This window comes from Microbulbifer sp. TYP-18 (assembly GCF_040932045.1).
Lineage (GTDB): Bacteria > Pseudomonadota > Gammaproteobacteria > Pseudomonadales > Cellvibrionaceae > Microbulbifer.
Genome location: NZ_JBFRBC010000004.1, coordinates 115,343 through 172,828, shown reverse-complemented (window position 1 = coordinate 172,828; position 57,486 = coordinate 115,343). Strand labels below are relative to the sequence as shown.

Annotated in this window: 48 protein-coding genes and 3 pseudogenes; 23 read left to right on the top strand and 28 right to left on the bottom strand. The window is 54.2% G+C overall.

The window, feature by feature from the left end; all coding sequences use genetic code 11:
• A pseudogene (locus tag ABVT36_RS06560) lies at window positions 1-243 on the top strand (IS630 family transposase); the annotation flags it as partial.
• Window positions 244-255: 12 nt separating this feature from the next.
• Window positions 256-633, top strand: a pseudogene (locus tag ABVT36_RS06555) (integrase core domain-containing protein); the annotation flags it as partial.
• A 518-nt stretch (window positions 634-1,151) separates the two neighbouring features.
• Here the strand turns inward: ABVT36_RS06555 and ABVT36_RS06550 are convergent.
• From ABVT36_RS06550 to ABVT36_RS06530, 5 genes are all read right to left on the bottom strand, one after another.
• Entirely contained in the window at window positions 1,152-2,207 is a 1,056-nt protein-coding gene (locus ABVT36_RS06550; protein ID WP_368455836.1) for an alkane 1-monooxygenase, read from the bottom strand.
• A gap of 394 nt (window positions 2,208-2,601) precedes the next feature.
• Complete coding sequence (locus ABVT36_RS06545; RefSeq protein WP_368455835.1) at window positions 2,602-3,177, bottom strand: acyloxyacyl hydrolase; 576 nt, start codon at window positions 3,175-3,177, stop codon at window positions 2,602-2,604.
• A gap of 148 nt (window positions 3,178-3,325) precedes the next feature.
• Window positions 3,326-4,678: an RNA polymerase sigma factor RpoD/SigA gene (locus tag ABVT36_RS06540; RefSeq protein ID WP_368455834.1), complete on the bottom strand. Its 1,353-nt coding sequence runs from the start codon at window positions 4,676-4,678 to the stop codon at window positions 3,326-3,328.
• Window positions 4,659-5,309: a YceI family protein gene (locus ABVT36_RS06535; protein WP_368455833.1), complete on the bottom strand. Its 651-nt coding sequence runs from the start codon at window positions 5,307-5,309 to the stop codon at window positions 4,659-4,661. The genes ABVT36_RS06540 and ABVT36_RS06535 overlap by 20 nt, the downstream gene beginning before the upstream one ends.
• A 107-nt stretch (window positions 5,310-5,416) precedes the next feature.
• The gene (locus ABVT36_RS06530; RefSeq protein WP_368455832.1) at window positions 5,417-5,845 is read right to left on the bottom strand and encodes a hypothetical protein; all 429 of its coding nucleotides are present in this window, start codon (window positions 5,843-5,845) and stop codon (window positions 5,417-5,419) included.
• A gap of 313 nt (window positions 5,846-6,158) precedes the next feature.
• On the opposite strand from ABVT36_RS06530, the gene ABVT36_RS06525 reads away from it, so the two are divergent.
• Both ABVT36_RS06525 and ABVT36_RS06520 read left to right on the top strand, forming a co-directional pair.
• The gene (locus ABVT36_RS06525; RefSeq protein WP_368455831.1) at window positions 6,159-6,455 is read left to right on the top strand and encodes a hypothetical protein; all 297 of its coding nucleotides are present in this window, start codon (window positions 6,159-6,161) and stop codon (window positions 6,453-6,455) included.
• Between the two features lie 97 nt (window positions 6,456-6,552).
• Window positions 6,553-6,939, top strand: coding sequence for a VOC family protein (locus tag ABVT36_RS06520; protein ID WP_368455830.1), 387 nt, complete (start codon window positions 6,553-6,555; stop codon window positions 6,937-6,939).
• 43 nt (window positions 6,940-6,982) lie between these two features.
• Here ABVT36_RS06520 and ABVT36_RS06515 read toward each other — a convergent pair whose 3' ends face one another.
• From ABVT36_RS06515 to ABVT36_RS06500, 4 genes are all read right to left on the bottom strand, one after another.
• Window positions 6,983-7,726: a YciK family oxidoreductase gene (locus ABVT36_RS06515; protein WP_368455838.1), complete on the bottom strand. Its 744-nt coding sequence runs from the start codon at window positions 7,724-7,726 to the stop codon at window positions 6,983-6,985.
• Window positions 7,727-7,790: 64 nt separating this feature from the next.
• Window positions 7,791-8,459, bottom strand: coding sequence for an HAD family hydrolase (locus tag ABVT36_RS06510; protein WP_368455829.1), 669 nt, complete (start codon window positions 8,457-8,459; stop codon window positions 7,791-7,793).
• A gap of 19 nt (window positions 8,460-8,478) precedes the next feature.
• Window positions 8,479-9,180 carry a bifunctional 2-polyprenyl-6-hydroxyphenol methylase/3-demethylubiquinol 3-O-methyltransferase UbiG gene (ubiG, locus tag ABVT36_RS06505; protein WP_368455828.1) on the bottom strand — a complete coding sequence of 234 codons (702 nt, stop codon included), beginning with the start codon at window positions 9,178-9,180 and terminating at the stop codon, window positions 8,479-8,481.
• An 83-nt stretch (window positions 9,181-9,263) separates the two neighbouring features.
• Window positions 9,264-10,613 carry a TRZ/ATZ family hydrolase gene (locus ABVT36_RS06500; protein ID WP_368455827.1) on the bottom strand — a complete coding sequence of 450 codons (1,350 nt, stop codon included), beginning with the start codon at window positions 10,611-10,613 and terminating at the stop codon, window positions 9,264-9,266.
• A gap of 222 nt (window positions 10,614-10,835) precedes the next feature.
• Between ABVT36_RS06500 and gyrA the strand changes: the two genes are divergently transcribed.
• The 14 genes from gyrA (at window position 10,836) to ABVT36_RS06430 (ending at window position 28,891) form a co-directional block, all read left to right on the top strand.
• Window positions 10,836-13,397, top strand: a complete 2,562-nt coding sequence (gyrA, locus tag ABVT36_RS06495; RefSeq protein WP_368455826.1) for a DNA gyrase subunit A — start codon at window positions 10,836-10,838, stop codon at window positions 13,395-13,397.
• A gap of 267 nt (window positions 13,398-13,664) precedes the next feature.
• Complete coding sequence (gene serC, locus ABVT36_RS06490; protein ID WP_368455825.1) at window positions 13,665-14,744, top strand: 3-phosphoserine/phosphohydroxythreonine transaminase; 1,080 nt, start codon at window positions 13,665-13,667, stop codon at window positions 14,742-14,744.
• 38 nt (window positions 14,745-14,782) lie between these two features.
• Window positions 14,783-15,886, top strand: coding sequence for a prephenate dehydratase (gene pheA / locus ABVT36_RS06485; RefSeq protein WP_368455824.1), 1,104 nt, complete (start codon window positions 14,783-14,785; stop codon window positions 15,884-15,886).
• Window positions 15,886-18,150, top strand: coding sequence for a bifunctional prephenate dehydrogenase/3-phosphoshikimate 1-carboxyvinyltransferase (locus ABVT36_RS06480; RefSeq protein ID WP_368455823.1), 2,265 nt, complete (start codon window positions 15,886-15,888; stop codon window positions 18,148-18,150). The genes pheA and ABVT36_RS06480 overlap by 1 nt, the downstream gene beginning before the upstream one ends.
• Before the next feature lie 41 nt (window positions 18,151-18,191).
• A complete protein-coding gene (gene cmk / locus ABVT36_RS06475) occupies window positions 18,192-18,905 on the top strand; it encodes a (d)CMP kinase (RefSeq protein ID WP_368455822.1) in 714 nt (237 codons plus the stop codon).
• A 152-nt stretch (window positions 18,906-19,057) separates the two neighbouring features.
• Window positions 19,058-20,737, top strand: a complete 1,680-nt coding sequence (gene rpsA / locus ABVT36_RS06470) for a 30S ribosomal protein S1 (RefSeq protein WP_367151483.1) — start codon at window positions 19,058-19,060, stop codon at window positions 20,735-20,737.
• 141 nt (window positions 20,738-20,878) lie between these two features.
• On the top strand, window positions 20,879-21,187 hold the full coding sequence (gene ihfB / locus ABVT36_RS06465; RefSeq protein WP_367151484.1) for an integration host factor subunit beta: 309 nt from the start codon (window positions 20,879-20,881) through the stop codon (window positions 21,185-21,187).
• Window positions 21,188-21,243: 56 nt separating this feature from the next.
• The gene (locus ABVT36_RS06460) at window positions 21,244-21,552 is read left to right on the top strand and encodes a lipopolysaccharide assembly protein LapA domain-containing protein (protein WP_368455821.1); all 309 of its coding nucleotides are present in this window, start codon (window positions 21,244-21,246) and stop codon (window positions 21,550-21,552) included.
• Window position 21,553: 1 nt separating this feature from the next.
• Entirely contained in the window at window positions 21,554-22,744 is a 1,191-nt protein-coding gene (gene lapB / locus ABVT36_RS06455) for a lipopolysaccharide assembly protein LapB (protein WP_367151486.1), read from the top strand.
• Window positions 22,745-22,786: 42 nt separating this feature from the next.
• Window positions 22,787-23,494 (top strand): orotidine-5'-phosphate decarboxylase, encoded by a 708-nt coding sequence (gene pyrF, locus ABVT36_RS06450; protein ID WP_368455820.1) that lies wholly within the window; start codon window positions 22,787-22,789, stop codon window positions 23,492-23,494.
• Between the two features lie 114 nt (window positions 23,495-23,608).
• Window positions 23,609-23,917: a ComEA family DNA-binding protein gene (locus ABVT36_RS06445; RefSeq protein ID WP_368455819.1), complete on the top strand. Its 309-nt coding sequence runs from the start codon at window positions 23,609-23,611 to the stop codon at window positions 23,915-23,917.
• Between the two features lie 1,291 nt (window positions 23,918-25,208).
• Window positions 25,209-26,540, top strand: a complete 1,332-nt coding sequence (locus ABVT36_RS06440) for a choice-of-anchor B family protein (protein ID WP_368455818.1) — start codon at window positions 25,209-25,211, stop codon at window positions 26,538-26,540.
• Between the two features lie 117 nt (window positions 26,541-26,657).
• Window positions 26,658-27,608, top strand: coding sequence for a FixH family protein (locus ABVT36_RS06435; protein WP_368455817.1), 951 nt, complete (start codon window positions 26,658-26,660; stop codon window positions 27,606-27,608).
• A gap of 8 nt (window positions 27,609-27,616) precedes the next feature.
• Window positions 27,617-28,891: a cytochrome-c peroxidase gene (locus ABVT36_RS06430; RefSeq protein WP_368455816.1), complete on the top strand. Its 1,275-nt coding sequence runs from the start codon at window positions 27,617-27,619 to the stop codon at window positions 28,889-28,891.
• Window positions 28,892-28,937: 46 nt separating this feature from the next.
• Here the strand turns inward: ABVT36_RS06430 and ABVT36_RS06425 are convergent.
• Window positions 28,938-30,048 (bottom strand): annotated as a pseudogene (locus tag ABVT36_RS06425) (IS3 family transposase).
• Window positions 30,049-30,453: 405 nt separating this feature from the next.
• On the opposite strand from ABVT36_RS06425, the gene ABVT36_RS06420 reads away from it, so the two are divergent.
• Window positions 30,454-31,422 (top strand): hypothetical protein, encoded by a 969-nt coding sequence (locus ABVT36_RS06420; RefSeq protein WP_368455814.1) that lies wholly within the window; start codon window positions 30,454-30,456, stop codon window positions 31,420-31,422.
• Between the two features lie 1,374 nt (window positions 31,423-32,796).
• Window positions 32,797-33,414, top strand: coding sequence for a sigma-70 family RNA polymerase sigma factor (locus ABVT36_RS06415; RefSeq protein WP_368455813.1), 618 nt, complete (start codon window positions 32,797-32,799; stop codon window positions 33,412-33,414).
• Window positions 33,415-33,656: 242 nt separating this feature from the next.
• Here the strand turns inward: ABVT36_RS06415 and arsB are convergent, their stop codons facing one another.
• The 14 genes from arsB to phhA form a co-directional block, all read right to left on the bottom strand.
• On the bottom strand, window positions 33,657-34,679 hold the full coding sequence (arsB, locus tag ABVT36_RS06410) for an ACR3 family arsenite efflux transporter (RefSeq protein WP_368455837.1): 1,023 nt from the start codon (window positions 34,677-34,679) through the stop codon (window positions 33,657-33,659).
• A gap of 20 nt (window positions 34,680-34,699) precedes the next feature.
• The gene (locus ABVT36_RS06405) at window positions 34,700-35,110 is read right to left on the bottom strand and encodes an arsenate reductase ArsC (RefSeq protein WP_368455812.1); all 411 of its coding nucleotides are present in this window, start codon (window positions 35,108-35,110) and stop codon (window positions 34,700-34,702) included.
• A gap of 46 nt (window positions 35,111-35,156) precedes the next feature.
• The gene (locus ABVT36_RS06400) at window positions 35,157-35,579 is read right to left on the bottom strand and encodes an ArsI/CadI family heavy metal resistance metalloenzyme (protein ID WP_368455811.1); all 423 of its coding nucleotides are present in this window, start codon (window positions 35,577-35,579) and stop codon (window positions 35,157-35,159) included.
• Window positions 35,580-35,599: 20 nt separating this feature from the next.
• Complete coding sequence (locus ABVT36_RS06395; protein WP_368455810.1) at window positions 35,600-35,959, bottom strand: ArsR/SmtB family transcription factor; 360 nt, start codon at window positions 35,957-35,959, stop codon at window positions 35,600-35,602.
• A gap of 320 nt (window positions 35,960-36,279) precedes the next feature.
• Window positions 36,280-37,983 (bottom strand): GC-type dockerin domain-anchored protein, encoded by a 1,704-nt coding sequence (locus tag ABVT36_RS06390; RefSeq protein ID WP_368455809.1) that lies wholly within the window; start codon window positions 37,981-37,983, stop codon window positions 36,280-36,282.
• A gap of 780 nt (window positions 37,984-38,763) precedes the next feature.
• Window positions 38,764-39,573, bottom strand: a complete 810-nt coding sequence (locus tag ABVT36_RS06385) for a DUF2807 domain-containing protein (protein ID WP_368455808.1) — start codon at window positions 39,571-39,573, stop codon at window positions 38,764-38,766.
• Between the two features lie 429 nt (window positions 39,574-40,002).
• Window positions 40,003-40,437: a hypothetical protein gene (locus ABVT36_RS06380; RefSeq protein WP_368455807.1), complete on the bottom strand. Its 435-nt coding sequence runs from the start codon at window positions 40,435-40,437 to the stop codon at window positions 40,003-40,005.
• 351 nt (window positions 40,438-40,788) lie between these two features.
• A complete protein-coding gene (locus ABVT36_RS06375; RefSeq protein ID WP_368455806.1) occupies window positions 40,789-42,348 on the bottom strand; it encodes an alpha/beta fold hydrolase in 1,560 nt (519 codons plus the stop codon).
• A 31-nt stretch (window positions 42,349-42,379) separates the two neighbouring features.
• On the bottom strand, window positions 42,380-42,997 hold the full coding sequence (locus tag ABVT36_RS06370) for a trimeric intracellular cation channel family protein (protein WP_367151032.1): 618 nt from the start codon (window positions 42,995-42,997) through the stop codon (window positions 42,380-42,382).
• Between the two features lie 65 nt (window positions 42,998-43,062).
• Window positions 43,063-44,247: an acyl-CoA dehydrogenase gene (locus tag ABVT36_RS06365; protein ID WP_368455805.1), complete on the bottom strand. Its 1,185-nt coding sequence runs from the start codon at window positions 44,245-44,247 to the stop codon at window positions 43,063-43,065.
• A gap of 364 nt (window positions 44,248-44,611) precedes the next feature.
• Entirely contained in the window at window positions 44,612-45,781 is a 1,170-nt protein-coding gene (locus ABVT36_RS06360; RefSeq protein WP_368455804.1) for a cation:proton antiporter, read from the bottom strand.
• Between the two features lie 286 nt (window positions 45,782-46,067).
• Window positions 46,068-47,702: an aminotransferase class V-fold PLP-dependent enzyme gene (locus ABVT36_RS06355; protein ID WP_368455803.1), complete on the bottom strand. Its 1,635-nt coding sequence runs from the start codon at window positions 47,700-47,702 to the stop codon at window positions 46,068-46,070.
• 88 nt (window positions 47,703-47,790) lie between these two features.
• The gene (locus tag ABVT36_RS06350) at window positions 47,791-48,261 is read right to left on the bottom strand and encodes an Lrp/AsnC family transcriptional regulator (protein WP_367151036.1); all 471 of its coding nucleotides are present in this window, start codon (window positions 48,259-48,261) and stop codon (window positions 47,791-47,793) included.
• A 262-nt stretch (window positions 48,262-48,523) separates the two neighbouring features.
• Complete coding sequence (gene phhA, locus ABVT36_RS06345) at window positions 48,524-49,339, bottom strand: phenylalanine 4-monooxygenase (protein ID WP_368455802.1); 816 nt, start codon at window positions 49,337-49,339, stop codon at window positions 48,524-48,526.
• A gap of 208 nt (window positions 49,340-49,547) precedes the next feature.
• Here phhA and ABVT36_RS06340 point away from each other — a divergent pair, with 208 nt between their 5' ends.
• Window positions 49,548-50,909, top strand: coding sequence for a TyrR/PhhR family helix-turn-helix DNA-binding protein (locus ABVT36_RS06340; protein ID WP_368455801.1), 1,362 nt, complete (start codon window positions 49,548-49,550; stop codon window positions 50,907-50,909).
• Window positions 50,910-50,933: 24 nt separating this feature from the next.
• Here ABVT36_RS06340 and ABVT36_RS06335 read toward each other — a convergent pair whose 3' ends face one another.
• Window positions 50,934-51,278: an Mpo1-like protein gene (locus tag ABVT36_RS06335; protein ID WP_367151041.1), complete on the bottom strand. Its 345-nt coding sequence runs from the start codon at window positions 51,276-51,278 to the stop codon at window positions 50,934-50,936.
• Window positions 51,279-51,454: 176 nt separating this feature from the next.
• Between ABVT36_RS06335 and ABVT36_RS06330 the strand changes: the two genes are divergently transcribed.
• The gene (locus ABVT36_RS06330) at window positions 51,455-52,678 is read left to right on the top strand and encodes a CaiB/BaiF CoA transferase family protein (protein ID WP_368455800.1); all 1,224 of its coding nucleotides are present in this window, start codon (window positions 51,455-51,457) and stop codon (window positions 52,676-52,678) included.
• Window positions 52,679-52,984: 306 nt separating this feature from the next.
• A complete protein-coding gene (locus ABVT36_RS06325; protein WP_368455799.1) occupies window positions 52,985-53,575 on the top strand; it encodes a hypothetical protein in 591 nt (196 codons plus the stop codon).
• A gap of 25 nt (window positions 53,576-53,600) precedes the next feature.
• Here ABVT36_RS06325 and asnS read toward each other — a convergent pair whose 3' ends face one another.
• From asnS to ABVT36_RS06310, 3 genes are all read right to left on the bottom strand, one after another.
• Complete coding sequence (gene asnS / locus ABVT36_RS06320; protein ID WP_368455798.1) at window positions 53,601-55,001, bottom strand: asparagine--tRNA ligase; 1,401 nt, start codon at window positions 54,999-55,001, stop codon at window positions 53,601-53,603.
• Between the two features lie 197 nt (window positions 55,002-55,198).
• On the bottom strand, window positions 55,199-55,750 hold the full coding sequence (locus ABVT36_RS06315) for a DUF934 domain-containing protein (RefSeq protein WP_368455797.1): 552 nt from the start codon (window positions 55,748-55,750) through the stop codon (window positions 55,199-55,201).
• The gene (locus ABVT36_RS06310) at window positions 55,734-57,395 is read right to left on the bottom strand and encodes a nitrite/sulfite reductase (protein ID WP_368455796.1); all 1,662 of its coding nucleotides are present in this window, start codon (window positions 57,393-57,395) and stop codon (window positions 55,734-55,736) included. The genes ABVT36_RS06315 and ABVT36_RS06310 overlap by 17 nt, the downstream gene beginning before the upstream one ends.
• Window positions 57,396-57,486 lie beyond the last annotated feature (91 nt).

Below are 57,486 nucleotides of genomic sequence, written 5' to 3'. Positions count from 1 at the left end.
ATTCATTTCCATTTCACGCCCACAAGTGCATCCTGGTTGAACGCCGTCGAAGGATGGTTTGCGCAGCTCGAACGGCGGGCTCTTTACCGAGGCATATTTACCGACGTGGCGTACTTGAAGGCCGAGCTGCAGCGATTTATTCGTGTTCATAACCGCGATCTTGCCAAACCATTTAAATGGACAAAGAGCGCCGACACGATACTGGCTTCAGTGCGGCGAGCCAAAAATGTGTCACCTAATTAACCGCATGGCCCACTAGATGCCATTGCCTCGTTTCGTGGCTGTCCTAAGGCTATCAGGACGGACCAAGGGCCGGAGTTCACCAGCAAGGTGCTCGACCAATGGGCATATTACAACGGCGTTGAGTTAAAGCTGATTCAACCAGGAAAACCGACGCATAATGGTTACTTCGAGAGCTTCAATGGTAAGTTTCGAGATGAATGTCTCAACGAGCACTGGTTTCGCGACTTGGCACATGCCCGGGAGTTGATCAGTATCTGGCGACAGGATTACAACGAGCAGCGGCCGCACTTATCGCTGAACTATCAGACACCAGCAGAGTTTGCGGCAGCGTTCCGGGCGAACAAAAAAGAATTGACCAACACGGACATTATTAAGTCGCCGTTGGAATAAAGATTGGGGGCAGGTCAAAGTAGTGAATAGTTCAAAAATTGGAATTTTTCCTTGTTGGTAAAACATCGGTAGATGTGGGTTTGCCGAAAGAATTGTGTCCAAGTCCCTCATTCTCCGAAAATAGTTAACCATTCCACTCAAATCTTCGTAAAGGATGCGAGTCTCAAAGGAAACTCGCTTTCTATGGTTACAGTCAAGGCAGCATCTCGCTTCATCTCTGGACTGGTGTTAGAGACAGTGATGGGTTGATTCTCCCAAGAGAATGTCACTACGGTATTGTCGAGAAAGCAGCGCTGCGCTATAAGAGATGTTCACTGAAGGCAGCCAGGAATAGGCGGATTATTCGGTGATTTGCTTGGAATGTGGTTGGTACCACAAAGTTGTTAAATCCAACCAATTCATTTATATAGGCTTTACGCTATTGGGCGCTGCCTTGGCATAGTAGGAAGCAGAGGTTCAGGTTCACTGGGGTCTGCTATACATTCTTCTTAACTGCCGAACACTCATAGACTTTGTCATTATCCGTCTGGGCTAGCCGCCCTGTGCAGTGTCTCCAGGCGTTGGTGCATTACCCTGAACCACAGTATTGGCATGCACGCCAGCAGCATCATACCCGGATAGCCGGTGGGCATCTGTGGGCTGCCTTCGTGATGACGCAGTATGGGATACTTGCGGCTGGCACGGAAGTGGTGATCTGAGTGGCGGGACAGTTCGAACAAGCTCAGTCTGCCCAGCAGGTGGTTGGAGTTCCAGGAGTGAGTGGGCTGTACCCGCTCGTAGCGACCGCTATCGACCCGTTGGCGGCTGAGACCATAGTGCTCGATATAATTGACGGTTTCCAGCAGCAGTATGCCGAAAATGGCGGCAAGCACAAAACAAGCTGCAGCTTTAACCCCAAACGCCAGGCCAATGATTAAAACCAGCCCTGCCTGGATCAGCTGAAACTGCAACATCTGGTTGCCGGGGCTCCACCAGGGTTTATTGCGTTTGGCCAGTCGCGCTGCTTCCAGGCGCCACGCGGATAGATATCCCTGTCCCATCGAGCGGAGCCAAAAGGCGTAAAGGGTTTCTCCATAGCGCGCGCTGGCGGGGTCTTCCGGTGTGGCGACGCGGTGGTGATGGCCGCGGTTGTGCTCGATAAAAAAATGCATATTGAGGGAAGTGAGCAGCAATAATTTGGCTAGTAGCTGTTCGTAGCGGCTGGTCCTGTGGCCTAGTTCATGGCCGATGTTTATGCCAAAGGAGCCGCACATCAGCCCCATACTGATGATGGCGCCGGCAAGCTCCCAGCTGTTTAACGCGGGTACCACCATAAGAAAGTAGAGCAGAACCCCATACTGAACCGGTACAGCTACATAGAGCATGACGTCGAACAGTGGATCGGCGCGCATCACCTCTTCCTGTTCGGAGCTTGGATTGGCAGCCGATGCCGGAAGAGTGAGTTCCAGCAGGGGTAGCAGGCCGTAAAGGTACAGGAAAGGCACCATCAGCCAGAGGCCCCCCAGCCAAAATCCAAGGGCAGTAAGCAGCGGCAAGATATAGGCAAAACTGTATTGGAATGGGCGCAGATCCATGGTCACATCCCCCCTGCGGGCATTTTGGTCCCGATCAGCTCTGTAGTGTTTTTATAACTGAAAATTCTGCAAAACCCCAGTGTAATTTGAAACCAGGATCGGGAAATCCCGCTGTGGTTGGATTGACAGCCATCCCGGTAACACTGCTGCTATGAGTTTTTTGCCTGTTTTTCATAGGGTTGCAGAATTCCGCAGCCATGACTATTAAGTCAAATGCTGCTTTCGTTTTTTGCCTTGGTATAAATTTATTTGAAGCTGGTGATAATTTCGAGAGCCCAGTGAGCCTGAGTCGCAATGCCCGGCTTGGTCCCACGGTTTGGAGGGGAGCATTTGCAGGTGAAAATTTATCGCGACTCTTCGGTCTGTATTCCATTGTGGTGGCTGTGGCGCTGCTTCAAAACCCCAGATGCCAATTCAGAGAGGCGAAATCGAAGCCGGGGTTTGGGGTGTTGGTGTAGGCATTGGAGAAATGGCTATAGCGCAGCGACACCGTGTTGCCGTTGGCAATACGGTAACCACTGACAAAATGCAGAGCGAAATTGGGTTTGGTGGTTAATGTCACGTCGCCAAAATTTTTTTGTGTGAGGTAGGCGGCGCCGATTCCCGCCTCGACAAAGAGTCCGTGGGAGGCTATCCCCGGATACCAACGCAGAACGGGTTTCAATTCAAAAATATTCTGGTCCAGGGCTTGACCGCGATGATCCATACGCAGGTGGGAGTAACTGCCTTGCACCCACCACTGCCAGATACCGGTGGCCAGCGGAAATTCCGCAAACCGCCAGGCGTAGTTGATACCCAGCATCTTTGCCCCGGCAATGGATTCCCGTTGAATCAGGGCGTCGCCAAGGCCCTTGCCGGCACTGAAGATGAGTTCCTGTTCAGCGGTTGTCAGGGGTGCCGCTGTGGAAAATAGGGCGGTGGTAATAAACAGGGGGACGCGCATAGAATTTAATGCAGTGAAACCGCGCATAAGAATTTCCAAATACCCCGGGGCCGACTCAAACATTAAGCTTAACCTTGTCACAAATTTTGGCAAGGGGCCATGTGGTTTTGCACTTTGGGTGAGTGTCAGATTGATGTGGGCTTCGGTCCTGAATGGAAGGTCGGTGCTAAAGAATTTATCGCCAGGTGCGTTTTAACTGTCGCAATGCATCCGAGTGCAGCTGGCGGGCCCGCTCCTGACTGAGGCCCAATTGCTCGCCGATAATTCGAAATGAGCAGTCGCGGTCTGAGGACAGGCCGTAACGCAGGCTGAGTACTGTGCGCTGGCGTGGAGGCAGACGGTTTACCGCTTCCCGCAACCGCTGTGCCAGCTCCTGATTGATTACCAGTTCATCGGTATTGTAGCGGTCATCCGCCGGCGCATAGTCAAGCCGGGTACTGTTCTGATCCTCCGCCACCGGATCGTCCAGGGAGCCGGTGGGGCCGGGCAGCTTCAGCAGGCTTTGGACCCGTTCCAGGTCGAGGCCGCTATGGCGGGCCAGGTTGTCGTCCGAGGCTGGTAAACCCTGAGCCTTCACTTCAGCGATGGACCGGTAAATTGTCCGCAGATCATCCTGGACGTTGGCTGGCTGGCGCACAAGGTCGTCATTGCGTCGCAGGGCCAGCTGGATTTCCTGCTGAATCCACCAGTAGGCATAGGTGGAAAAGCGGTAACCCATCTGCGGCTTGAACCGCTCTATGGCTTTCATCAGGCCGACATTGCCCTCCTGAATCAGGTCGATAAACGGCACTGAAGGATTGCGAAAGCGCTTGGCGATGGCTATTACCAGGCGCAAGTTGCACTGGATCAACTTTTTACGCTGTTCTTTGAAGCGGCGCAGCAGGCTCTGCATCGATGAGCGGTCGCGACTCGACAGGCTGTTGGCGGCGATTATTTCCTCAGCCCTGGCGATGATCAGTCCGTGGTCGCAGGCTCCGGTACTGCCGCGCTGCTCCACCCCTTCGCTGCGCAGTTGGACCAGTTCCACCCCGCGTTTCGCCAGCAAGGCGACCAGCTTGTCTTCGATCTCCCTCAGCATGCAGGTGGTGGCCTGCTCCTGTTCCGGTGTGAGCAGCCCCAGATGGTACAGGTGTCTGAGGTAGCTTTGCATCGGGGTGCTGCCACTTTCGGTGCCGGACTCCAGGTTGGCGGAAGCGGCAGATTCAGCGGCTTCGTCGATAGGGGTGGCCACTCCCCGGGCAGGGGGGCGGCGGTCGCTGGAGACGCTGTCACTGAGCAGGTCGTCTGGTTCCTTCAGCCATTCATCGTCCCTGGATCGGATGTTTTGTCGCGGCAAGGGCAGTACCCTCTGTTGGCTGTCGGTGAGGGCCGCGAAGCTGAGCTGGGCGGCTCTTTGGCGCTCTATTCCCTTTTGAATATAGACCCAAGTTGAAAAGTGCGCCGCAGCAAGGGTGACCGGCGGGTGCTCAATATGGACCTGGTGGTGATGCTGATACCTGGAGTAAGGTTTAGCGGCGACGGGCGACAATGCTGAAGCTGAAATCGATTTGCGGTGAGACTTTCAGGGTGCCCAGGGCAGCACTAAAGGGCTGCAGGCCGAGCTGTTGGTGGCTCAGCGTGAACTGACCAGTGGCCCGTATGGAGTCTTCCGCGATTACAATCCGGGCGGGCAGGAGGATGCGAAGGCGACGGCCGGCAATATCCATAGTTGTGGCAAAGGTCAGATTTCCCTTTTTCGGGGGATTGTCGACCAATGCTTCACCTCTTAGGCGGATGATCGGGAAGTTACCGGCGTTGAGCAGTTTTGGCCCCAGCATATTGGCGCGTGTGGCGGAAACAGCGTCCGCCGGAATCGATTCAGCAAATTCCCTGCCGTAGTGGTGGCGAAGCCTGGGGTCATCGACCCGCAGCGCGGCTGCGGGTATTTCCAGCAAAAAACGGGATTTTTGGGGAGGCTTTGCCAGCTCGACTGAGCCCTGGAACTGGGTCGCCGAAATAACGTGGTTATGCCCCAGGTTGGCCAGGGCACCGCTGCGGTATACACGCCAGTGGATGTCGGAGGCAGCGGCGTCGACCCGGTACGACGCTGCGGAAGCCGCTGCCGGGACAAGCGTTGCGAGGGCGCTGAGAGTGAGTAGAATGGTGGCGAGGCTATGCATGGCGAAACTCCGGAGAAGGGTGTCAGCCGTGAGAGCGGGGCCTTGCTGAGAGCTTAGCAGTAAGTGCACCGGCCGGGGCTAAGCGCCCCAAATCAGGTTGAGGACTGCTAGCGGACGCGCTTCACTCTGACACTGCGGCCCGCATCGACTTCGCGCATCAAGAAGGAGCCGAACAGGGCCCGGTCTACCCGCATGGCGTCGCCCGGCTTCCAGGAGACGCGGGTGCTGTCGGTTTGGCGCCAGACCTGGCCGTTGTCCAGGGTGATCAACAGTTTCCCATAGGCGACTTTTTGCACTGTGGCTATGTGGGCATTGATGGATTTGGGGGATTCCTCGGCAACTTGCTGCTGCTCCCGGCCAAAATTCTGCTCCCGTTGTTGCTCCACCTGCTGCTGCAGGGTCTGGCTCAGGGTGTCGTAACAGTGCAGTCTCTCCGTATCGTCGGCTATGGCCGCGCAGGCCTGGAGCTGGCTGCCGACCGGATCTGCGCTGGCGTTGGTGGCGACCAGCAGGATAGCGAGGGAAAAACGTCTCATAGAAGTCAGTTCACCGGTTGATTTTGAGTGGATTTTGCCTGATTGGCGTTCTCTCCTCAAATGAAAATGTGCTGGCTGTCGCATTCTGATGAGCGACACCGTGGAACAATTGCTGGTACTGCCAGCACGGATATGAAACAGTTGAGTCAGAATCATTGCCGGGTGGCAAACCCGGTTCAATGGGTGGAAGTGCCTGGTGCTCTGGCACTCATCTGTAATCAAAGGAAGGGACCCTGGTATGGGTCGCTGGGACGGCAGGGAATTTTGCCCTAATCATAATAACCATAAACAACACTGTCAGGGGTTGGAAATAATGAAGAAGCTCATCATTCCCGCAATTGCTATCGCTGTGGTTGGCGGTTATGTCTATTACCAGAACGCGGATAGCGGGGTAGCAGGAAAAGTTGGAGCGGTACTGGAGAAGGGTGGCTCAGGTGCTGCGCAGGAGAGTGATACCAGTCTGGCCGCAGTGGATGTGGATGAACTTGCCGGAGCCGATGGCGATATTTTTGCCGATGCACCGGAGCAGTCGCTGGAGGCGGTCGGGGATGACGCTGAAAAGGCGGCAGCGGCGGAACCGGGGGAAGAGATAGACCACGCGGACGAGTAATCTGCTGACCTGGTCCAATACCGGGCCAGCCCCGGTGTTTTGTTCCGGGTTGGTGGCGATGCCGACAAAATCTTTCGGGGCGGAGAATACTTGTGCTATGAACCTTAATCAGGTGACTCTGCCGGTCCGAAATATGCGCGAGGCGGTGGCTTTTTATCTGAAGCTGGGATTTACCCAGATTGTGGACACACCGCACTATGCCCGCTTCAGCTGCCCGGAGGGCGACGCCACTTTTTCCCTGTCGCTGCAAGAGACCGCATACACCAATGGCGCGGTGTTGTATTTCGAGATTGAGGAACTGGATAAAGCAGTGGAGGCTCTGCGAGCCAAAGGCATCGAGTTTGCCGGTCCTCCCCAAGATATGCGTTGGCTGTGGCGGGAGGCGGTGCTGTCGGACCCCAGCGGCAACAAAATCAAGTTGTACCGGGCTGGGGACAGCCGTCTAAACCCGCCCTGGCGCGTCGAGGTCAGGGACAGCTCCTGACCAAATCCGGGGGTGGGCTTCTATCGACAGCAAGCTTTGCAGCCTAACTCTGGGCGTTAAACTGTTTGCCGCTGACCCCACGGCTGTCGTCCCCCATCAGATAGAGATAGGTGGGCATAATCTGCTCGGGGGTGGTGACGGTGTTTGGGTTCTCTGCCGGGTAAGCGGAAGCGCGCATACTGGTGCGGGTGGCCCCGGGGTTAATGCTGTTGACGCGGATATTGGAAACCCCGTCCATTTCATCGGCAAGGGTCTGCATCAGCCCTTCGGTGGCAAATTTTGACACTGCATAGGCGCCCCAAAAAGCGCGCCCTTTGAGCCCTACGCCGGAACCCGTAAAGATCACCGAGCCCGCCGGGGAGTTTTCCAGCAGCGGCAGCAACACTTTGGTAAGGCCGAAGGCCGCATTGACATTGACCTGCATCACCTGCTGCCAGGTGCCGAAATGGTAGTTGGCAATGGGTGTGCGCTGTCCCAGCAGGCTGGCGTTGTGAAGCAGACCGTCCAAACGCCCGAACTCCTGACTCACGGCCTCAGCAAAGTATTCGAATGTCTCGATCCGGGTTTCATTGAGATCCAGCGGGAATATCGCTGGCTGGGGTCCACCCGCCACTTCGATTTCGTCATAGACCCTCTCCAGCTTCTCTGTGGTGCGCCCGAGCAGTATCACTGTGGCGCCGTGGCTGGCAAAGGTTTTGGCGGCGGTTTTACCAATACCGTCACCGGCACCAGTGACGAGGATAATTTTGTCTTTGAGGAGGTCCGGTGCGGCGGTGTAATTGCCGATGGTTTCAGACATATTGTTTCCGTGGTGGTGTTCAGTGGGCGTTGACTAAAAAGGTTGCAGGTGCTCAGGGTCTCTGCAGGTAATGGGTCTGCAGCAGGGGCCAGATTTCATTTGCAGAACTGACCCTGTGATCCGCATTCCAGTTGGTCACATCCACGTCTGTGCCGATATAGCCGTAGCTGCAGGCGATAGTTGGCATGCCGGCGGCGCGGCCCGCTTCTATATCCCGCGGATGGTCCCCAGCGTAGATCGCTTCCCGGGGGTCACAGCCGATTTGTGTGCAGGCCAGCAGCACCGCTTCCGGGTGGGGCTTGCGATCCCGGACATGATCCGGGCATACGACCGCACCGGGCGGGGGCAGGTGGGCGAAAGCGCTCAGCAGAGGCAGTGTATAGGCTTCCGGCTTATTGGTCACAATGCCCCAGGCGATGCTGTTTTCAGCCAGCGTGTGCAGCAGTGTCTCGATACCGGGAAAGAGCACTGTCTTTACTGCCAGATGATTGAGGTACAGATTGAGAAACCGCTGATGCAGGTCGTCGAAGCCGGGATCGTCCTCTCCCAGGGCAAACGCCAGGGTCACCATTCCCCGGGCACCATTGGAGACAGCTGCGCGGATGTTTTCCTCCGCCAGTGGGGGCAGCTGTTCCTGGCGGCGCAGCTGATTCAACACCACGACAAAATCCGGCGCTGTATCAAAGAGGGTACCATCGAGGTCAAAGAGTACTGCTTTCATACTTCGTTCCTGGTGTCCATCACTGCGGGTTGGTAGCGTACACCAGATAGTTTACATCCACGTCCCGGGGGTTGAGTTTGTAGTTGCGGGTGATGGGGTTATAGGTCATGCCGCAGATATCATGCAAGGTCAGATCCGCCTCCCGCAGCCAGCCCCCCAGCTCCGATGGACGGATAAATTTGCTGTATTCGTGGGTTCCCTTGGGCAGCATGCGCAAGACGTATTCCACCCCCACTATTGCCAGCAGCCAGCTCTTGGCATTGCGGTTAATGGTGGAAAAGAACAGATCGCCGCCGGGCTTGACCAGCCTGGCACAGGCGCGAATTATTGCCGCCGGATCCGGGACATGCTCCAGCATCTCCAGGCAGGTAACCACGTCATAGCTGCCCGCCTCCTGTTCTGCCAGCTCATCCACCGCGATTCGCCGGTAGTCGATGGACAGGCCGCTTTCCAATGCGTGCAGTTCTGCGACCTTGAGCGGTGCTTCGGCCAGATCGATGCCGGTGACCTGGGCGCCGCGCTGGGTCATCGCTTCGGCCAGGATGCCTCCCCCACAGCCGACGTCCAGCAGTTTCTTGTCCAACACCTTTGCCCGCTGGTCGATATAGTTGGCGCGCAGGGGGTTGATGTCGTGCAGCGGCTTGAATTCCCCATGGCGATCCCACCAGCGGCTGGCCAGCTGCTCGAATTTGGCGATTTCCGCGGGGTCAACATTACTCATATCGTCTACTTGTTGGCAGTTGCATCGGTTGGGGCAGCCCGGGTAAGCCCGACTTTTACATCCTGTTGGGCCGCTGTCGGCGGTTATTGTTCGGCATCGGGCAGGCCCGCGATTCTAGCACGCCACTGGCGCGCCCGTTGAATGACTTCGGCCTCGTTAATGGTCAAAAGCCCTCGGTCACGAAGCAGCTGGCGGCCGGCCACCCAGACGTCGGTGACGCGCTGGCCGCTGGCGGTATAGATCAGCTGGGAGAGCGGATCATGCAGGGGCTGCTGTTCCAGCTCTCCCAAGTGGATGGCGGCGAGATCCGCGCTTTTACCCGGCTCCAGACTACCGGTGACATCGCTGATTCCCAGGGCGCGGGCACCGTTGATGGTGGTTGAAGCCAGGGCCTGATGCGCTGGCATGGCACTGGCATCCCCGCTGAGGGCTTTGGCCAGCAGGGAGGCTGTGTTGGCTTCGGCCAGCAGGTCCAGTCCATTGTTACTCGCTGCGCCGTCGGTACCCAGTGCCACATTGATCCCGGCATCCAGCAGGCGCGCTGCGGGGCAGAACCCCGATGCAAGTTTGAGGTTGGAGCGCGGGCAGTGAGCGACATGGGCGCCGCTCTCCCGCAGCAGAGAGAGGTCAGTGTCGTTCACCTCAGTCATATGGACGCACAGCATCTGGGGCGACAGCAAGCCCAGCCGCTGAAGGCGTTGCAGGGGCCGTTCGCCGGTCTTAGCCTCCGCCTGCTGGACTTCGCCTGCGGTCTCGTGGAGGTGCATCTGTACGGCAATTTGCAGCTCGTTGGCATAGATTGCGATTTTTTCCAGAGTCTCATCCCCAACCGTGTAAGGCGCATGGGGGGCCAGCACTACGCCGATGCGCTCGTGGGTGCGGTAGTCATCGCGCAACTTGAGCCCTTTGTGTAGCGCGTCTTCCGCATCGCGGCTCCAGGGGGTGGGGGCATCGATGATGGGGAAGGCCAGTTCCGCCCGCATCCCCGTATCCCGCGCCACCTCAGCGGTGGCTTCCGGAAAGAAATACTGGTCGGAAAATGTGGTGGTGCCGGAGCGGATCATTTCGGCGATGGCGAGGCGGGAGCCATCGGCGACAAAGGACGCGTCAACCCACTTCCGCTCGGCGGGCCAGATGTGTTCCTGCAGCCACTGGGCCAGCGGCAGGTCGTCCGCAAGGCCGCGAAACAGACTCATGGCGGCGTGGGTATGGGTATTGATCAGGCCGGGAATCAGCAAGTGCCGATTGAGGTGCACTTCCCGCTGCGGGCGGTAGCGGGCCGAGGCTTCAACCGAAGGGAGCAGGGCGATGATTTGCCCTTTGTCAATTGCCAGTGAGCAATTTTCGTACACCTTCTGTTCCGGGATCACCGGAATAATCCAGCGTGAGTGAATCAGGGTGTCGATAGTAGGAACGGATGTGCTTGCAGACATTTAGCCTGACCCGGGTCGCTGAGTGAGGCGATAGACTTTAGCCGCGCGGTGCGGTGGGAACAAGTCCGGTTTCCCCGTCCTTCAGGGCGCCAGTTGTGGTACTATTGCCCGCTTTACCAGATCCCTGGCGGCCAGCCACTGGCACGGGTCCGAGGGGTCGATCAGCCCCACCTTGCGGAGCCTGGGGGGCGGTGACCATTACTTAAGGAATGCCGGAAACCTATGGGCGAGTTAGCCAAAGAAATTTCTCCGATCAATATCGAGGAAGAGCTCAAGCAATCCTATCTCGACTACGCCATGAGCGTGATCGTCGGCCGGGCACTACCGGATGTGCGCGACGGCCTCAAGCCGGTGCACAGGCGCGTGCTCTTCGCTATGAGCGAGCTGAAGAACGACTGGAACAAGCCCTATAAGAAGTCTGCCCGTGTCGTCGGAGATGTGATCGGTAAGTATCATCCCCACGGTGATTCCGCAGTTTACGATACCATTGTGCGCATGGCGCAGCCTTTTTCCCTGCGCTACACGCTGGTGGACGGCCAGGGGAATTTCGGTTCCATTGATGGCGACAGCCCGGCCGCCATGCGCTACACCGAAATCCGTATGGACAAGCTGGCCCACGAGCTGCTGTCGGATCTGGACAAGGAAACCGTCAACTTTGTCGACAACTACGACGGCTCCGAGCAGATGCCGGAGGTATTGCCGTCTCGGGTCCCGAACCTGTTGGTAAACGGGTCGTCCGGTATCGCCGTGGGCATGGCCACGAATATTCCCCCGCACAATGTGGTGGAGGTGATCAATGCCTGCCTGGCGCTGATCGACAATCCCGACCTGAGTGTCGATGCGCTCATGGAGCATGTGCCGGGCCCGGACTTTCCCACCGGCGCCATTATCAATGGCCGCGCCGGAATTCTGCAGGCCTATCGCACCGGCCGCGGTCGCATCTATGTGCGCGCCAAGGCAGACGTGATCCGCGATGACAAATCGAATCGCGAAACCATCATCATCACTGAGATTCCCTACCAGCTGAACAAGGCCAGGCTGATCGAGCGTATCGCCGAACTGGTCAGGGAAAAGAAAATCGAGGGTATTTCAGAACTGCGCGACGAGTCCGACAAGGACGGCCTGCGGGTGGTGATTGAACTGAAGCGCGGTGAACTGGGCGATGTGGTACTGAACAACCTCTACTCCCAGACTCAGTTGGAGAGTGTGTTCGGCATCAACATGGTGGCGCTGGTGGACGGCCAGCCGCGAGTGCTGAATCTCAAGGAATTACTGGAGTACTTTATCCGTCACCGCCAGGAGGTGGTTACCCGCCGCACTGTCTACCTGCTGCGCAAGGCGCGGGAACGGGGCCATATCCTCGAAGGTCTGGCGATCGCCATTGCCAATATCGATGCGGTAATCGAACTGATCAAGTCCTCGGCCACGGCGGCGGATGCCCGCGAGGCGCTGCTGGCGAGAGGCTGGCCTGTCGGCGAAGTACAGCAGTTCCTGGAGCGCGCCGGTGCCGACGCCTGCCGCCCGGACTCGCTGCCGAAGGAGTTTGGCCTGCGCGATGATGGTACCTACCACCTCTCCCCGGCCCAGGCTCAGGCCATATTGGAACTGCGGCTGCACCGCCTCACCGGTATGGAGCACAACAAACTGCTGACCGAATACGAGGAGCGACTGGCGCAGATTGCGGAGTACCTGCATATCCTGGGCAGCTTTGAGCGCCTGATGGAGGTGATCCGCGAGGAGTTGCAACAGCTTCTGCAGGATTTTGGCGATGAGCGCCGCACGGACATCGTGGCTTCCCGTCGCGACCTGACCGTGGAGGACCTGATCACCCCGGAAGACAAGGTGGTGACCATTTCCCATGGCGGTTACGCCAAAAGCCAGCCGCTGGCGGACTACCAGGCCCAGCGTCGCGGTGGCATGGGTAAATCGGCGACCCAGGTGAAGGACGAGGATTTTGTCGAGCACCTGCTGATTGCCAATTCCCACGATACCATTCTGTGTTTTTCCAACAAGGGTAAAGTCTACTGGCTCAAAGTATACGAAGTGCCTACGGCCGGGCGGGCTTCCCGTGGACGCCCGATGGTGAATATGTTGCCGCTGGAAGAGGATGAACGGATTACCAGCATGCTGCCGGTTTCCGAGTACGATGAAGATCACTTTATCTTTTTCGCCACCGCTAACGGCACTGTGAAGAAGACGCCGCTATCCGCATTTGCGCGTCCGCGCAGTGTCGGGTTGAGAGCCATTGAGCTGGAAGAAGGGGATCGGCTGGTGGCTACCGCCATTACCGATGGCACGCGTGACGCGGTGCTGTTTACCAGTGGCGGTAAGGCCGCGCGCTTTTCCGAGAGCAATGTGCGCTCCATGGGCCGGGTTTCCCGGGGCGTGCGCGGAATCCGTATGCCGGAGGGCAAACGGGTGATCGCCATGGTGATCCCGGAAGAGGGCGGCGCCGTGATGACCGTGACTGAGAATGGGTACGGCAAGCGCACGGCGATAGAGGATTTTCCCGCTAAGGGGCGGGGTACCCAGGGGGTGATCGCCATTGCAGAGAGCGAGCGCAATGGTGAGCTGATCGGAGCCTGCCAGGTGCATCCAGGTGAGGAAATGATGCTGATTTCCGACCAGGGCACTCTGGTGCGTACCCGGATCGATGAGGTGTCCGTATTGAGCCGCAATACCCAGGGGGTGCGGGTCATCCGCCTGAAACAGGGAGAGCACCTGGTAGGACTGGCGCGAATCGAGGAGTCTGAAGAGAGTGAGGACCTGGGAGGCGGAGAATGATCCTCCGTCAGCGAGTAAAAGGCCGCGAATTTCCGCGGCCTTTTTTGCCTCTGGCCTACTAAGAAATGGCGTTCGATGTGATGTGCCTTTTTATTTTTGGCTTTTTTGCGTCAATTTATCTAGGGCCAACTCAGTTAGTGTGAGCAGGCCCTAGTAGCCTGCTGTCCTTGACCCCGGAAAGGCGTTGAGGGCGACGACCCGATAGGTAAGGGATTTCCCATGGGTTGCCGGGTAAGTATTTATTTTGTGTGCGATGGAATTTGATTCATGAGGAAGTTTAATTTCAGTGCCGGCCCTGCGGCACTGCCCGAGGCTGTTCTCCTGCAGGCCCAAAGGGAACTGCTGGACTGGGGTGGCAGAGGCTGCTCGGTTATGGAAGTGAGCCATCGTTCGCCGGAATTTACCGAGGTGGCCGAGACCGCCGAACAGGACCTCCGCGACCTGCTGGCGATTCCGCAAAATTACCGTGTATTGTTTCTGCATGGCGGCGCCACCGCCCAGTTCAGCGCTGTGCCCTGGAACCTCCTGGGCGGCGGCGACCGGGTGGCGGATTACATCCGCAGCGGCCACTGGGCCGACAAGGCGATTGCAGAAGCCCGGCGTTACGGACAGGTCAATGTGGTGGCGTCCAGTGAAGACCGGGGCTTTACCTATGTGCCGGGCCCGGCTAGCTGGCGGCAGAGCGAAAACGCCGCCTATCTGCACTACACCCCCAATGAAACCATCGGCGGCGTGGAGTTCGATTATGTGCCGGAAGTAACCTGCCCGCTGGTGGCGGACATGTCCTCCAATATTCTTTCGCGGCCGGTGGCGGTGGAAAAGTTCGGTATGATTTACGCGGGTGCACAAAAAAATATTGGGCCGTCGGGCCTGGCGGTGGCCATTGTGCGCGACGATTTGCTGGATAGGGCCCTGCCCGGGATCCCCCGCAGTCTCAACTGGAAGGTGGCGGCGGACGCCGGCTCCATGGACAATACGCCGCCGACTTTCGCCTGGTATCTGTCCGCCCTGGTGTTTAAGTGGATCAAGGGCCAGGGTGGTGTGGAGGCAATGGCTGAGCAGAGCCTGCGCAAGTCGTCCCTGCTGTACGATTTTATTGACCGCAGCGATTTTTATTCCAGCCCCGTCGAGCGGGGCAGTCGTTCGCGTATGAATGTGCCGTTTACACTGGCAGATGCGGCCCTCGACCATTTGTTTCTGCAGGAGTCGAAGGCAGCGGGGCTGCTGAACCTGAAGGGGCACAGGTCAGTGGGAGGCATGCGCGCCTCTCTGTATAACGCTGTCCCGGTTGAGGCGGTAGAGGCCCTACTGATGTTTATGGCGGAGTTTGAGCAGCGCTATGCCTGAGTTATTGCCCTTGCCTGAAAATTGTTGTGGACGGATAAATGGCTGAACCCGGAGAAAAAACGAAGCGGCTCCTGGCGGTGCTGAGGGACCGTATAGACCGGATAGATGGTGACATTGCGCAGTTGATCTCAGCGCGGGCCGAATGCGCCCTGGAAGTGGCGGAGGTCAAGAAAGCCAGTGGCCAGATTGCGCTCTACTATCGCCCGGAAAGGGAGGCGCAGGTGCTGCGCCATGCGATGGAGCGCAATCAGGGGCCATTGACGGATGAAGAAATGGCGCGCTTGTTTCGCGAAATCATGTCGGCGTGTCTGGCGCTTGAGGAGCCGGTCAAGGTGGCGTACCTGGGACCCGAGGGCACCTTTACCCAGCAGGCGGCGCTGAAGCATTTTGGCCACTCCGCCGAGAGCCGACCCCTGACAGCCATCGATGAGGTGTTTCGCGAGGTCGAGGCCGGTGCTGTGAGCTATGGCGTGGTGCCGGTGGAGAATTCCACCGAGGGGGTCATCAGCCATACGCTGGATAGTTTTATGAACTCCAATCTGCTGATCTGTGGCGAGGTGGAACTGCGTATTCACCACCACCTGATGATCTCCGACATCACCCGCGCCGACTCCATCAGTCGAATCTACTCCCACGCACAGAGCATGGCGCAATGCCGCAAGTGGCTGGATGCCCACTATCCGGGTGTCGAACGGGTGGCCGTGGCCAGTAACGCGGAGGCGGCCAAGCGGGTCAAGGGGGAGTGGAATGCGGCGGCGATCGCCGGGGATATGGCGGCGGGACTTTACGGCCTGAAAATCCTGGCGGAGAAAATAGAAGACCGCCCGGACAACTCGACGCGATTCCTGATTATCGGTTCTCAGGCGGTGCCCGCCAGTGGGGATGACAAAACCTCGCTCATGGTGTCCATGCGCAATGAGCCGGGTGCGCTGCACGATCTACTGGCGCCTTTTCAGCGTCATAAAGTCGATTTGACAAGGGTTGAGACGCGTCCATCCCAGTCCGGCAACTGGACCTACGTTTTCTTTATCGATTTTATTGGACACCGGGACACCCCCGCCGTGGAGGAGGCCCTGCGGGAAGTGGGCAGTTGTGCTGCGGACCTGAAAATACTCGGCTCCTATCCGCGGGGCGTGCTCTAGTGGCGCAAGCGATCATCGGTCGACTGGTGGTTGTCGGGCTGGGGTTGATCGGTGGCAGCCTGGCACTGGCTCTCAAGGGCTCCGGTGCCTGCCGGCAGGTGATCGGGGTGGACCTTCGCGGGCGATCCTGTGAACTGGCGCTGGAATTGGGGATAGTGGACAGTGCCGGCACTGACCTCGCCGAGGCGGTGGCAGGTCTGGAGCCCGGTGACCTGGTGTTTATCTCAGTGCCGACACTGGCGATAGAGTCTGTCTTCGCCACCTTGCGCGATGCTCTGCCGGCGGGTGTAACAGTCACTGACGCCGCCAGCGTGAAAGGCAGTGTGCTGGCGGCGGCGCGCGCAATCTGGGGCCAGATGCCGGACTTCCTGGTGCCGGGACACCCCATCGCCGGGTCGGAGCGGAGCGGCACCGGGGCGGCGCTGAGTGATTTGTACCGGGATCACCGCGTTATTCTCACGCCCGCAGATTCCACCGGCGCGCATCACTTGCGGCTGGTACAGCAAATGTGGCGGCAGGCGGGCGCCGAGGTACTGACCATGCCGGTAGAGGAGCATGATGAAGTGCTGGCTGCCACCAGCCATCTGCCCCACGTCATCGCCTACGGACTTGTCGATACCCTGGCCCACGACGCGGAAAACGAAAATATCTTTCGCTATGCCGCCGGCGGTTTTCGCGATTTTACCCGGATTGCCTCCAGCGACCCGGTCATGTGGCGGGATATTATGCTGGCCAATCGCGATGCGATTCTCAGCGCAATCGATCTGTACAGTGCCAACCTTGCGGCCCTCCGTGGGGCCATAGAGGCGGGAGACAGCGATTACCTCATGGGGGTGTTCACCCGCGCCAAGGCGGCGCGGGATCATTTCAGCAAAATACTGGCTAAACAAGCGTATATCGAACCTATGCAAGCACAGGCAATTACATTTATCGTCCAGCCCGGGTCATCCGTCAGCGGCAGGCTGCGTGTTCCCGGTGACAAGTCCATGTCCCACCGCGCCGTCATGCTGGGCTCTCTGGCAGAGGGTGTCACTGAAGTGGAGGGATTTCTCGAGGGAGAGGACGCCCTGGCGACCCTGCAGGCATTTCGCGATATGGGAGTCGTGATCGAGGGCCCCGAAGATGGTCGACTGGTGATTCACGGGGTTGGCCTGCACGGCCTGCAGGCGCCGCCAGGCCCCCTGTACCTGGGCAATTCCGGTACCTCGATGCGGCTGCTGGCGGGATTGCTGGCGGGGCAGCCCTTCGACGTTACCCTGACGGGGGATGCGTCCCTTTCCAAACGGCCCATGAATCGGGTCGCCGCTCCGCTGCGGGATATGGGTGCCGGTATCGAGACAGGCTCCGGGGGCCGGCCCCCACTGCGTATAGCGGGCGGGCGCAAGCTGCGCGGCATCGACTATCGGCTGCCAATGGCCAGTGCCCAGGTGAAGTCCTGTGTGCTGCTGGCGGGCCTTTATGCAGACGGTCAGACCAGTACTCTCGAACCGGCGCCCACCCGCGACCATACGGAGCGTATGCTGCGGGGCTTTGGTTACCGGGTGGAGCAGTCGGATGGATTTGCCTCTCTGCAGGGTGGGGGACGCCTGAAAGGATGCAGGATCGATGTGCCTGCGGATATTTCGTCTGCCACCTTCTTTATGGTGGCGGCGGCCATAGCACCGGGTTCAGAGCTGGAATTGCCTCATGTGGGTATCAACCCGACCCGTATCGGCGCCATCAATATTCTGCGCGCCATGGGTGCGGACATAGAGGTGAATAACCCGCGCGAGGTGGGGGGCGAGCCTGTTGCGGATATTCGCGTGTGTCACGCGCCGCTCCGGGGGATTCGTATCCCCGAGGACCAGGTGCCACTGGCGATCGACGAATTCCCGGCAATTTTTATCGCCGCCGCCTGTGCTGAGGGCGATACGCTACTCACCGGCGCGGAGGAACTGCGGGTCAAGGAGAGCGACCGGATCCAGGCCATGGCAGATGGATTGCGCACCCTGGGAGTGGAGGCCGAGCCCAGGAAAGACGGTATCCTGATCAAAGGGCGTGGCGAGGGGCAGGTGTTTTCCGGTGGCACCGTGGACAGCTGCGGCGATCACCGGATCGCCATGTCGTTTGCGGTGGCGTCGCTGCGTGCCGACGCTAGTGTCCAGATTCTCAATTGCGCCAATGTGGCCACTTCATTTCCGCGCTTTGTGGAGCTGGCCTGTGAAGCTGGCCTGCGGATCGGGACAAATGCAAATCCGCCGGGCCCGCAAGGCGCGGATCAGTGACTGACTGCGTTTGTCGATTAAAGCGAGTGACACCCTACACTATGACCGACCCCCAATCTCTGTCCCCCGTAATCACCATTGACGGACCCAGCGGTTCCGGTAAGGGTACCATCGCCAAGCTGTTGGCTGACCGGCTCAACTACGCCCTGCTGGATTCCGGAGCCCTATACCGCCTTACCGCCCTGGCGGCCCTGAACCGGAACCTGGATCTCGATGATGGCGCCGCCCTGGCCGGGATAGCCGCCGGCCTGGACATCTGTTTCCAACTCAGCGACAAGGGGGTTGCAGCCCTGTTGGAGGGCAGGGACGTCAGTGGAGATATCCGCGCTGAGCGTGTGAGCATGGCGGCTTCCAAAGTGGCGGCGGTGCAGGCCGTGCGCGAGGCGTTGCTGCAGCGCCAGCGGGATTTCCGCCAACCGCCCGGACTGGTGGCCGATGGCCGCGATATGGGCACCACGGTGTTTCCCGATGCGCCGCTGAAAATATTCCTCACCGCCAGTGCGGAGGAGCGCGCTAGGCGCCGCTGTGAACAGTTGCGGGAAAGCGGTGTTTCTGTTAGCCTCCGCGACCTGCTGGAGGATATCCGCGCCCGGGATGCCCGGGATATGAACCGGCGGGCATCGCCACTGACACCCGCTGAAGATGCGGTGCTGCTGGACAGCACCGGCACCAGTATAGAAGGGGTTCTGCAACAGGTCTTGCAGCTGGTGCGCGAGCGTATTCCCCAGGCTGGTTCCCAGTGGCGGGAGCAGTGAACAAGATTTTAATGACAGCGGCCGGGGTCAGCCAGAATTGCCCGGCCGCTGTTGTAATACGGCCCGCGTGCTGGCAGCGCGGTGGGGCTGCGACTGGTGAATGACTAGAATATCGAGTTAGCGCCGGTTGAGCCCAATATATAGGTAAGGTAATGAGCGAGAGCTTTGCTGATTTATTTGAAGAGAGCCTGAAAAGCGTAGAGATGGCACCGGGTGCGATTGTGACCGGTGTGGTAATCGACGTGGACAAAGACTGGGTAACCGTTCACGCGGGCCTGAAGTCCGAAGGCGTTATCCCCGCCGCCCAATTTGCCAACGAAAAAGGTGAAGTGGAACTGCAGGTGGGCGACGAAGTACAGGTTGCTCTGGAAGCCGTGGAAGACGGTTTCGGTGAAACCCGGCTGTCCCGCGAAAAGGCCAAGCGCGCCGAAGCGTGGAAGATACTCGATGCTGCGCTTTCTGCAGACGAAGTGGTCAAGGGCGTGATCAGTGGCAAGGTGAAAGGTGGTTTCACGGTGGATGTGGCCAGCATCCGCGCTTTCCTGCCCGGTTCTCTGGTGGATGTGCGGCCGGTCCGCGACACCGCCCACCTGGAGGGCAAGGAACTCGAATTCAAAGTTATCAAGCTGGATGCCAAGCGCAACAACGTCGTGGTATCCCGCCGTGCGGTCATGGAAGCGGCAAACAGCGAGGAGCGCGAAGCGCTGCTGGCGAGCCTGCAGGAAGGCATGAGCGTCAAGGGTATCGTCAAGAACCTTACCGACTACGGAGCTTTCGTGGATCTGGGTGGTATCGACGGCCTGCTGCATATCACCGATATGGCCTGGAAACGTATCAAGCACCCCAGCGAGATCGTGAACGTCGGTGACGAAATTGAAGTCAAGGTGCTGAAATTCGACCGGGAGCGCAGCCGCGTATCCCTGGGCTTGAAGCAGCTGGGCGAGGATCCGTGGGTATCCATCAAGCAGCGTTACCCGGAAAACAGCCGCGTGAAGGCGGTTGTGACCAATCTGACCGACTACGGCTGCTTCGCCGAGCTGGAGGAGGGCGTCGAGGGCCTGGTGCACGTGTCCGAAATGGACTGGACCAACAAGAACATCCACCCGTCCAAAGTCGTCAATGTCGGCGACGAGGTCGAGGTGATGATCTTGGATATCGACGAAGAGCGCCGCCGTATCTCCCTGGGCATCAAGCAGTGCCAGGAAAACCCCTGGGATGCCTTTGCCCGCAAATTTGCCAAAGGGGATAAAATCTCCGGCAAAATCAAGTCGATCACAGACTTTGGTATCTTCATCGGTCTGGACGGCAGCATCGACGGCCTGGTTCACCTGTCCGACATCTCCTGGAACGAAGCCGGCGAAGAAGCTGTGCGCAAGTTCAAGAAAGGCGATGAGATTGAAACGGTTATCCTGGGAATTGATTCCGACCGCGAGCGTATTTCCCTGGGCATCAAGCAGCTGGAGTCGGATCCCTTCTCGGATTACGTGGCCACCAACGACCGGGGTAGTATCGTCATTGGTACTGTGAAGGAAGTTGACGCCAAGCACGCGGTAATCACCCTGGCTGAAGAGGTGGAAGGCATATTGCGCGCTTCCGAAATCAGCCGCGATAAGGTGGAAGATGCCCGCAATGTTCTGCAAGATGGTGCAGAGGTGGAAGCGAAGATCACCAGCGTGGATCGCAAGAACCGCGTGATCAGCCTGTCCATCAAAGCCAAGGACCAGGATGATGAGAAGCAGGCCATCAAGGACCATAGCAAGAAGCAGGCAGAACAGGTGCAACCGGCCACAATCGGTGACCTGATCAAGGCGCAGATGAACAACAAGGACTAATTGTCCAGAGTTGTCAATTGTGCCAGGTTTATTGCCTGGTGCTATAAAGAGCCGGACCGGGGTTGCCCAGTCCGGCTTTCTATTGGATGATTGCCGCTCTAATCTAGGATTATCAATGACTTACACAGGGATTTGCGGCACATGACCAAGTCCGAGTTGATTGAACGGATTGCCTTACGGTTGGACCAGCTGCCGGTCAAGGACGTAGAGCTGGCGGTAAAGGTGATGTTGGATTCCATGTCGGATGTGCTCGCCAGGGGAGAGCGCATCGAAATACGCGGTTTTGGCAGCTTTTCCCTGCACTACCGCGCACCCCGTACAGGTCGTAACCCCAAGACCGGTGATGCGGTGGAGTTGTCGGGCAAGTATGTTCCGCACTTTAAGCCGGGCAAGGAGTTGCGAGACCGTGTCAATGAGCGTATGCATCGAGAGACAGTGACCGAAACATAATCGCCAATATACTTGGCGATTATATCTATCAGCTCTTCCGGAGACTGGAGGTTTCCGTGTCATTCCTACACTGGTTGTTGCGTCTTTGCTATGGGCTGCTGGCCCTGTTCTGTGTCGTTATCGGCGTATATTTTTCTGTGGATAATCCGCAATCCATCACGCCCACCCTCGGTGGCTATGCTTTGCCGACCGGGAGCGTGGGCTTCTGGTTGATCGGTTTCCTGCTGCTGGGTGCACTGCTTGGCGTTTTGGCCGGTCTGCCGCCTTTCTATACCGAGCGGCGGCGGGTCCACAGGCTGGAGAGGCAACTGCGGCGGTCCGAGAAAGAGTCGCATATGGCGCGCCGAACAGTTTCCGGAGACTAGCTTGGCCGATTTCCCCTTCTTCCTATTTTTGTTCGCGGCGATCGCTGTCGGCTGGTTTTTGGGCCGCAGGAGTGCCAATAACAAAACAGACTGTTCCGATCAGCAGGCTTTGGCCCGCTCCTACGCGCAGGGTCTCAACTACCTGTTGAACGAGCGTCACGGCGACGCGATCGATATGTTTATCGATTCCCTTGAAGTCAGCAGTGCCACTTTCGATACACACCTGGCGTTTGGAAACCTGTTGCGCAAACGCGGGGAGCATGATCAGGCTATCCGGGTACACCAGAACCTCCTTGCGCGCCCCAGCCTGTCGCGGCAGAGCCAGCAAAAAGCCCAGCTTGAACTGGCGCGCGATTATATAGCCGCCGGCTGGCTGGACCGTGCCGAGCGCCTGCTGCAGGAGCTGGTGGAAACCTCGCCAGATCTGCGCAACACCAGTCTTGAACATCTGGTTGAGGTTTATCGCGACGAGCGGGAGTGGGCCAAGGCGGTGCATGCCGTGGACCTGCTCAAAGGGGGGCGGCGTTTCAAACGCCTCGCCTCCCAGTGGAATCCGATCCAGGCGCACTTCTGCTGTGAGCTTGCGGACGAGGCGATCAATGGCAAAGATTATTTGAGCGCCCGCAAGCATATTGACTCGGCCCTTGGGTTTGACCGGAATTCGGTGCGTGCCAATCTGCTCTGGGGTCAGTTAGAGTATCTGTTGAACCGCCCCGGTGAGGCCATCAAAGTACTGCAGCGCATTCCCAAGCACAATCCGGACTATATCCCGGAAATTCTGGATTTGCTGATAACCTGCTATATCGCTGTAGGTGACGAAAAGGGGCTGGACAAATACCTGGAAGCTCTGTTGAAAGAGCATCCCTCCAACAGTGTATTGATCACTCTGACAGACCGCATTCAGCAGGAACAGAGCGAGGCCGCTGCCGCGGCGTTCATGGGCAAACAGCTGGCCATGCGCCCTTCACTGCGGGGACTGGGGCACTTTCTTGAATTGCATATCGACAGTACCCAGGGACGCGCGCGGGAAAATTTATCGCTGCTGAAGACACTGATCGACCAGCTGATTGCTACCAGGCCCCACTATCGTTGCAGTCACTGTGGATTTTCCGGCAATCAGCTGCACTGGCTTTGCCCCAGCTGCAAGCGCTGGGATACAGTGCGATCGGTAAAGGGTGTGGAAGGCGAGTAGCAAGTCATTCTGTCACAGATTTATTCAAGCGAGGTGTCCTCTTTGCAGTCCGACGTTTTATCTCCCATTGTGGTTGCGCTCGATTACGACAACAGTGCTGCGGCGCTGGCGATGGCCGATTTGCTGGATCCTTCCCTGTGCCGGGTAAAGGTGGGCAAGGAATTGTTTACCATCGCCGGGCCGCAGCTGGTGAAAGAGCTGGTGGCGCGGGAATTCCAGGTCTTTCTGGATCTCAAGTTTCACGATATTCCCCATACAGTCGCGGCGGCGGTCAGGGCATCGGCAAAGCTCGGGGTATGGATGGTGAATGTCCATGCCAGTGGCGGTACCAGGATGATGCAGGCCGCTGCAGCTGCGCTGCAGTCGATCGACGGTGACAAGCCTTTGCTGATCGGCGTCACTGTGCTTACCAGTATGGCAACGGAAGAACTGGCCGAGATCGGTGTGGCGCGTCCCATCGGCGAACAGGTGGTGTCTCTGGCACAGTTGGCGCAGAACAGCGGCTTGGATGGGGTAGTGTGTTCCGCAAGGGAGGCGCAGGCACTGCGTTCTGTGTGTGGGCCCGACTTTACCCTGGTGACACCGGGAATACGTCCACTTGGGTCCGCCAGCGATGACCAGCACCGTATCGTGACTCCGGCGCAGGCAGTGGCATGGGGTTCCAATTACCTGGTTATAGGTCGGCCGATAACCGGTACGGCCGAACCGCTAGCGGCGTTGCGCAGGATTTTTGTCGAATTGGGAATGTAATTACGCGTAATTATTTTTTTCGTCAGGGCCGAAAGAACTGTTACAGTGGCTGGGCTAGGGGAGGTAAAAGCAGTCCCGATGTGAAGCTAATCAACATTCACTGGGAGTCGGCTAATGAACCTATTTAATAAATCTGTTCCATTTTATCTTGCTATTCTGATTCTTACGCTTGCATGTGGCTTATCACAGGCGCAAGAGACGGCGGGAGAGGCTGCCGAGGTGGCCGCCGTTACTGTCAACCTGAACACGGCTACCGCCGAGGAGCTGGCGCAAAAGCTGGACGGTGTGGGTCAGACGCGCGCGGAAATGATCGTCAAATACCGCGAGACCAATGGCCCTTTTACAACACTGGAGCAGCTGCTCGAGGTCAAGGGGGTTGGGGTTGCCACCCTGGAGAAAAACCGCAGCCGAATACTCCTTTAATACGCTATTTCTGACTACGAAGACCTTTTAGAATCAGGTACTGAACAACGGTTGCGACTAAAAATCTGACAACTAAATGTTCGCAGGATTAAAACGGCACAGGGATGTGTCGCTGCCGAGCACAGAATGGTGTAAGCCCTCATATGTCAATGGCTTTCACAATGGTCCGCGAAGGCGGGTCAGTTGATGGCCAGTCTGCAGCAGGTTCAGTGCAGATAGAACCATTATCATAAATAACAACCAATACTTCAGCCCAGTTCCATAAGCCAAATCTGTCAATATCTGGATAGTCTATCCAAGCAGCTCCTATGAACTTTGGCTGAGGAAATACCGCCCCTGCTCGAGCAGCTAAGGCAGAAGTGATTAAGCGAAGATCCGAAGTGGCTATACTTAAAAGGCTGTGCCGACTACCCAAAGTTGTTGCACCAACATGCAAATAAATTTTGCTATGTGGCTAATGTCCCCAATTCCTGAATACTTCACAATCACTCCTTAGGTCACATTATTAAGCCAGAACCCATAGATCATGCATTCAATATGCTTGTTGATGCAGGTATGAAATATTTCCGATGCGATAATTTCAGGAAGTTATATATGCCTGGTGAAAACGATAAGCGCACATTTCAACCGGCAAGCACAAGTTCTTTACAGTTTTATGATATAGTGTCTCCTTATAAAATAATAGGCGCCACATCTCTCGATTAAAATCCAAGAAGCACCAACTGTTTTATGACCTTATCAAGTGGTTTTCGGTTGACCAAATAAGTGGTTTTTCCGCCAAATCAGCCTCGAATGGATTGGCTTTTGTCGTCGTATCACCCGAGAAGTTGAAATAGAGCAATAAATCGCTGTCGTATTTTTTGGCTAGAAATCTTGAAGGTATGTAGCGTTGATGGTTACCTTCGAGAAAAGTTATAAATATCCAGGAGTATACGTTGGAGCTGGTATCTATAGCTGTTAAATGACTAATTTATATTCAAGTATGATTGGATTAAAAAAATAATTTTGATATTTCTCGAGTAGTTGTAGTTAAGCTAGTAGTTGAAATATATTTTTTAGATAAAATTTACATCGGTTCTTGGACTACTTTAGAAGGAGATGGCTTTAAAAGATACATGAATAATAAATCGAAGGTCTGCTGCAGGAATAATTCCTTCTCACAATAGATAATGTTTTTTGCCCAAAATAGATTTTCTTTAAAGGGTTCGAACATACTATCCGGTCTGAAGATGGTTGTAGATTGAATATTTAAAGTGAATTTACTCGCCAACAGCACAAGGAGTCACAGGCAATGTTCCAATTCTTCAAACGCTATAGCTTAGCCGCGGTTTTATTGCTAATTTCGCATTTTGCCTTAAGCCATAGCGCCATGTTTCCAGACAATTACAAATTTGACGAAAGCAATAATGGCGGATTGCCGCAGGATTTACGCAGGCTAAATAGTAATATGCAGGCGATTCAATTCTGCTTGAACGGAAATGCCGGAGGGTTTCCCTGCAGGAATGTTGATTTGATGTCATTTGTATCCAAGAGTCAAATGGGTGGTGGGAGTGCCAATCTTAACGATATATGGGGTTATTCCGACCCTCAAACCGGCGCTGAGATTGCAATAGTGGGAAGGACCAACGGGACTTCATTTGTAGATATAACTGTGCCAGATGCACCAGTATTTCTGGGTTTTTTGCCGTCGCACAACAATGGATCGTCCTCCTGGCGTGATATGAAAGTTTATAATGACCACGTCTTTATTGTGGCCGATGGATTTGGCAATAGTACGCACGGTCTCCAGGTGTTCGATCTGCGCACCTTGCGCAATCTGCCTTCCCCAGGCCAGACACTTAGTGAAACCGCGCATATGGGTGGATTTGGAAATGCCCACAATATCGCTATCAATGAGGATAGCGGGTATGCCTACGTCGTCGGTAGTAATCAATGCAGTGGCGGTCTGTATACAGTGGACATTTCCACTCCAAATAATCCTCGTTATGCAGGATGCTTTTCCTCCGACGGTTATACCCATGATGCTCAATGTGTTATTTATTCAGGTCCGGACTCATTTTATGTGGGTCGAGAGATTTGCGTCGGCTACAATGAAGATACTATTACCATTGTGGATATGACCGACAAGCTAAACCCACAACAGTTATCGCGAACAGGATATCAGGGTTCCAGATATACTCATCAGGGATGGTTTCTGGACGACAATCATACCTTTTTAATTATGAATGATGAACAGGATGAAGCGTCTCGGGGTCTAAACACGACCTCTTATATTTTTGATGTGAGTAACCTGAATGGACCGGTTGAGACGGGGCGTTATGTGGGGCCAACCAGAGCCATAGACCACAACCTATACACAAATAATGGCTATGTATTTGAAAGTAATTACCGGGCAGGTTTACGTATTCTGGATGCAGCTAATATCGCTTCTGGTAGCCTCCTGGAAGTGGCTTATTTTGATACGATTCCAAGTTCAAATAGTGCACAGTTCTCCGGTGCCTGGAGTAGTTATGTCTATTTCTCCAGTGGTAACATTATTGTAAGTGACATAGGAAATGGTTTGTATATAGTGCGTCCTGATTGGAACGCAATTCAAAACCAAAAAATTGCAAACTTGCAGTAATAAGCGTAGTCAACTAGCAAATAGCCTGTGCGCAATACGCACAGGCTATCTCGATATTAGTTGACGCTGGAGATAGGTTGAAGAAATCTACATAACTTGAATTTTTTAGGAAGAATAATGCAGACGAAATTTAACTTTCGTGGTAATTATATAATAATGTGTTTATTCTTTTCGTTGACAGCTGCAGCAAGTGAAATCAGTTTTTTAGAAGAAAATAATACATACGATGAAACTAGTCAGACAATGCTAGTAGTTGGACAAAAATTGCTACATAACGCCGAGGAGGCGCAAGCGGAATCTGTATCTTTAAGCCTTCACAGTAATCGACTGCGTAAATCTCTGAGCCAATTACGTCGTCAACTGGATGTAATACCAGAAGGCAATGGACATCAACTAATCAAAGATACGATTAGTATAATTGCCGGAGAAGTTCCTCTATGGCAGGATCAAGTCAGCAGACTGCGCAATCAGGCATTGGATCAGCGCATGCGAGCGCTTATCCTGTTGGAAAAGGCCTATATACAGATTTGGCGACCACATATCCGTTTAACTGACAGGATACGAAGCTCCAAAAATAATGGCCCTATCACAGGACATAATACCAATATTCGCAGTGTACATCCTGGAAAATTGAATATAAATTCATCTGCAGGGAAAACTAATTCAAACTCGGATATGAGTTTGGAGGTGCCCTCACTAAGTGGGCAGAATATACCCGGAGAGCTAAATCTTAGCAGCTTCAAGATTTCCAGAAAACTTAAAGTTTTTGCTCATGTGGAACCAGAAACTGAAACCACTTTGGTTCCTCTGAATCAAATCCATGAGTGGCGTTTGCTGTTGTCGAGACTCGATGGTAAGCCTTTGAGTGGCGCTGGTATTGAAATAGAAGGGCATATGCCGGGCCATGTACACGGCCTGCCAACACAGCCGCGCGTTACAGAGGAAATAGATCCTGGGATTTATCGGGTGCAAGGTGTGAAGTTCCAAATGTCAGGGTGGTGGGTGATGACGTTTAATATCAATACCAACGATCATGAAGATAGTGTTACGTTTAATCTTCGCCTATAGGCACTGTCGTGAAAAAAAAATTTCTAATATGTTTTCAACTATTGTTAGCTTTATTGTTTGATACCACTCAAAATTTTGCCCTTGCTAAGGGGAGCTATCATTTTACTGATACAGATGTTGCCTTTCTCAAGCAATTTTCTTTGGCAAGTTTGCCGTCTATGCCAATTGCATCGGATAATCTTGTAGCCGATGACCCTAGAGCAGCTGCTCTCGGTCAGCGACTGTTTTTCGATAAGCGGCTGAGCGTCAATGGGAAGGTTTCCTGTGCCAGCTGTCACCAGCCACATAAGTATTTCACTGATGGAATTGCCCGCTCCAAAGCTTTGGGCATCACCAGGAGAAATGCACCGACTATACTTGGCGCTCCTTACAGCCCATGGTTCTTTTGGGATGGTCGAAAAGACAGCTTGTGGTCCCAGGCACTGGGACCATTGCAGGATGCCAATGAACATGGACTCGATCCCATTGAAATAGTGCGAATTATCCGAAAGCACTATAAGAAAGATTTTGATATATTATTTTCCAATAAAGTAAATTGGGTACGACTAAAAAAGGTTATCGATAGACCGAGGAGATTTGGCAGATTAACAAGCAGGCAAAAGACTTCAGTAAATCAGATTTTTAGCCAGGTAGGTAAGGCTATAATGGCCTATGAGCGTAAATTGAATTTTAAACCTGCCCGGTTTGATCGATTTGTAGAGCAGTTACAAAGAGATAAAACTAATGATCGACTACTGGCTGATTTAATGAATGAAGATGAAGTGGCTGGCATGCGATTATTTATGGGCCGTGCCAACTGCGCCAGTTGCCACAATGGACCACTATTCACAAACTATGAATTCCATAATATTGGCGCACCTGAAGCAGATCTGGAAAATGTGGATTTGGGACGCTATGCGGGTGTAATGTTATTGCAGCAAGATGCCTTTACTTGCCTCTCCGAACAAAGTGATGCAGATCCTGATGATTGCCAGGAGATGCGTTTTTTAAAGAAGCAGGGCCGGGAATTGGTCGGTGCATTTAAAACCCCGACTTTACGCAACGTCGCTCACACAGCCCCCTATATGCACGCAGGACAATTTGCCACTCTGGAAGCGGTATTGGCACATTACAATAGTCCGACTCCACCCTATTATGATCGTGAACAACATCCGAGTCGCCCCCACTTTGACATATTCCCCTTAAAGCTGGATGAGATGCAGATAAAGCAACTGAGTGCTTTTTTACATACTTTGTCTTCACCTATTTCATTAGACGATCCACTTTGGAAGGCACCTGACTGAAACCAATGTGTTTACTAAGGGATGGTCCTTATCGTAAGCTTCCCCGTCAAGTGGACAACTCAAAACTAGAGTTTTCTGCTCGTTGGTAAAACTCGGCGGGTGTGAGCCCACCGAGCGAATCGTGATCACGCTCTTCGTTGTACTCCAGCTGCCAGTTCCATGTAACCTCCCTTGCTTCGCGGAGGTTTTCAAACAGGTACGCATCTAAGACCTCGGTTCGGTAGCTGCGATTGAACCGTTCGATGAATGCATTCTGGTTCGGTTTACTCGGCTCGATGTAATCGATGAGAATGCCATGCTCCCGACACCAGTCAGTAAATACCTGTCCAAGAAATTCCGGGCCGTTGTCTGTTCTCAGCATGTCCGGCAATCCGCGTTCTTCCTTGAGCTGTTCGAAGACTCTGACTAGCCGCGCACTGGGCAGTGAGGTATCAATTTCAATGGCCAGACATTCTCGGTTAAAGTCATCAACGATGTTGAAGGTGCGGAACCTTGGGCTTCGATAAAGTGCATCACTCATGAAGTCGGCGGACCAAATCTGGTTAGGCTGCTGGGGTGCAACCAGCGGTTGAGGCTTCCTCACCGGCAGCCGCTTCTTGGTGCGACGACGCCTATTGAGCTTTAATTCCCGGTATATACGCCCAACGCGTTTGTGGTTGGCGGTACAACCTTGGCGCCGCAACCGATCGAACAGCTTCCAGAAACCGAGCCCCGGACATTGCTCCGCCAGCTTTAACAGGGGCTCGATCACGTCCCGATCTCGCTCATACCAGTCCACCAGCGGCTGGTACAGGGCCGATCGAGATAGCCCAATACCGCGGGCGGCTTTGCGTTTGGATAGCCCGTGCGCCTCAACCAGGTACGCTATGGCATCACGCTTCTCGATCGGCTTCAGAGCTTTTTTCGATCAGATCCCGCATGGCTTCGGCTTCCATGGCCTTGTCGGCGTACATACGCTTCAGCTTGGCGTTTTCTGCCTCCAGCGCCCGGATACGCTTTAGTTGCGACATATCCAGACCACCGAATTTGGCCTTCCGCGCATAGTGGGTGGGGGAGCTGATACCGTACTTGCGGCACACCTCCTTCACCTACATCCCCGCCTCGGTCTCCTTGAGGATCGAGACAATCTGGTTGTCCGAGTATTTTGATTTCTTCATGTCGGCCTCCTGACCATAGTTTGTCAGAATGCGCTAAGTTTGAAACTGTCTACTTAAAGGGGAAGCTTACGATGTGTAAGCGGGATTGGCTCGACTCAACATTGCTGAATTGTTGGTTGTTAAAAAATGTGGCTTTATCAATCATCAATGCTACAAAAATATATGTAAAGTGGTAGTCGGTATACTTACAGAAAATTCACTATGAAGTTAAAGAAATAAGAACAAGATCAAAGTTTTAGAATTGAAAGTAAAGAAGTGTTGACGCTGTCCATGTGTAGAGAATATAAATTATTTAAAGATTATTTATACATCAATAATTTTAAGGAGAAGTAAAAATTTAAGATATATTAATGATAATTAGAATTAATTATGTGAAATAAATATTTTTATAGATAGGAATAAATTATGAATAAATCTTTTATTACAGGATTTTTTATTTTTGGGTTAATGGCTACTTCAGCGGTAGCCCAGGGTACAGAACCTGATGTGGGTGTGGAAGTGGAGTGCACTACAGTTACAATTAAATCACCGGATGGGTGCCTTGCAGCTTCTGAATTTTTAAAGATAAATGATAGGGCAGAAGTTTCTGTTGATCATATTAGAGTAGGAAATGACAATCAGCCCAGTAACAGAGCGTTAGATATAGGCTCAAATGCAGTCGTGGAAGCCTTAATGATTGATGTTATTGGAACTGTTTTCGATCGAAATACTGATATTACAGTAAGTCAACTTCGCTTTAAAAGGTATATAGAAGGATTTTCACTAGTTACTCAAAATAATAATCTTACCCCTGACTATCTTCGTAGTAAGATTGAAACGGTTCCTAATCTTCCTTCAGTAGAAATAACTACTAGGGAAATTACTACTGGCACAACTAACTATACGCTAGAAGCAAATACCACTCGAACCCTTGTACCAGGTAGATATGGTGAAGTGATTGTACGTGGACAAGCTGAACTCAGATTAAGTGGAGGAGGGGAATATACATTCAAAAGATTAATCATAGAGGATGCAGCGACTTTCATGCTAGAAGACAACAGTGTCAAACATACCTTACTTGTTGACAAAGAATTTCGTTGGGGTGATAGAATATCGACGCGCCATTTTCCTAATTCACTGACGGTTTATACTAACCACGGTAACCCGTCAGATAGCACGACCCAAATGGGAGATCTATCTATCAATGGAAATTTTACTGGAAAACTATATGCACCTTACGCTAAAGTGGTTCTTGGAAATGGAAAAATATATAAGGGCTGCCTCTTTGCAAAAAATATTGAGTTACACCAAGATTCCGAAATCACAGGAACTAATGTAGAAACTAAAAGGGTCTGTGAGTGTAAGATCATTGAACCTGTTAATAATGGAATTTAATAATTAAATGAGCATGTATAATTCTCTACTCATATACAATACTTGAAATGATAATATGGGTAGAGAATTATACTATTCGTTTGAAGTTTAAAATAATTTGATCAAAATACAATGCGATTTACTCTATTCCATGAGTGCGTATTAATTTTATAATAAGCTCATATTTATCAATCACAGATAAACTTAATCTGATTATATTTTAAATATAGTTTGGTAAGATTCGTGTCTTTATTTTATACTAAAATGGTTTTAATGAAATTTCAAAAAAAGAATACCGTTTAGTGCTGAGATCTTTGTAACTTTTTACGGCGAGCTTTGTTACAAATCTAGGTGCCCTCTGTATTTTTTGAATTAATCCTAGATTATATCATAAATAAGTAGAGATTTTTCACTCTAACCAGTAGAAGTTCAAATAAATCAATTTAGTTTTAGTGCCAGTTTATTTACTACGTTTATAACATCTTTAATTTATATAAATGACTATTTTTGATTAAAATTTTCTTATAAAAAAATAGGGTATAAAAATATAACATTTACGGAAGTTTAAATTTGCATAAATTCTTTTCAAGAATGTTTTAACAGGTTTGAAAATATTTATATTTTTTCCGATCCTTTGTTACACATTCTATCTCAGAAATCTATTGAAAATTTCATGGTGTCAACCAAAATGTGTCGCGCGTAAATTCAATACATGCTGATGATAGTGCGAGTATCCGACCATACTTCATAAATTCGAATTATTCTACATCAAAATAATAATTTGAATAGTGACTGACAAGCAATATATTTTTCTATTTCATGAAACTTACACTGAATTATTTTTTTTATTTTTGCATTTCGAGACACTTCTTTACGAAAGTTCTTCTATAATTAATAGACAGTTTTTGATGTATATATATTTAAATTTGAGAATGAATAACAATTTTTACGTAATAAAGTATGCGTCACTTTATTATTTTGGTTTACCTAAATGCTCCGGACAATATTTTTATGGATTGCATTATTTATTAACAGTTATTGATTTATTAGGCTGTAATTTTTATCGCCTATGCACAGATCGATACTTCTTTTAATTGCGATCACAGCGCTAAATTTTTCACTTTTTTTGTATAGAAGAATGAGAAAAAGGAATCCCCATTGTTCTGACCCGCAGGAGAGATTCTGTATTTATCTAATGAACTGTAAAACTTACTGATCTTGGTTAGATCCGTGTTTAGAAATTGACTTGGATAAGGATGAGTCCTCTCTTCATACCAAAATGGAATTGTATTTGGACGACAACTAGATCATTTGACTTTTTAGATATTTTGGCTTCGCTCTCAAGAGATAATTGATTTTGGAAGACAGGCTAGCCATCTGATGTAGGAGAGAACCATGAAACTCGATGCTATTCGAGGGAATAGTGATGGCAGATATAATGTCAACTCTGCTTCGTCCATAGATTTCGTGGAATTGGTAAAACTGAGAGAGCAAATGCTGTATTTCGCCACCTTAGACTTAGTGGACTCAGATCTAGCTGAGGATGCAGTGCAGGAGGCTTTTATGACCGCATTGGAGGCTATGCTTTTCTTTGAAGACTATTCTGCCCTAAAGGCCTGGATATTTCCAATTCTAAAAAGCAAGATTACTAGCCTGCTACACCAACGAGGCCGTTATATCGCTTTCGATAGCCTACGATGTGTTGATTTAGAGGATGACGAGACCAATGAGCCATTTGACCAGCAAGACCACTGGCAAATTGAAGTTTGTCCACCAAGATGGCAAGATCCACAAACCGTTGCTAGCAATAGGGATTTTTGGACTGTCTTCGGGATCTGTCTTAATCGTCTACCTGAACGTCAGGCTATGGTCTTTATGATGCGGGAATTTATTGAGCTAGAGAATTGGGAGATCTGTGCCGCGGCGGACATCACTTTGAACAACTTGAATGTTATTCTACATCGGGCTAGGTTGCGTTTGCGTAAGTACTTAGAAAACAAATGGTTTATTTAATGGTCAAAAATAGAAAAATGGCGATTATTAAAATTTTACCTGAAGCTAATTAAATTAGTTATTTTAGAGGTGGATAATCGAAAATATTTTGACCCATGCCTCTGTTGAGTAAAATACTTTGCACCTGAGGTTGTAAAAAAATTTTAGATTTTTAAAAACTATCCAGGCTTGAACATATTTTTGACGAATATATTCGCGAGTGGTTTATGGTTGCGAGGCCAATCCAAACAAAATTATTGAAATCAACTCTGATAAAACCAGTAACGAGTACGATTGGCCAAAGCTACTAGCGTAAGCATAACGGGTACCTCTACCAAAACGCCTACGACTGTCGCGAGTGCTGCACCTGAATTAAGACCAAAAAGTGCGATGGCCACGGCCACAGCAAGTTCGAAGAAGTTGGAAGTTCCTATCATACAAGCGGGGGCCGCAATATTGTGAGGAAGATTCATTAATTTAGCAGTCCCATAGCTAATTGCAAAAATTCCGTAAGTTTGAATCAATAGAGGAACGGCAATAAGAGCAATCACTACAGGCTGTGATAAAATAGCATCTGCTTGCAATCCGAAAAGCAGTATTAGAGTAGCAAGAAGACCAGTAACTGCGATAGGTTTGATTCGATGAATAAAATGATGCAACCGCACATGGTTGTTTGGGCTATCCAATAAACTACGGGTAATAATTCCCCCAATTAGGGGGATTACAACGTAAAGCAAAACCGACAAGGTCAATGTATTCCACGGAACTGTAATATCGGTAACGCCTAAAAGAAACCCTGCTATGGGTGCAAATGCAAAAATTAGTATGATATCGTTTATAGAAACCTGCACTAAAGTATAGTTCGCATCCCCCTCGGTTAGATGGCTCCAGACAAATACCATAGCAGTACAGGGAGCGACACCTAATAAAATCATACCGGCGATATACTCTGTCGCAGTCTGGGGATCAACAAGGTCAGAGAAGATGACGCGAAAGAATAGCCATCCTAAAGCCGCCATACTAAAGGGTTTCACCAGCCAGTTAATGAATAGTGTCAAGAATAAGCCTTTCGGCTTTTTGCCAATATCTTTAATCGAGAAAAAGTCAATCTGAATCATCATAGGGTAAATCATCACCCAGATGAGTACTGCGACTATGAGGTTAACATTGGCATATTCAATTGCGGCTATTGTCTGGAAAATTCCTGGAAAAATTGACCCGAGGACGACTCCCAATAATATACACAAAATAACCCAAATTGACAGATATCGTTCGAATGGGCCCATTGACGCTTGTGACTGCCCGCTCACAATAACTCTCTTTCTATTTTTTTCTTGAGGGAGGTGAAGGTGTTTTCAAAGGCAATATCGATCTCATTTATTGTGCCTTCTACTTTGTCCGGGTCAGGCGTATTCCAATTCAATTTTTTATGGTTTCCGAAAAATATTGGACATGGGTTATTTTCATTTTGCTCACAAACGGAAATTACTATATCAAAATGCACGCCTCGAAGTTCATTCCAGGACTTGCTGTGCAGTAGTTCTGCACTAATCCCGTGACGTCTCAATATTTCTATAGACTTTGGGTGTACATATCCGACAGGTTCACTGCCAGCGCTTCTGGCGAAATATTTTCCTGCAGCAAGGGCATTGATAAGTGCTTCCGCTATAATCGAACGGCACGAGTTGCCTGTGCATAGGACGAGTACATTTTTCATAAGCGATATAGCCCATTGATTTTGATAAAGAATCACAGAAATATTACTACGCCGTGAGTGCTTGATTACAGCAGGCCTTTGATTCCGAAGCGCTGGAAGCCGAGAAATATTGTATATCCTTCAAAGTTTGATAGGCTTCCCAGGGAATTCCAGCAGGGTCAATGACCCAGGACTTGTCTGAGCGAGCGTAGCAGCAGTTGGTTTCACCCTCATTAAACGAAGATATATCGGCTTCTTTTATCCTTTCCCGTACTGACTCCAGTTCGGATTCTTTGTCGACCTGTATTCCTAGGTGATCTATCCCTTTTTTAACGCGAGTTGAAATTGCCAGATTAATGTTTGGGTCGTCAAGCATCCACTTGGCATAATCAGGTTTAACTTTTACAGGTTTAGCGTTGAAAAGGGCACTATAGAATTCAATGCTCTGAGAAATATCTTCTACGCCGATATGTATATGTAGACGTTTCATGGGGATACCTAATACTTCACTTATGGCTCACAACAATAGCCGGCCAGTTCAATAATTGAGCATCCTTTTCGCTTATCTTCGCGAATGCTGGCAAATTCAAGGTTGCAGCAGTCTTTGACTATAAATCCGATTAAGTCCCGGATTGAATCGTAATTTGCGGAATAAATCACCGATCGGCCTTCCTTGCGTGACGATATAAGGCCTGCGGTGGAAAGGTGATTCAAGTGGAAGGACATAGTGTTGTGCGGAGTGTTCAGCTTTTTGCTCAGTGTTCCTGCAGCCAATCCTTCTGAACCCGCTTGCACAAGCAAACGGAATGCTCTGAGTCGGGTTTCCTGAGAGAGGGCGTCGAATATGAGAATGCTATTTTGTATGTCCATATGTCCAGACTAATAGACCTATCGTATTGTGTCAATATAAGTCGATATAATTTCCCTAAATACTTATAAAGCGCGTTAGTAGGTCGAGTTTAGAGGCAACTTTTGGAAACTTTATGACCAAAAAGTTATATTTGGTCATAAATTGTGAGGTCCGGTCTAAGGGGCACCTTCAAGTGCACAATCTGAGGGTGGAGTTTTTGTCGTTGGTAAAACTTATTAAGGGTGAGTTCGTGGCTTGAGGTAGGTTGCGCCCCCGAAGGGGCGTTTGATGCCAATGGATCCTAAAGTATCAGAATACCAGGCGAAGAGCTCTGCCCAAATCATGGGCAGCCCGAATTGTATAAGGCCAGGAAATGATCCGTATCATCACTGTCCAGTGTCCCGTATGGATAGGCGTAATCCGCTTGGAGATCTCCTGACTGATGCAAAGCCATATAGGCGCTTACATCATAGAAGTTTAAAGCGCCATCGCTATTGAGGTCATACGGACAGGTCGAAACTGCCCGGACTATATTGGTATTGATGCCAGGGCTGATACTTATGCGGGAAATGTTGTCGCTGAGCAGAAACAGATCACCATATTGTGCGGTCTTGTTTGCAGGATTCCCAGAGCCAGCGCCAAGCACATCCCCAGCATGCAACAATTCATTTGTTGAACGATCATAGCGAAGAATCGCCACTTTGGATCCCTGAGAGTAGGCAACAACAGTATCCTTGAACAATGAAACACCCATACCGAGTTTGCTCCCAGAAAAGTCAGGCCGATTCCATATAGTTGTCTGCTCCCACTCCATTAACGCGGGGTCATACTCATATATTGCCAGCCCACCAATCTCATTGTGGCCAGGTAGCGTATATTTTTTAATACCAACTACTGCGACGCCATCAGATACAGAAATCGAGGTGCTTGCAGAATTTCCAGAACTGGCCCCATTTGGAAGATTCATCCTCAGCCCCTGGGAAAGGTGATATTTTGCTGTAATTGAATCCCGCTTATACACAAATATTCCCGGCTGACCCACCGTTATCAACCAGGGACCATCTACGGCAAAATCCCTTGCACGCTCCAGATCGAATCCGATACCATTCCTTGAATCAATCGGAGGGATTCCCTCAAATCCAAGTGAGGGGAAAGGCGAGCAATCGCCCACACTGTCCACAGGATCACCATTGGGTGGGATGCCATAATTGGCTTCATGAGGAAGGAAGGGTAACTCGATTGTCTGCGAAAGTTCAAACTTCCCGGTCTGCGAGGAAATTTCATAGACTTCAATCGAACTGCTAATATTTTCACAATGGCCGGTTCCTACTGGTCCTCCCGGCCCTGAGCGCGGTTCAGAATAACCTGGGCGAAAATTTCTCGGAGAACTGATCAGCAAGCGATTATCGTGGAACAACACATTGTGTCCAAACCGTTCACCATTCACAGGTTGACTGTCGTATATCACCTGATCTAAAGTCCATGCGTTTGAAGTGTATTTGGGGCGCGTGTATACAAAAACAGCTCCTGTCTCATCTTCGCCGCCATAGCCAACCAAGGTATCCTGTACAAATCCCGGGTTTGTGCTTGTCACATCATTCACATGCGGATAGTACGGGGATCCCACTACCATTGTGTTGCCACTGATTGCCACTGTCCAACCAAACTGGTCATCAGGCTCGACCAGAGAAACTCGAGATGTTCCCACCACTGAATCATTCAGTCGCGCTACCAAATTAAACTCCGGGCCAGTACCCGAGGTATTTTTTCGATAAATCAGCAACTCGCCAGGGATCAACGGATCCTGTCCAGTTGGTGCAGTGTTGTAGTCAATCTTGTTTGTTCGGCCAATCACAAAGGTATTCCCATCCGTTGCAAGGCCCTTGGCGCCATCAAACTGTTGGTCTGTAAAGGTGGGGTCAAAAACAGCACGAATATCTGCTGCTCCATTAATCTCAAATTTAACCGGTATTACAGGTTGAGCATTCGTCTCAAAAATTACAATGCCAATTGCCATCAATAAGCAATAACCATAGATCTTCATAGTGCCTCTCTAATGATTTTTTTATCAAACAGATAGTTTATTCAGTTCATGCGATTGATATGTTTAACTTATATTTTTTGATTAGTTGCATTTTCTGGTTTTATTGTGCAAATAAATATATTGCTTGTTGGTTTTTGAAGCAAGCACAAATTATGGGTGAGGTGCTGAATGCACAATTACGCCCATATTTGATCTGAAAATTTAAAATGAGCTGCAGATTGTATAACTTTAGGCTAATAAATATAGGCGTGATTTTGTGTTTTATTAAAAGTTTGATTTTTGTGACATTCTTGCTGCCCGTATGCAAAATTTATTTTATTACAAAAAAGTATAAGTAATCACTTGTGTTTTACCGGCAATATTCTGAAGAACTGCCAGGGTCTTATTCTTATTTGGGGCTACTCTGTAGCCGTAGTGGAGCTGGCTCTATAGGTGATATATAGTCCTGATCAATCTTCTTTAAAACCTGTAGTTGAGGAGGGGAGTTTGGTGCTGTAAGAATTATCCGTTCCAGATATGATTAATCTAAATCCAATTATTCCTAAATATATTCCTTGATGTATAAATTCGGATATCTTTTCATAATCGATAATTGGAGGAATTTGGATCAGGATGCCCGCTTTGTCTATGAGGATGCGGGCTCATAACTGAAAGTTTGCGCCAAAGGATTAACGACCGAATTTTTGAATCGACTGGCAGATTACCAGCGAATAGGGAACAGCTATACAGGATTGTGCACATTCTCCATGTGCCTGCTGTCATACCCTGCCAACCCTGGATTCAATCCACCAGCACTATGTCTCCTGAACCCCAGGAGCTAAAGGATTGTTGCTTGGGGCGGCGCAGAATAATCTCGCCGGATCCTACTGTTGAGCCCACAGCAGAATCTGAAACCAGGTTACGGCCAATAAAGTCCCCGGAGCCCATAATTCCGACAGCGAGTTTACTGACACGTCCATTGATCAAAATATCCCCGGTGCCTTTGATCCGTGCTGCCAAAGACTCTCCCGCCAGGCTATCCAGGTGCAGATCACCGGTTCCCGTGATTGAGGCTTCTCCCGTTACCATCAGAACGGTGCCCAAAGTCAGATTGCCTGTACCACTGATCTTCGCTGACAGTGAGTCGGTGGCCACCTTTGCTACGGTTAGTTCGCCAGAACCTGTTACCCTGAGCGCGAGTTTACTACTTTCAATGGTATCGGCCAGGGCTTTCCCGGAGCCACTGACTTGAATTGCTGAAACTTCGGGCAATGTCACATTAAAATGGATTGCTTGTTCATCTGTAATGGCAGCCATGCGGGATGAGTGCCGGTGTTTGGTTTGCATTCCCAGCTCGAGGGTGTCGCCGCGCACCCGGGCTCTGATATCTTTTAATGCCGCGGCCGGGCCGACCGCAATTACCTCAAAGCTGTCTCCTTGAAAGAGGTTCAAATTGGAATTTCCTTTAAGATCTACCCGATCAAAACCTTCCAGAGGAAATGGCCTAATGGTCTCGTCTTCCGCCAAAGTAGTTGTACCCCATGTGTTCGCGATGAGCGTAAGCATCAGTGCGAAGGCGGTTTGCATAGGCTTTCGGGTCATCATCTTCATTTCGCTCCCATAATTGTTCTATTTTGTCTTATTGACGCTGCGAAACCCGCTTCTGGATGCATGGGATTAATAATTAACCAGCGTGGACCCGGTGCGTCTCTTGTGTTGCTTCCTCAGACAGAGCCCCCCCCTGTGATTCGCTATAAACTGTATCTATTATTGTCGAATGTCGCCTATTCAACCCACTTGGCATGGACTTTTATTATAAGTATCGGGAATAGCTGGGTCAGGGTGGTGTATTGCGACCCATAGATTCAAAAACTAGATAAACTGCCTAACCGTACTTTTATTTTTAAATGGCTGGGTGGCGGTCAACAACAGGAATTCTGCTTCTGGTGGTAACACGCCCGCGAACCGTCGGGCTTTGGAATATTCTACCGGGAAAGGCCCTGTGCTAATTTAAGTCCAGTTGTGTATGAGATGGAAAAGTTAGTCCTTAATGGTCGCTTTTCCCTCTCCTCCAAGCCGAGTGGCAAAGTATCCGATCACCAGCCCAACGATGGCGCCTTCAGCTATAAACCAAAAGGGCGAATGTAATAGCCCTTTATCACCAAATGCGGAGATCAGTGCGGCCTGCATGGTCTTAAAAGTAAACAGGGTCAAAACAAAATTCATCCAGGCGCCTATTAAAGGCGCCCGGAACCACCATGGAAGGGGTAGCCTTAATACAGGGTGATAGGTAACCACCCCAAAGACACCAATAATGGCACCTAGCGTGGTGTACCAAAATAAAATTCCCCAGCGCAGGAACCAGTCACTTTCTGGATAAAAATATGGCAAAAAGATAAAACCGGCGAGGCCAAACAAAAAGCCAATGATTTTCCCCACCGCTATGCGGATTATTAATGACGGCTTGTCAAGCATAAGCTGATTTCCCTTTAACAGGTTATTGCAAAAGTCCTTCCGGCTTCCTCAACCCGGGTTTGCGGCGTATATCCCCTGCAAACCCTCCATTGCAAATCAAGCAGTTACACGCTTGATTTACGACCCGAACATAGTTACTTGGGGTAGCGGCCGGTTGAAAGTTACTTTTTCAGCAGCCTGTCAATAAGCCAAAGTGCCTACCCCAGTGGATCGTTTTTTGATGCTGGCGCCTAAAAATTCAAAATCTGGCGTTAAGTGCTGTGATCCGTCAGGATAAATTATAGTCTGCGCCCTTGCGCAGTTGCGGCTTAACCAGAGAACCGGCAGTAAATAACGGGCAACCACAGACGTCTATTGGGTGGAGATGGGGGTTCGCAGAGTAGCAGTTATTTCCTCTGCACGACACTGAGTGACTGTCTCGGCCAGGTCCGCGGCGGGGTCCTCCAGAAACCGTGCGGCGGCATCTTCGGCACAATTGCTGGCGGAGATCACATCGTGAGCCAGGTGCGGAAACAGCAGCCACTGGTGGTTTGGCAGCTTGCGGCGGGCTTTGTCCGCATCGTCCGCGGCCAAAACCGGGTCCAGGCCACCATGCATCAGCAGTGTGGGGACCGGTGTTTCAATGGCTTGCGACTCCGCCAGTGGTGCCGGGGGCAGGGCCCAGATACGACACTGTATCTGCAGCAGCTCCAGGTCGTGACGGGCCGACCCGCCCAGGATACCGATGTCCGCGGCATCGACGCGGGCCTGATCGAAATCGACAAAGGGGGCCTCTTCCACGCAAAAGTGGCTCACCCCGGCGGCGTCGCCAAAATAGGGGTCAAAAATTATATCCAAAAAGGTGGTCACGGCACCGGTGGCCTCTTCCGGCTCCCCTTTTTCCAACCCTTCGATAACGGCTGGTAATTTGCCGTAAAAGCGTTCGTCGTAGAGGGCCTGAAACAATACCCGCAGCAGGCGCTGTCCGGAGAGTACGAAAGGGTAGTCACCACCGGTGTAGGGGCGCTTGACGGGAATGGTTATCGGCGCCTCGTCCAGCGTTTGTACCAGGGTCTCCAGCCGGCGGCGCAAATTCGGATAGCGTTCATTGCATTGCTTGTCCGCCCGGCAGAACTCCAACCCCCGGCCATAGGCATCCACCGAGTCCTGCGCGAGTTTCTGGGTGTAGTTGATGTCGGGAAATACAGTGCTATTCAGCACCATGGCCCGCACGGATGCGGGGTAGTCGCGGGCAACGGTGAGCGCGTAACGGGAAGCATAGGAGACGCCGTAGAGGTTCAGCTGCGGCTCGCCCAGCTGTTTGCGGAGCGCTTCCACGTCCCGTGCAACCACGGCACTGTTGTATTGGGCCAGGTCGGCCTCTGCGCTCAGGCGGTTGTAGCAATGCTCCATGCTGAAGGTGAACACCCGGGTCTCCTCTTCCGGGGTAAGGTTCCGCTGAAAAGCGGTATGCGCGTCGTTGATAAACTCGGTGCAGCTCAGGCGCGGGCGCGCCATGCCGGTGCCGCGGGGGTCTATGAGAATCAGGTCCCGGCCGCTGTCGACGGTCATTTCCGCATAGTTGGCCCACAGCCATTCGCTGGCGTTTTCGGGCTCCAGTCCCAGGTTTGCCCCGGGGCCGCCGGCGCCCAGATGAAGCAGGGGCCGCTTGTCAGGGTCGCGTTTCCAGGCGAGAAAGCGGACTACTGGAAACTGGATTTTGCGGCCGGCCGGTTTGGCATAGTTTTCCGGCACTTCCATCATAAAGCACTGGGTGACAGGCCAGTTGTTTTCAGTTTCGAACCAGCAAGCAGTGGGTTTTAGTCGGGTGGTATCCGCATTCGCCTTGTTACTCGACCGGGGTTCACAGGCGGAAAGCAACAGGCCGCACAGCAGCAGGGGAGTGACGGTTAGGGTTTTGGATACGGCCATCGATTGGACTCCGAAAAGGAATTCTAGGCGCTCAGTCTGAGCCAAAGCGCGCAATAGGGGCGGACAGGTTCCACTTCAATGCAGCTAGCCGGATCCCCAGGGTGACCAGCATGGATATTCCAACCACTACTCCACCGGGGATCTTGCCATCGGCTTGCAGCAGTACCAGTACGGTACAGCCGCTCAGAGCCGCAGTAGCGTATATTTCCCTTCGCAGCAGCAGTGGGATGTCGCCCGCCAGTATGTCGCGGGTTACGCCGCCAAAAGTGCCGGTGACAACCCCAAGCACTATTGCGATCGCCGGCGAGTGGCCCATGGCCAGCACTTTTTGCGTGCCGATCACTACAAAAACCGCCAGTCCCATGGCGTCGGCGATCATCAGCAGGCGCATGGGAACCCGCAGGTATCGGATCAGATAAAAGCTGACGATACCGGTGCCGGCGGCGAGCCACAGGTAGTGACTGGCCTGGAGCCAGAACACCGGGACGTTGAGGATCAGGTCGCGGACGGTGCCGCCCCCGGTGGCGGTTACGCAGGCGAGCACCACTGCGCCAAACAAATCCATTTTTTTGTGGCCTGCAGCCAGCACGCCGGTAAATGCGAACACCACTATGCCGAACAGTTCACACCAGTACAGCAGTTGTTCCATTCTTTGGGCTCACAGGGCGGCCATTGCCGCGGCGGAAATGGCCGCGGCGATGGTGGTTGGATGAATCAGAAGAAGGCCTGCAGTCCGGTTTGGGCCCGACCCAGAATCAGCGCGTGCACATCGTGGGTGCCTTCGTAGGTATTGACGGCCTCGAGGTTCATGACGTGGCGGATCACATGGAATTCATCCGCGACGCCGTTGCCGCCGTGCATGTCCCGGGACACCCGGGCTATATCCAGCGCCTTGCCGCAATTGTTGCGTTTTACCAGGGAAATCATGGTGGGGTCGAAGTTGGTATCTTCATCCATGAGGCGACCGACGCGCAGTGATCCCTGCAGGCCCAGGGCGATTTCTGTCTGCATATCGGCGAGCTTTTTCTGGAACAGTTGGGTCTGCGCCAGCGGTCGATTGAACTGTTTGCGGTCCAGACCGTATTGGCGCGCCGCGTGCCAGCAGTACTCCGCGGCTCCCATCGCACCCCAGGAGATTCCGTAGCGGGCCCGGTTCAGGCAGCCGAAGGGCCCGCGCAGGCCGCCGATGTTGGGGAACTTGTTTTCTTCCGGAACGAAGACACCGTCCATCACTATTTCACCGGTAATGGAGGCCCGCAAGGAGAATTTGCCCTCGATTTTCGGCGCGCTGAGTCCCTCCATGCCCTGTTCCAGCACAAAGCCGCGAATCACGTCTTCGTCGTCCTTGGCCCAGACCACGAACACATCGGCGATGGGGCTGTTGGTGATCCACATCTTGGAGCCGGACAGGCGATAGCCGCCATCCACTTTCTTCGCGCGGGTTTTCATACCGCCCGGATCTGAGCCGGCATCCGGCTCAGTGAGTCCAAAACAGCCGACCCATTCACCACTGGCCAGTTTTGGCAGATACTTTTCTTTTTGCGCCTCACTGCCATAGGCCGCAATGGGGTACATCACCAGGCTGGACTGAACGCTCATGGCAGAGCGGTAGCCGGAGTCCACTCGCTCCACTTCTCTGGCCACGAGTCCGTAGGAAACATAGTTGAGGCCGGCGCAGCCATAACCTTCGATGGTCGAGCCCAGCAGTCCCAGGCTGCCCATTTCCCGCATGATTTCGCGATCGAAAACTTCGTGGCGGTTGGCCTCGAGAATACGCGGCATCAGCCGCGACTGGCAGTATTCGCGGGCGGTATCGCGAACCATTCGCTCTTCGTCACTCAACTGGCGGTCCAGCAGCAGTATATCGTCCCAGTGGGAGAGGGGCTGGTGTTTGCTCATTACTTCTCTCGTCTCATTCGTTGCTTTGTCGGTTTGAAGCGGGCCGGCGTCGCTTGGTTCGCGGGCGGGGAGGCGGAAAGCCGCCGCTGAGACCGCTGCGGCGAAGCTCCGTTGACCTCCCGATTGGCGTGACAGTCGACAGGCCGAGGGATTCAGTGTCGGGCGCATGATACCGGAGTCCCGCCCCCAAGGCACTCCCCCAGACTGGTGATAACGCGGTGCTGTGGGGCAATATCGCGCCTGCTCCCATCCTGGCAGCTCCGGCCGGAAACCAGAGCTGATGCCGTTCCGGAACAGGAGGGGCTGTAGCTAAGCCGATGGTTTACTTGAGACAGGCCCTGGGGCAGGGAAGCAAAGGTAGGGGTCAGTCGCGCCGCAGTTCGTCGCTGATGGCGATAGGGTTGGGGAAATTCAGCACCACTATGTAGGAGGACGCCAGAAAGGTAAGTATGGCAGTGGCCTGGATCAGGTGCGAGGCGGCGCTACCGATCAGGTTCTGGTTAGCAGCCAGAAAGGCGATCAGCAGGGAAAACTCGCTGATCTGGCCGAGACGGAAGCCGATATCCCAGGCCAGCACCTTGTGTTCACTCTGATTGCCCAGCAGGAAGCGAAATACCACCGGTTTGAAAGCGAGCACCGCGGCCGCGGTGATAACAGCAGGCAGAGCTATCTCGGCCAGCATGGATAGTTGGAACTGGGCTCCCAGGCTGAAGAAAAACAGAATCAGGAAAAAGTCCCGCAATGGCTTCAAGCTCAGCGCGATATACTGCGAGATCCGGCTGGTGGCCAAGGTGATTCCCGCGATAAATGCGCCTATTTCCCGTGAAAGTCCACTCACTTCCGCCAGCTCCGCCAAACCCATGCACCAGCCCAGCGCCAGCAGAAATACGTATTCGTGAAAGCGGTCAAAGCGGGTCAGCAGGGGCAGCAGCAGGAATTTCACCGTCACCCAGGCAAACAGGCTCAGCAGAGGTAGCGCGGCGAAGGACAGCGCCAGTTGTGGCAGGTCCAGTTGGTTGCTGTTGCCACTGAGAAGGATCATCAGGCAGACAATGGCGACGAAATCCTGGAACAGCAGCAGCCCCACCATCAGCTCCCCCAGATGCTTGTGGTGCAGTACTGTGGTGGGCAGCAGTTTGATGCCGATGATGGTGCTGGAAAACATCATCGCCATACCGATTACCCAGGACTCTGTCCCGCTAAAGCCAAACAGCTGACCGATGGTGAATCCCAGTGCCAGGAAAACAGCGCAACTGGCAATACCCACAAAGGTGGCTTTGCGCATTACGGAGATGAGTGCCTGGGGCTGCATGTCCAGGCCGAGGAGAAACAGCAGGAAGATAATGCCGATATTCGACATCTCCGCCAGCAGCCGCACATTGTCGATGGTGGAGAGGCCCGAGGGGCCCAGCAGAACACCCAGTGCGATATAGGCTACAAGCAGCGGCTGGCGCCCATATAGCGCCAGCGAGGCCAGCACGGCGGCACCGCTAAAAATCAGGAAAAACGACTGGAAGAGAGAGGTTTCCGCCACCGGCTTTCCTTGTGTTAGCGCAGCCAGGGATGATGCCGCCGTCGCCACTCAGCGGCCTTACGGCGCAGCGCCGGCTCAGCCTCCGGCCACTGAAATCAACGGTCCAAGCTGTGCTGGCTGGGGAGCGCCACAGTGGGCTGAGCACTCTGGCTGGCCGCCATCACTCCGATGCCGACGGGACAAAGAACTCACAACCGGCGCCGCCTCGGGTTTCATTATGCACCGCTGAGGCCCTGACGAAAACCGGGGCCACAACTGACGGCAGCTCGGTACAGGTGAGGGGCTGTCAGAGATCAAACCAGCGCAGGTCTTCCGCCTGTGGCGACAGAATAGGTTTCTGGCAGATTTCCCCTTCCGGTTCCAGCATCGTCTCCCTCGCCTGTCGCAGAAATTTCTTTAAATCGGTTTCCACCTTGACCCCTTCGCTGGCGGCGGTGGCACTGCCGTCCAGGCGCAATCGCAAAGTGGGTTCTGCCGGCCGGCCCTGGTAGCGCCATACCCCGGCCACCACATCGTATTGGTAGTAGGGCAGCAACCGGTAGCCCAGCTCTGCAATCAGCTCCACGGCTTCAAGCAGATAATCGGCAGTTTCCTGATCCAGAAAATAGTTGAAGTTGAGCCTTACCCAGCCGGGCTTCAGCAAACTCTCCCCGGCACTCACCACTTTTTCCAGCGACTCACTCTGTTCCGGTGTCAGGTGCAACAGGTAGTGACCGTAGGGGCCGGCGCAGGAGCAGCCGCCGCGCACCTGTATCCCAAACAGGTCATTGAGCAGTGCGACCACAAAGCCGTGATGGAGTGGCCGGCCATCCCTGAGGATATGCAGCGAGACAATGCCCACCCGGGGCATTTCCGTACCGCCGAGAATCTCGATGTTGGGGTTGTCCCGCCAGCGCCCGAAGGCGCGCTGCAGCCAGTGGCGCTCGCGGGCCTCAATTTCCTCGGCACCGACCATGTCCTTGAGTTCGAAAACCAGGCCGGCACGGATTGATTCCACTATGGCGGGCGTGCCCGCCTCCTCGCGCCGCTCCCCGGCGGGCAGGTAGGTGTGCTTGTCGGGCCCCACCCAGGATACGGTACCGCCGCCGGTGACGGCGGGAAACTCCTGTGGCAGCAGGGATTTGCGTACCACCAGGATGCCCGGTGTACCCGGCCCCCCGACAAATTTGTGCGGGGAGAGGAAGAGGGCATCTTTGCGCGTGCTGTCGCCGTCCCCGGTCACGTCGATGGCGATATAGGGCCCGGCCGCGGCATAGTCCCAGAAGGATAGGGCTCCGTGTTCGCGCAGCAGTCGCGTCACCGCATCCACATCAGTGCGTATGCCGGTGACGTTGGACGCGGCGGAAAAGCTGCCCACCCGCAGTGGCCGCTCCCGATAGCGCTGCAGTGCCTCGTGCAGGGCGCCCAGGTCCACAGCGCCGTGCTCATCCTGGGGGATGGTAACCACGTCGGCGATGCTCTCCCGCCATGGCAGGTCATTGGAATGGTGTTCGTAGGGCCCGATAAAGACCACCGGTCGCAGCTGCTCGGGGATCTGCGGGTTTTCCGCACCAAAGCGATCATAGTGCGCGGGCCGCATACCCAGGCTGTCCACCAGGCGGTTGACGCCTGCAGTGGCGCCGGAGCCGCAGAAGATCACCGCGTACTCCTGGTCCGCATTGACGGATCTGCGCACCGAGGCGCGCGCCTGCTCGCGAAAGCCGTTGGTTCTGCGTCCGGTGGCGGAGGTTTCGGTGTGCGTGTTGGCGTACCAGGGTAGAACCTGTGTGCGGATGGTGTCTTCGATAAAGGAGAGACTTCGGCCCGAAGCGGTATAGTCGGCGTAAATCAGCGGTCTTACGCCAAAAGGCGTGGAGAGCGGCTGGCGTTCGCCGATAACACTGGAGCGGATACGTGCGAGAAGGGCTTCACAGTCGGCCATGACTACCTCGAATACTGCGGCACGGATGTGACTCCGTGCCTTCGGATTTATCTTGTTTTGTGCGGGTGTGTAATCGAGCTGGCTCCACTCAGTCGCCGGGGGGAATAGGCAGCTCCGTTGTGCTTTTGATCTGCTCCAAGGCGAAGTTGGACACTATGTCACTGATGCCGACCTGGCGGATCAGCTCTTTGTAAAAGCGATCATAGGCGGCGATGTCACTGACCACCACCCGCAGCAGATAGTCGTAATCACCGGCCATCCGGTGGCAATCCACCACCTCCGGCAGTTCCGCCATTCGCGCGGCAAACTGTTCCGCCCACTCCGGGGTATGTTCACCGGTTTTTACCTGGGCGAACACAGATACCGACAGGCCCAGGATCTCTGCGTTCAGCAGCGCCACCTTGCGCCGAATAATGCCACTTTTTTCCAACTTCTGTACCCGGCGCCAGCAGGGCGTCTTGGTGAGACCTACCCGCTCGGCCAGCTCTTCGATGGAGAGGCTAACATCTGCCTGCAATATGGCAAGAAGTTGTCGATCAATCCGGTCTATTGAGGACATTGTTCTACAAAGCTCCCTAAACCGCGGGGCCATGTTTCCTGTAATGTCGAGTTTCACGCCTTCAGTGGCAAAATATACCCCGGTGAAGTCAAGGCTGGCGGGAGCGTCCGAGTTGTCGCGGACTCCCGGACTCTCTCTCCAGTCACCGTTGTAACGATAATCTCAGGGAAGCGCTATTGGTAGCCCGCATTTCCTTCCCGGCACAGGGGGCGCTGGCCGCAGCCTGGAGCCGGAGCCAGTGGTCGCCGGCCCCGGAGGAGGCTCAAGCGGCGTCTTTGGGCGGGAAACGCGGTTCGAACAGGCCGAGTTCCATGGCCTGCTGCACCCTGCTCATCAGGTCTATCTCGGTCAGCTCCTGCAACTGCTGCAGGCTGTCGAGGACGTAATAGATGGGTTGCACTATATCGATGCGGTAGGGTGTTCTGAGCGCGGTGAGGGCGTCAAAGGGAAAGCGTTCCGGTTCGTCGCTGAACGCGTAGAGGGTCTCCTTGGGCGATGAAAGAATACCGCCGCCGTAGATCCTCAACCCAGCGGGGGTCTGCACCAGACCGAATTCCACCGTAAACCAGTACAGGCGGGCCAGATAGGCGCGTTCCTTGGGTGTGGCTTTGAGGCCCAGCTGTCCGTATTTTTGCGTGAAATTGGCGAAGGCGGGATTGGTGAGCATGGCGCAGTGGCCAAAAATCTCGTGGAAGATATCCGGCTCCTGCAGGTAGTCGAACTCTTCCGGCGAGCGGATAAAGGTCGCCACGGGGAACTTGCGTTCCGCCAGCAGGGAGAAAAACGTTTCGAAACCGATCAGGGCCGGGACCCGCGCCACCTGCCAGCCGGTCTCCCGGTGCAGAACAGCGCTGATGTCGTCCAGTTGCGGAATGCGGTCACGGGGCAGATCCAGCAGCTCCAGGCCGTGGATATATTCGTCGCAGGCGCGTCCGGAGACAACCTCCAGTTGGCGCTCGATCAGGCGCTGCCAGGTTTGATGCTCAAGCTCCGGGTAGGCGATAAAGCCATCGGCCGAGGGTTCCCGCGCTACATACTTACTGGCTTTCTTGCCGCCACTTTGCGGTTTCTTGTTCATTGAGCACTCTCCTCCTGTCCGGTGCAGGTTCTTTTATGTTGTTCTCATCCGGTATTTTTAGGTCGTTAGTACCCAAAGGGGAGTTCAGTGGCGCTGCACTGGCCAGACAGGTGGTGCCAAGGTTAAACTTTTTGTAAACATATGTTTACATCAGCTTATGAGAATAGACATTACTTGTGAAAATCGTGTGGGTATATTGCAGGAAATTATGCATATATTCGCCGATTATCGGATAAACATAGTTTCTGGAGAGTTAGGTGGCGACAGCGGCGACAAGGTCTACCTTGCCGCACCGGGTATGCTGGACACCCAGTACCGGGCAATCGAGCAGTCGCTGTTGCGGGTCTGGGGCCTCAAGCGGGTGCGCCGAATCGACCTGATTCCGTCGGAGAGACGCCATTTTGAACTGGACACTCTGCTTCGGCATGTGGCTGAACCGGTGCTGTCAGTGGATCGCGAGGGGCGCGTAATTGCGGCGAATCTGGCCGCGGCACGCGCCTTTGGGGTCAGTCTGGACCGTGTGCCGGGACTGCAGCTGCAGCGGTTTCTGCCCCTGCTCCAGGTGGCACCGCTGCTGCGGGATTTTACTGTGCCCCGCTACGGTATTCCGGTCACTCTGCGCGGACGCGATTACCACCTGGAGTGGACGCCCATTGCCGTGGCCGACTCCCCCGGGCAGGTGGAATCGCTGGCGGGCGCGGTGCTGACCATGCAAGCTGTGCCTGCACCCGGCCCCGTTTTCCCCGCGCCGGACCCAGTGGCCCTGTGGGATTTTGACCTGCGTCGGGACTGTTGTTTGAAGTTGCAGGAGCTGGCTTCACTTAATGCGCCGCTGTTGATACGCGGCGAGCGCGGAAGCGGCAAAAGCACTTTTGCCAGTGCTTCGCACCACCTGTCGCCACTGGCCGCCAGTGGAGAGTGTGTGCAGTGGTGGCTGGCGGATGGTGATGGTCAGCCGCACTGGCCCCAGTCAGGGACGGTGATTATCGAGGATCTGGAGCGCCTGACAGAGGCGCAACAATTACAATTGGCCAGGCAGTTGCCGCAACTGCCGGTATCCCTGCGCATTGTCGCCACCTGCCGTCACATCGACGGCCTGGCCCCGGTCCTGGTGCAGTTTTTCTCCGGCCTGACACTGCAGCTGCCGCCACTGCGGAATATGCGACCGGCACTGGCCCGGTTTGCGGAGACCCTGTTGCGCACCGGGGAGGGTGTCTCAGGGGAGCTGCAGAAGGCGGTGACAGAGCGCCTCGCCGAGCACGACTGGCCGGACAACTTCGCTGGCCTGCGGGACTTTCTGCTGGCCGCATCGAGCGCCTGCCGCCGTCGGGGCGGCGCGGCGATTCAGCTGGAGGACCTGCCGGACCTGCAGCCGCAAACTCTGGGGCCCTGGAGGGAGTGGGCGCGGGGGCTGGGTTACCGGGACATCATGGACAGGGTCGAACGGGAGTTGTTACAGGACCTCTGTCGCGGGTGCCACTCCACCCGGGACCTGGCCCGCAGGTTGGGCATCTCTCATACAGCGGTGGCCAACAAGCTGCGCAAGCACGGCCTGACGCCGGCCCGGTAATGGAATAGTGCAAAGCAAGTGGAGCTATCTTTCGATCCGCCCCAGCAGCATATCTTTGAACATGACAAAGTCCCCCCACAGGCTGTAGAGAGGATATTTGAATGTGGCGGGGCGGTTGTGTTCAAAAAAGAAATGCCCGACCCAGGCAAAGCCGTAACCGGCGAGGGGCAGCGTTGCCAGCCACAGGAAATTGGCGCTGGCGAAGGCGGTGACGGTCAGTAGGATCACCAGTGCAGTGCCGACAAAATGCAGGCGCCGGCAGGTGAGATTGCGGTGCTGGTGCAGGTAGAAAGGATAAAACTCGGAGAAAGAGCGAAATTGCTTTTCCCCGTTGGATGCGCTCTGGGGCTGTTGGGAACTGGCTTTCATGGATAACCGCCTTGTTGTTTTTGGATGATTATCTCGCGTCAGTCTAAGCGCAAACGAAGTCCTCTCCAAGCCGGGAAGGGCAGCACCTTGCACCGCATTCACGCGGCAACTGATTTAGTTGTCGGATGAATAATCTGGTAGGCTGCGGCAAATTTTGCGTTAGCAGTGGGGAAGTCATGTCCGGGCCTTTGTCGCAACTGAAAGTTCTCGATCTCAGCCGGATTCTCGCCGGGCCCTGGGCCAGCCAGGTCCTGGCGGACTTTGGTGCCGAGGTGATTAAAGTGGAGCGGCCGCAGCGGGGCGATGACACCCGCCACTGGGGCCCCCCCTACCTGCGGGATGAGCAGGGCGCGGACACGGCGGATGCGGCCTACTATCTGAGTGCCAACCGGGGCAAGAAATCCATCACCATTGATATCACCTCGGAAGGGGGCCAGGCCCTGGTGCGGGAGCTGGCTGCCGAGTGCGATATTCTGCTGGAGAATTACAAGGTTGGTGGATTGCAGAAGTATGGCCTGGACTATGCTTCTATCCGCACCCTGAATCCCAGGCTGGTGTACTGTTCGATTACCGGTTTTGGCCAGACGGGGCCCTATGCGGGTCGCGCCGGTTACGACGCCATGATCCAGGGCATGGGGGGACTGATGAGTATCACCGGGGTACCCGAGGGGGAGCCCGGTGCCGGTCCGCAAAAGGTGGGCGTCGCGGTGGCGGACCTGATGACGGGCATGTACGCGGTATCCTCAATACTGGCGGCCATAGTGCATCGGGACAAGACCGGGCAGGGGCAGCATATCGACCTGGCGCTGCTGGATACCCAGGTGGCCTGGCTGGCCAATCAGGCGCAAAACTATCTCGTCGCCGGACAAACGCCGCAGCGACAGGGTACTGCCCACCCCAATATTGTTCCCTACCAGGCGGTGCCATCCAGCGACGGCTATTTCATGCTGGCTGTGGGCAATGATGAGCAGTTCAAACGTTTCTGCAGTATTGCCGGGCTGGATCAGCTGGCGGAGAACCCCGCCTATGCCACCAATGCAGCGCGGGTGTTGGCCCGCGAGCGGCTGATTCCGCTGATCGAGGAGGCCACACGCGGGCGGCCGTCCGCCTGGTGGCTGGAAGAACTCAGTGCAGCCCAGGTCCCCTGTGGTCCTATCAACGACCTGGAGCAGGTATTCGCCGACCCTCAGGTGCGGGCCAGGGGTATGGTCATCGAGCAGAAGCACCCGGCGGCCGGCAAGGTGCGCACTGTGCGAAACCCGGCGGTTTTTTCCGAATCCCCGCTGGAATACGAGCTGGGCCCGCCGCTGCTGGGTGAGCACACCGATGAAGTGTTGCGGGAGCTGTTGCACAAGGACGACGACACTATCGCATCCCTGCGCGCTAAGGGCGTGGTCTAGCAGGTTGTTGAAAAAGGCATCCTGCCTGTTTTAAAACACGAAAAGCGAAAAATGTGATTTTCGCTTTTCTCCCAAAATCAACGAGTTAGGCGTCGCCGATTTTGCTGGAACATCCATATTCCGGTACCAGGCGTCGAAATTCTTCGAATTTCAACAGGCCCTAGCTTCTCATACCGGGGCGTTTGGACCTAACTCACCGGGTCGGGAGGGGCTTTTGTCCACAAACTGCTAGCCTGAAAGACAGTATGCGCCGCAGCGCCAACAGAAGGGAGGCTTTCACGCCGCCGGTGTGGAAGCCTGGCGAATATGAAGGGACAGCACAGGCCGGTTGAGAATGCGCTTTACATCCAGCTGTGGGCAAAGCGTATCCGGGTGACGGATATAGGTACAGGCGGGATCGTCGACGAGGCGCCGTTGCTGGCGGTACAGGTATCCAAGAACCGGCGCAAAGTCGTCGCCTGGGGGAACCGCGCCTCTTCCGTGCCGGGCCATGGGGTGGAGGTCATCAACCCTTTTTTACATCCGCGTTCCCTGCTGGTGGAACCGGAAGTCGCACAGAAACTTCTCGCACTGATTTTCGCCCGTCTCGGGAGCGGTGGCCTGTTGCCGCCGTCGCCATTGGTAGTGATTCAGCCGATGGAGAAAAACGAGGGCGGTTTGACGGCGGTGGAGCTACTGGGGTTTGAGCATCTGTGCTTGCGGGCCGGCGCGCGCAAGGTCTACGTCTACCAGGGGCCGGAGCTGACCCGCCACACCTTTGACCTCGACAAGGTGGTGGCGGCCAGCCCGCGTCCGGCATCCGATGGGGAAGGCGGTGGCAGTTCCCGGACCCAGTGGGTCTGGATCCTGATCTGGTTTGTCATAATCGCCGCGACCATGATCGCCCAGCACTTCTAGTCGCCCCCTGACACAAAACTTTGGTTTAGAAAGTGGCGTTTTTTGGCGTTCGCGGAAAGGGGATTACATCGCGAATATTGCCCATGCCGGTGATATAGGAAACGATGCGATCGAAACCCAGGCCGAAGCCCGCGTGGGGCACGGTACCGTAGCGACGCAGGTCGCGGTACCAGTCCAGGTGTTCCCTGGGAATTGCCATCTCATCCATGCGCTCGTCCAGCTTTTCCAGGCGCTCCTCCCGCTGTGCGCCGCCGATAATCTCGCCGATGCCCGGGGCCAGCACATCCATGGCTGCTACGGTTTTGCCATCGTCGTTCAGGCGCATGTAGAAAGCCTTGATATCCTTGGGGTAGTTCAACACTATCACCGGCTTTTGAAAATGCTTTTCGGCCAGGTAGCGTTCGTGCTCCGAGGCCAGGTCTATGCCCCAGGCCACCGGGAATTCAAATTTTTCATCGCACTTTTCCAGAATCTCGATAGCTTCCGAGTAGTTGATGCGGGCGAAGTCATTGTCGATGATGTTTTCCAGCCGTGAAATAGCCTCTTTGTCGATGCGCTGGGCAAAGAAGGCCATATCGTCGGCGCGCTCCTCCAGCACCGCCTGGCAAACAAACTTGAGCATTTTTTCCGCCAGATGGGCGATGTCCGCCAGTTCCGCGAACGCCAATTCCGGCTCCACCATCCAGAACTCCGCCAGGTGGCGGGTGGTGTTGGAGTTTTCCGCGCGGAATGTGGGTCCGAAAGTGTAGACCCTGGACAGCGCCAGACAGTAGGCTTCGACATTCAACTGGCCGGATACGGTGAGAAAGGTTTCCTGGCCAAAGAAGTCCCGGCCAAAGTCGATGTCACCTTTTTCGGTGCGCGGCAGGTTTTGCAGATCCAGGGTGCTGACGCGAAACAACTCACCGGCGCCCTCGCAATCGGAGGCGGTGATGATCGGTGTGTGTATCCAGTTAAAGCCCTGCTGGTGAAAAAAGCGGTGGATCGCCTGGGCGATACAGTTGCGCACCCGCACCACTGCGCCGCCGACATTGGTGCGGGGGCGCAGGTGTGCATGTTCCCGCAGGTGTTCCATGGTGTGCCGCTTGGGGGACATGGGGTAGGTGTCCGGGTCGTCCACCCAGCCCACCACATGCACCGTCTCCGCCAGTAATTCGATGGACTGGCCCTTGCCCTCCGAGGGCTTGACAGTGCCTTCGATATCCACGGCGCAGCCGGTGGTCAGGCGCCGTATATCTGACTGGTAATTGTTGATGGAGCTTTCGACCACCACCTGCAGGGGATCAAAACAGCTGCCGTCGTGCACTGCCACAAACGACAGTCCCGCCTTGGAATCGCGCCGGGTTCTCACCCAGCCCTGGATACGCACCCGCTGGCCTTCCCGGTCAGTGGATTTCAAAAGAGTGTCTATGGACTCAACTTGCATTGTTTTGGTTTACCTGATCTCTCGCTGCAATAGAGGCACTGCTGGCAGTCCACCAGCGGCGCCCGCGCCGGGTTACGGCGGGCATATTGACGTTTTGGCGGGCTTAAATCCAGCCCCAAATGAAAGGACGGAAGAGAAGAGGGGAGAGACGCCGCCGCGCGGAGCGGCGACCTTGTTGTGCCTTGGCGCCAATAGGCCTAGCGCAGTCCGCGGCGGCGGAACAGGGGAAGCGGCTGATCGACCGCCGCCTGGTAACTCTCGCTGAAATCCTCCAGCGACTGCAGTATCTGTGCCAGCGACTCCTCTCCCTCGAAAGCGAAAGCGTTATAGCCGCACCGGCGCAGGAAGGTCAGTTGATCCCGCATAAAGGCGCCAATCGCCCGCAGTTCACCGGCGAAGCCATAGCGCTCGCGCAGCAGGCGGCCGGTGGTAAAACCGCGCCCGTCGCCGGCCAGGGGAAAGTGGACTGCAATCAGTGGCAGCTCTCCCGCGTCTGCGGCCACCAGGGATGCGGATTCACTGCTGTCGAGCCAGACTCCCAGCTCCCCTTTGCGGTGTTCCAGGTTCCCGCGCTCGGCCTTCCAGCGGGAGTAGGGCAGTATCACTTTGCCGGGGGGCACCGGTTCGGCGGTCGACAGCTCCTCTTCCAGTTGCAACAGACGCCACTGGTTATCCACCACCGCACCGTCGACAATCAGCCGCTCCGGGTTGGCCGGCTGGGGTCCGGGTGATTTAGCTGGCCTGGGCATAGACGCTCTCCTTGAACGGCTCCAGGCCGATACGGTGGTAGGTATCGATAAACAGCTCACCCTCGCGGCGGGCGCCGACGTAGACATCCAACAGCTTGCGGATCACCCCCGCCACTTCCGCGCGGGAGAAACTGGGGCCGAGCACCTTGCCCAGACTGGCGCGCTCCGATGCACTGCCGCCCAGTTGAACCTGAAAATACTCCTCGCCTTTCTTGTCCACGCCGAGAATGCCGATATGGCCCACATGGTGATGGCCACAGGCGTTCATACAGCCGGAAATGTTCAGGTTCAGATCGCCCAGGTCGTAGAGGTAGTCCATATCGTCGAACTCCCGCTGGATCGCCTCCGCCACCGGAATGGATTTTGCGTTGGCCAGGGAGCAGTAGTCGCCGCCCGGGCAGCAAATCATATCGGTCAGGGTGCCGATATTGGGCGTAGCCAGGCCGTGTCCGCGCGCTTCGCGCCAAACCTCATACAGCTGGTCCTGCCGCACATCCGCCAGTACCACATTCTGGTCATGGGTGACCCGCGCTTCGCCAAAGCTGTAGCGCTCTGCCAGATTTGCGATGGCCTCCATCTGGCTGTCGGTGACATCTCCCGGGGGTACGCCGGTGGGTTTGGTGGACAGGCGCACCGCGCGATAACCGGCTACCCGGTGGGGGTGGGTGTTGCGCTCCAGCCACCGTGCAAACCCCTTGTCTGCGGCGGCCTGAGCGGCCAGGGCGGCATCGCTCTCAGCGCCGTCGAAGTGGGTGTAATCGGGACTGCGGAAAAAGGATTTCGCCCATTCGATGGCCTCCGGGGTCAGCTGGTCGGCGCCCTCTTTGACCAGTTGCCACTCGTTTTCCACCAGGCGGCCAAATTCTGTGGCGCCCATGGCTTTGACCAGTATTTTGATCCGCGCCTTGTACTTGTTGTCGCGACGCCCCAGCTGGTTGTAGATGCGCACTATGGCTTCCAGGTAGGACAGCAGGTGGCGCTCCGGCAGAAACTCGCGGATGCGCTCGGCAATGACCGGAGTGCGTCCCTGGCCGCCTCCCACATAAATCTCAAAGCCGATTTCGCCTTCGCGACGCACCATTTGCACGCCGATATCGTGCACCCGGATGGCCGCCCGATCGGATTTGGCACCGTTGACCGCTATCTTGAATTTGCGCGGCAGATAGGCGAATTCCGGATGGAAGGTGGACCACTGGCGAATCAGTTCACAGTATGGGCGCGGGTCCAGTATTTCGTCCCGGGCCACGCCGGCATAGGGGTCGGACGTGGTGTTGCGGATGCAGTTGCCGCTGGTCTGGACCGCGTGCATCTCCACTTCCGCCAGCTCGGTCAGGATGTCCGGTACATCCTCGAGGTTCGGCCAGTTCAGTTGCAGGTTTTGGCGGGTGGTGAAGTGGGCATAGCCCTTGTCGTAGTCGCGGGTGATGCGTGCCAGGCGGCGCAATTGCCGGCTGCTCAGCAGCCCATAGGGCACCGCGATACGCAGCATGGGGGCCAGGCGCTGCACATAGAGACCGTTTTGCAGGCGCAGGGGCAGGAACTCCTCTTCAGTGAGTTCACCCCGAAGATAGCGTTCCGTCTGGCCGTGGAACTGTTTCACACGGTCTGCCAGGAGGGCGCGGTCCCGGTCGTCATATTGATACATAACAGCTTGATTCTATTGACTTTTTACAAGGGCCCAAAAATCAGGTCAAGGCCCCGCCGAGTTTTCACCGCCGCATAACATACCAGCGCGC

Bases quoted from the DNA above. Each gene is read 5' to 3' on its own strand.
- ABVT36_RS06550 (WP_368455836.1), bottom strand. From the start codon at position 2,207: ATGGATCTGCGCCCATTCCAATACAGTTTTGCCTATATCTTGCCGCTG.
- ABVT36_RS06545 (WP_368455835.1), bottom strand. From the start codon at position 3,177: ATGCGCGGTTTCACTGCATTAAATTCTATGCGCGTCCCCCTGTTTATT.
- ABVT36_RS06535 (WP_368455833.1), bottom strand. From the start codon at position 5,309: ATGCATAGCCTCGCCACCATTCTACTCACTCTCAGCGCCCTCGCAACG.
- ABVT36_RS06530 (WP_368455832.1), bottom strand. From the start codon at position 5,845: ATGAGACGTTTTTCCCTCGCTATCCTGCTGGTCGCCACCAACGCCAGC.
- ABVT36_RS06525 (WP_368455831.1), top strand. From the start codon at position 6,159: ATGAAGAAGCTCATCATTCCCGCAATTGCTATCGCTGTGGTTGGCGGT.
- ABVT36_RS06520 (WP_368455830.1), top strand. From the start codon at position 6,553: ATGAACCTTAATCAGGTGACTCTGCCGGTCCGAAATATGCGCGAGGCG.
- ABVT36_RS06510 (WP_368455829.1), bottom strand. From the start codon at position 8,459: ATGAAAGCAGTACTCTTTGACCTCGATGGTACCCTCTTTGATACAGCG.
- ubiG (WP_368455828.1), bottom strand. From the start codon at position 9,180: ATGAGTAATGTTGACCCCGCGGAAATCGCCAAATTCGAGCAGCTGGCC.
- ABVT36_RS06500 (WP_368455827.1), bottom strand. From the start codon at position 10,613: ATGTCTGCAAGCACATCCGTTCCTACTATCGACACCCTGATTCACTCA.
- gyrA (WP_368455826.1), top strand. From the start codon at position 10,836: ATGGGCGAGTTAGCCAAAGAAATTTCTCCGATCAATATCGAGGAAGAG.
- serC (WP_368455825.1), top strand. From the start codon at position 13,665: ATGAGGAAGTTTAATTTCAGTGCCGGCCCTGCGGCACTGCCCGAGGCT.
- pheA (WP_368455824.1), top strand. From the start codon at position 14,783: ATGGCTGAACCCGGAGAAAAAACGAAGCGGCTCCTGGCGGTGCTGAGG.
- cmk (WP_368455822.1), top strand. From the start codon at position 18,192: ATGACCGACCCCCAATCTCTGTCCCCCGTAATCACCATTGACGGACCC.
- rpsA (WP_367151483.1), top strand. From the start codon at position 19,058: ATGAGCGAGAGCTTTGCTGATTTATTTGAAGAGAGCCTGAAAAGCGTA.
- ihfB (WP_367151484.1), top strand. From the start codon at position 20,879: ATGACCAAGTCCGAGTTGATTGAACGGATTGCCTTACGGTTGGACCAG.
- ABVT36_RS06445 (WP_368455819.1), top strand. From the start codon at position 23,609: ATGAACCTATTTAATAAATCTGTTCCATTTTATCTTGCTATTCTGATT.
- ABVT36_RS06440 (WP_368455818.1), top strand. From the start codon at position 25,209: ATGTTCCAATTCTTCAAACGCTATAGCTTAGCCGCGGTTTTATTGCTA.
- ABVT36_RS06435 (WP_368455817.1), top strand. From the start codon at position 26,658: ATGCAGACGAAATTTAACTTTCGTGGTAATTATATAATAATGTGTTTA.
- ABVT36_RS06420 (WP_368455814.1), top strand. From the start codon at position 30,454: ATGAATAAATCTTTTATTACAGGATTTTTTATTTTTGGGTTAATGGCT.
- ABVT36_RS06415 (WP_368455813.1), top strand. From the start codon at position 32,797: ATGAAACTCGATGCTATTCGAGGGAATAGTGATGGCAGATATAATGTC.
- arsB (WP_368455837.1), bottom strand. From the start codon at position 34,679: ATGGGCCCATTCGAACGATATCTGTCAATTTGGGTTATTTTGTGTATA.
- ABVT36_RS06405 (WP_368455812.1), bottom strand. From the start codon at position 35,110: ATGAAAAATGTACTCGTCCTATGCACAGGCAACTCGTGCCGTTCGATT.
- ABVT36_RS06400 (WP_368455811.1), bottom strand. From the start codon at position 35,579: ATGAAACGTCTACATATACATATCGGCGTAGAAGATATTTCTCAGAGC.
- ABVT36_RS06395 (WP_368455810.1), bottom strand. From the start codon at position 35,959: ATGGACATACAAAATAGCATTCTCATATTCGACGCCCTCTCTCAGGAA.
- ABVT36_RS06390 (WP_368455809.1), bottom strand. From the start codon at position 37,983: ATGAAGATCTATGGTTATTGCTTATTGATGGCAATTGGCATTGTAATT.
- ABVT36_RS06385 (WP_368455808.1), bottom strand. From the start codon at position 39,573: ATGAAGATGATGACCCGAAAGCCTATGCAAACCGCCTTCGCACTGATG.
- ABVT36_RS06380 (WP_368455807.1), bottom strand. From the start codon at position 40,437: ATGCTTGACAAGCCGTCATTAATAATCCGCATAGCGGTGGGGAAAATC.
- ABVT36_RS06375 (WP_368455806.1), bottom strand. From the start codon at position 42,348: ATGGCCGTATCCAAAACCCTAACCGTCACTCCCCTGCTGCTGTGCGGC.
- ABVT36_RS06370 (WP_367151032.1), bottom strand. From the start codon at position 42,997: ATGGAACAACTGCTGTACTGGTGTGAACTGTTCGGCATAGTGGTGTTC.
- ABVT36_RS06365 (WP_368455805.1), bottom strand. From the start codon at position 44,247: ATGAGCAAACACCAGCCCCTCTCCCACTGGGACGATATACTGCTGCTG.
- ABVT36_RS06355 (WP_368455803.1), bottom strand. From the start codon at position 47,702: ATGGCCGACTGTGAAGCCCTTCTCGCACGTATCCGCTCCAGTGTTATC.
- ABVT36_RS06350 (WP_367151036.1), bottom strand. From the start codon at position 48,261: ATGTCCTCAATAGACCGGATTGATCGACAACTTCTTGCCATATTGCAG.
- phhA (WP_368455802.1), bottom strand. From the start codon at position 49,339: ATGAACAAGAAACCGCAAAGTGGCGGCAAGAAAGCCAGTAAGTATGTA.
- ABVT36_RS06340 (WP_368455801.1), top strand. From the start codon at position 49,548: ATGCATATATTCGCCGATTATCGGATAAACATAGTTTCTGGAGAGTTA.
- ABVT36_RS06335 (WP_367151041.1), bottom strand. From the start codon at position 51,278: ATGAAAGCCAGTTCCCAACAGCCCCAGAGCGCATCCAACGGGGAAAAG.
- ABVT36_RS06330 (WP_368455800.1), top strand. From the start codon at position 51,455: ATGTCCGGGCCTTTGTCGCAACTGAAAGTTCTCGATCTCAGCCGGATT.
- ABVT36_RS06325 (WP_368455799.1), top strand. From the start codon at position 52,985: ATGAAGGGACAGCACAGGCCGGTTGAGAATGCGCTTTACATCCAGCTG.
- asnS (WP_368455798.1), bottom strand. From the start codon at position 55,001: ATGCAAGTTGAGTCCATAGACACTCTTTTGAAATCCACTGACCGGGAA.
- ABVT36_RS06315 (WP_368455797.1), bottom strand. From the start codon at position 55,750: ATGCCCAGGCCAGCTAAATCACCCGGACCCCAGCCGGCCAACCCGGAG.
- ABVT36_RS06310 (WP_368455796.1), bottom strand. From the start codon at position 57,395: ATGTATCAATATGACGACCGGGACCGCGCCCTCCTGGCAGACCGTGTG.